Source organism: Streptomyces sp. NPDC059524, assembly GCF_042749255.1.
Classification (GTDB): Bacteria; Actinomycetota; Actinomycetes; order Streptomycetales; family Streptomycetaceae; genus Streptomyces; species Streptomyces xanthii.
In genome coordinates this window covers 4,769-61,463 of record NZ_JBHYTK010000028.1, presented here as the reverse complement: position 1 = coordinate 61,463, position 56,695 = coordinate 4,769, and the positions used below count along the sequence as shown (strand labels likewise).

General features: G+C 72.7%; 49 protein-coding genes and 1 pseudogene (1 of these 50 only partly in view). 27 read left to right on the top strand and 23 right to left on the bottom strand.

Annotated elements, in window-relative coordinates; genetic code table 11:
* Positions 1-33 carry the beginning of a nuclease-related domain-containing protein gene (locus tag ACFW9D_RS11285; RefSeq protein WP_384620386.1) on the bottom strand. Its footprint begins 777 nt before the window's first position, so 33 of the gene's 810 nt are visible here — the first part of the coding sequence; it begins with the start codon at positions 31-33; its stop codon lies beyond the left edge, outside the window.
* Between the two features lie 202 nt (positions 34-235).
* Here ACFW9D_RS11285 and ACFW9D_RS11280 point away from each other — a divergent pair, with 202 nt between their 5' ends.
* From ACFW9D_RS11280 to ACFW9D_RS11255, 6 genes are all read left to right on the top strand, one after another.
* Complete coding sequence (locus tag ACFW9D_RS11280) at positions 236-496, top strand: hypothetical protein (protein ID WP_384620383.1); 261 nt, start codon at positions 236-238, stop codon at positions 494-496.
* 120 nt (positions 497-616) lie between these two features.
* Positions 617-1,366, top strand: coding sequence for a hypothetical protein (locus ACFW9D_RS11275; protein WP_188336876.1), 750 nt, complete (start codon positions 617-619; stop codon positions 1,364-1,366).
* On the top strand, positions 1,363-2,634 hold the full coding sequence (locus tag ACFW9D_RS11270) for an ATP-binding protein (protein ID WP_384620380.1): 1,272 nt from the start codon (positions 1,363-1,365) through the stop codon (positions 2,632-2,634). The genes ACFW9D_RS11275 and ACFW9D_RS11270 overlap by 4 nt, the downstream gene beginning before the upstream one ends.
* A 136-nt stretch (positions 2,635-2,770) precedes the next feature.
* Positions 2,771-3,154, top strand: coding sequence for an SH3 domain-containing protein (locus ACFW9D_RS11265; protein WP_188341309.1), 384 nt, complete (start codon positions 2,771-2,773; stop codon positions 3,152-3,154).
* Between the two features lie 40 nt (positions 3,155-3,194).
* A complete protein-coding gene (locus tag ACFW9D_RS11260) occupies positions 3,195-4,577 on the top strand; it encodes an FtsW/RodA/SpoVE family cell cycle protein (RefSeq protein ID WP_384620377.1) in 1,383 nt (460 codons plus the stop codon).
* Positions 4,574-6,046, top strand: a complete 1,473-nt coding sequence (locus tag ACFW9D_RS11255; protein WP_188336879.1) for a penicillin-binding transpeptidase domain-containing protein — start codon at positions 4,574-4,576, stop codon at positions 6,044-6,046. The genes ACFW9D_RS11260 and ACFW9D_RS11255 overlap by 4 nt, the downstream gene beginning before the upstream one ends.
* A 24-nt stretch (positions 6,047-6,070) precedes the next feature.
* Here ACFW9D_RS11255 and ACFW9D_RS11250 read toward each other — a convergent pair whose 3' ends face one another.
* Positions 6,071-6,892: a hypothetical protein gene (locus ACFW9D_RS11250; protein ID WP_384620374.1), complete on the bottom strand. Its 822-nt coding sequence runs from the start codon at positions 6,890-6,892 to the stop codon at positions 6,071-6,073.
* A 62-nt stretch (positions 6,893-6,954) separates the two neighbouring features.
* Positions 6,955-8,058 (bottom strand): ferritin-like domain-containing protein, encoded by a 1,104-nt coding sequence (locus tag ACFW9D_RS11245; protein WP_188336881.1) that lies wholly within the window; start codon positions 8,056-8,058, stop codon positions 6,955-6,957.
* Between the two features lie 119 nt (positions 8,059-8,177).
* Between ACFW9D_RS11245 and ACFW9D_RS11240 the strand changes: the two genes are divergently transcribed.
* The 9 genes from ACFW9D_RS11240 to ACFW9D_RS11200 all read left to right on the top strand — a co-directional run bounded on the left by ACFW9D_RS11240 (position 8,178) and on the right by ACFW9D_RS11200 (position 14,007).
* On the top strand, positions 8,178-9,122 hold the full coding sequence (locus ACFW9D_RS11240; protein ID WP_188336882.1) for a diiron oxygenase: 945 nt from the start codon (positions 8,178-8,180) through the stop codon (positions 9,120-9,122).
* A gap of 35 nt (positions 9,123-9,157) precedes the next feature.
* Positions 9,158-9,883: a TetR/AcrR family transcriptional regulator gene (locus tag ACFW9D_RS11235; protein WP_188336883.1), complete on the top strand. Its 726-nt coding sequence runs from the start codon at positions 9,158-9,160 to the stop codon at positions 9,881-9,883.
* A 676-nt stretch (positions 9,884-10,559) separates the two neighbouring features.
* Positions 10,560-10,997, top strand: coding sequence for an SMI1/KNR4 family protein (locus ACFW9D_RS11230; RefSeq protein WP_384620369.1), 438 nt, complete (start codon positions 10,560-10,562; stop codon positions 10,995-10,997).
* Entirely contained in the window at positions 10,994-11,317 is a 324-nt protein-coding gene (locus ACFW9D_RS11225) for a barstar family protein (protein ID WP_384620367.1), read from the top strand. The genes ACFW9D_RS11230 and ACFW9D_RS11225 overlap by 4 nt, the downstream gene beginning before the upstream one ends.
* The gene (locus tag ACFW9D_RS11220) at positions 11,314-11,589 is read left to right on the top strand and encodes a hypothetical protein (protein ID WP_384620364.1); all 276 of its coding nucleotides are present in this window, start codon (positions 11,314-11,316) and stop codon (positions 11,587-11,589) included. The genes ACFW9D_RS11225 and ACFW9D_RS11220 overlap by 4 nt, the downstream gene beginning before the upstream one ends.
* Entirely contained in the window at positions 11,586-12,101 is a 516-nt protein-coding gene (locus ACFW9D_RS11215; protein WP_384620361.1) for an Imm50 family immunity protein, read from the top strand. The genes ACFW9D_RS11220 and ACFW9D_RS11215 overlap by 4 nt, the downstream gene beginning before the upstream one ends.
* Positions 12,088-12,444 carry a hypothetical protein gene (locus ACFW9D_RS11210; protein WP_384620358.1) on the top strand — a complete coding sequence of 119 codons (357 nt, stop codon included), beginning with the start codon at positions 12,088-12,090 and terminating at the stop codon, positions 12,442-12,444. Before ACFW9D_RS11215 ends, ACFW9D_RS11210 begins: the two co-directional genes overlap by 14 nt.
* Positions 12,441-12,719 (top strand): hypothetical protein, encoded by a 279-nt coding sequence (locus ACFW9D_RS11205; RefSeq protein ID WP_384620355.1) that lies wholly within the window; start codon positions 12,441-12,443, stop codon positions 12,717-12,719. Before ACFW9D_RS11210 ends, ACFW9D_RS11205 begins: the two co-directional genes overlap by 4 nt.
* Before the next feature lie 136 nt (positions 12,720-12,855).
* A complete protein-coding gene (locus ACFW9D_RS11200; protein ID WP_384620352.1) occupies positions 12,856-14,007 on the top strand; it encodes an NlpC/P60 family protein in 1,152 nt (383 codons plus the stop codon).
* Positions 14,008-14,014: 7 nt separating this feature from the next.
* Here the strand turns inward: ACFW9D_RS11200 and ACFW9D_RS11195 are convergent, their stop codons facing one another.
* The 5 genes from ACFW9D_RS11195 to ACFW9D_RS11175 form a co-directional block, all read right to left on the bottom strand.
* The gene (locus ACFW9D_RS11195; RefSeq protein ID WP_384620349.1) at positions 14,015-15,268 is read right to left on the bottom strand and encodes a styrene monooxygenase/indole monooxygenase family protein; all 1,254 of its coding nucleotides are present in this window, start codon (positions 15,266-15,268) and stop codon (positions 14,015-14,017) included.
* 67 nt (positions 15,269-15,335) lie between these two features.
* Positions 15,336-15,962 (bottom strand): ATP/GTP-binding protein, encoded by a 627-nt coding sequence (locus ACFW9D_RS11190; RefSeq protein WP_188336890.1) that lies wholly within the window; start codon positions 15,960-15,962, stop codon positions 15,336-15,338.
* On the bottom strand, positions 15,943-16,353 hold the full coding sequence (locus ACFW9D_RS11185; protein ID WP_188336891.1) for a DUF742 domain-containing protein: 411 nt from the start codon (positions 16,351-16,353) through the stop codon (positions 15,943-15,945). The genes ACFW9D_RS11190 and ACFW9D_RS11185 overlap by 20 nt, the downstream gene beginning before the upstream one ends.
* On the bottom strand, positions 16,350-16,835 hold the full coding sequence (locus ACFW9D_RS11180; protein WP_384620346.1) for a roadblock/LC7 domain-containing protein: 486 nt from the start codon (positions 16,833-16,835) through the stop codon (positions 16,350-16,352). Before ACFW9D_RS11180 ends, ACFW9D_RS11185 begins: the two co-directional genes overlap by 4 nt.
* Positions 16,832-19,753 (bottom strand): nitrate- and nitrite sensing domain-containing protein, encoded by a 2,922-nt coding sequence (locus ACFW9D_RS11175; protein WP_384620343.1) that lies wholly within the window; start codon positions 19,751-19,753, stop codon positions 16,832-16,834. The genes ACFW9D_RS11180 and ACFW9D_RS11175 overlap by 4 nt, the downstream gene beginning before the upstream one ends.
* Positions 19,754-20,170: 417 nt before the next feature.
* Between ACFW9D_RS11175 and ACFW9D_RS11170 the strand changes: the two genes are divergently transcribed.
* Positions 20,171-20,959 (top strand): protein phosphatase 2C domain-containing protein, encoded by a 789-nt coding sequence (locus tag ACFW9D_RS11170; protein ID WP_188336893.1) that lies wholly within the window; start codon positions 20,171-20,173, stop codon positions 20,957-20,959.
* Between the two features lie 16 nt (positions 20,960-20,975).
* Here the strand turns inward: ACFW9D_RS11170 and ACFW9D_RS11165 are convergent, their stop codons facing one another.
* Positions 20,976-21,476, bottom strand: a complete 501-nt coding sequence (locus tag ACFW9D_RS11165) for a MarR family winged helix-turn-helix transcriptional regulator (protein ID WP_384620390.1) — start codon at positions 21,474-21,476, stop codon at positions 20,976-20,978.
* Between the two features lie 319 nt (positions 21,477-21,795).
* Between ACFW9D_RS11165 and ACFW9D_RS11160 the strand changes: the two genes are divergently transcribed.
* Positions 21,796-22,623, top strand: coding sequence for a lysozyme (locus ACFW9D_RS11160; RefSeq protein WP_188336895.1), 828 nt, complete (start codon positions 21,796-21,798; stop codon positions 22,621-22,623).
* Positions 22,624-22,715: 92 nt separating this feature from the next.
* Here the strand turns inward: ACFW9D_RS11160 and ACFW9D_RS11155 are convergent, their stop codons facing one another.
* Positions 22,716-25,568 carry a M4 family metallopeptidase gene (locus ACFW9D_RS11155; protein WP_384620339.1) on the bottom strand — a complete coding sequence of 951 codons (2,853 nt, stop codon included), beginning with the start codon at positions 25,566-25,568 and terminating at the stop codon, positions 22,716-22,718.
* A gap of 150 nt (positions 25,569-25,718) precedes the next feature.
* On the opposite strand from ACFW9D_RS11155, the gene ACFW9D_RS11150 reads away from it, so the two are divergent.
* A complete protein-coding gene (locus ACFW9D_RS11150; protein WP_384620336.1) occupies positions 25,719-26,729 on the top strand; it encodes a LuxR C-terminal-related transcriptional regulator in 1,011 nt (336 codons plus the stop codon).
* A gap of 68 nt (positions 26,730-26,797) precedes the next feature.
* On the opposite strand, the gene lon is transcribed toward ACFW9D_RS11150, so the two are convergent.
* Positions 26,798-29,209, bottom strand: a complete 2,412-nt coding sequence (gene lon / locus ACFW9D_RS11145; protein ID WP_384620333.1) for an endopeptidase La — start codon at positions 29,207-29,209, stop codon at positions 26,798-26,800.
* 152 nt (positions 29,210-29,361) lie between these two features.
* On the opposite strand from lon, the gene ACFW9D_RS11140 reads away from it, so the two are divergent.
* On the top strand, positions 29,362-30,048 hold the full coding sequence (locus tag ACFW9D_RS11140; protein ID WP_384620331.1) for a GNAT family N-acetyltransferase: 687 nt from the start codon (positions 29,362-29,364) through the stop codon (positions 30,046-30,048).
* Positions 30,049-30,100: 52 nt separating this feature from the next.
* Complete coding sequence (locus tag ACFW9D_RS11135; protein WP_188336898.1) at positions 30,101-31,195, top strand: DUF3626 domain-containing protein; 1,095 nt, start codon at positions 30,101-30,103, stop codon at positions 31,193-31,195.
* Here the strand turns inward: ACFW9D_RS11135 and ACFW9D_RS11130 are convergent.
* Complete coding sequence (locus tag ACFW9D_RS11130; RefSeq protein WP_384620327.1) at positions 31,122-31,880, bottom strand: rhomboid-like protein; 759 nt, start codon at positions 31,878-31,880, stop codon at positions 31,122-31,124. The genes ACFW9D_RS11135 and ACFW9D_RS11130 overlap by 74 nt on opposite strands.
* Before the next feature lie 352 nt (positions 31,881-32,232).
* On the opposite strand from ACFW9D_RS11130, the gene ACFW9D_RS11125 reads away from it, so the two are divergent.
* The 4 genes from ACFW9D_RS11125 to ACFW9D_RS11110 all read left to right on the top strand — a co-directional run bounded on the left by ACFW9D_RS11125 (position 32,233) and on the right by ACFW9D_RS11110 (position 38,940).
* Positions 32,233-32,937 (top strand): spermidine synthase, encoded by a 705-nt coding sequence (locus ACFW9D_RS11125; protein WP_384620325.1) that lies wholly within the window; start codon positions 32,233-32,235, stop codon positions 32,935-32,937.
* A gap of 94 nt (positions 32,938-33,031) precedes the next feature.
* Positions 33,032-33,769 carry a response regulator transcription factor gene (locus tag ACFW9D_RS11120; RefSeq protein ID WP_188336900.1) on the top strand — a complete coding sequence of 246 codons (738 nt, stop codon included), beginning with the start codon at positions 33,032-33,034 and terminating at the stop codon, positions 33,767-33,769.
* Positions 33,766-34,899 (top strand): cell wall metabolism sensor histidine kinase WalK, encoded by a 1,134-nt coding sequence (locus tag ACFW9D_RS11115; protein WP_223205946.1) that lies wholly within the window; start codon positions 33,766-33,768, stop codon positions 34,897-34,899. The genes ACFW9D_RS11120 and ACFW9D_RS11115 overlap by 4 nt, the downstream gene beginning before the upstream one ends.
* Positions 34,900-35,139: 240 nt before the next feature.
* Positions 35,140-38,940 carry a multifunctional oxoglutarate decarboxylase/oxoglutarate dehydrogenase thiamine pyrophosphate-binding subunit/dihydrolipoyllysine-residue succinyltransferase subunit gene (locus ACFW9D_RS11110; RefSeq protein WP_188336901.1) on the top strand — a complete coding sequence of 1,267 codons (3,801 nt, stop codon included), beginning with the start codon at positions 35,140-35,142 and terminating at the stop codon, positions 38,938-38,940.
* Between the two features lie 83 nt (positions 38,941-39,023).
* Here the strand turns inward: ACFW9D_RS11110 and fxsT are convergent, their stop codons facing one another.
* The 7 genes from fxsT to ACFW9D_RS11075 all read right to left on the bottom strand — a co-directional run bounded on the left by fxsT (position 39,024) and on the right by ACFW9D_RS11075 (position 50,747).
* Entirely contained in the window at positions 39,024-41,984 is a 2,961-nt protein-coding gene (fxsT, locus tag ACFW9D_RS11105; protein ID WP_384620320.1) for an FxSxx-COOH system tetratricopeptide repeat protein, read from the bottom strand.
* Positions 41,985-42,121: 137 nt separating this feature from the next.
* A complete protein-coding gene (locus tag ACFW9D_RS11100; RefSeq protein ID WP_384620317.1) occupies positions 42,122-43,375 on the bottom strand; it encodes an FxsB family cyclophane-forming radical SAM/SPASM peptide maturase in 1,254 nt (417 codons plus the stop codon).
* Complete coding sequence (locus tag ACFW9D_RS11095; RefSeq protein WP_384620315.1) at positions 43,372-43,734, bottom strand: YxD-tail cyclophane-containing RiPP peptide; 363 nt, start codon at positions 43,732-43,734, stop codon at positions 43,372-43,374. The genes ACFW9D_RS11100 and ACFW9D_RS11095 overlap by 4 nt, the downstream gene beginning before the upstream one ends.
* Positions 43,735-43,801: 67 nt before the next feature.
* Positions 43,802-47,029, bottom strand: coding sequence for an SAV_2336 N-terminal domain-related protein (locus ACFW9D_RS11090; RefSeq protein WP_384620312.1), 3,228 nt, complete (start codon positions 47,027-47,029; stop codon positions 43,802-43,804).
* 46 nt (positions 47,030-47,075) lie between these two features.
* Positions 47,076-48,092, bottom strand: coding sequence for a MoxR family ATPase (locus tag ACFW9D_RS11085; RefSeq protein WP_188336905.1), 1,017 nt, complete (start codon positions 48,090-48,092; stop codon positions 47,076-47,078).
* Positions 48,093-48,177: 85 nt separating this feature from the next.
* Positions 48,178-50,298 carry a trypsin-like peptidase domain-containing protein gene (locus ACFW9D_RS11080; RefSeq protein ID WP_384620309.1) on the bottom strand — a complete coding sequence of 707 codons (2,121 nt, stop codon included), beginning with the start codon at positions 50,296-50,298 and terminating at the stop codon, positions 48,178-48,180.
* Positions 50,298-50,747: a CU044_2847 family protein gene (locus tag ACFW9D_RS11075; RefSeq protein ID WP_384620306.1), complete on the bottom strand. Its 450-nt coding sequence runs from the start codon at positions 50,745-50,747 to the stop codon at positions 50,298-50,300. Before ACFW9D_RS11075 ends, ACFW9D_RS11080 begins: the two co-directional genes overlap by 1 nt.
* Positions 50,748-50,944: 197 nt before the next feature.
* On the opposite strand from ACFW9D_RS11075, the gene ACFW9D_RS11070 reads away from it, so the two are divergent.
* Positions 50,945-51,127, top strand: a complete 183-nt coding sequence (locus ACFW9D_RS11070) for a DUF6104 family protein (RefSeq protein WP_018571400.1) — start codon at positions 50,945-50,947, stop codon at positions 51,125-51,127.
* Between the two features lie 123 nt (positions 51,128-51,250).
* Here the strand turns inward: ACFW9D_RS11070 and ACFW9D_RS11065 are convergent, their stop codons facing one another.
* Positions 51,251-52,105 (bottom strand): hypothetical protein, encoded by an 855-nt coding sequence (locus ACFW9D_RS11065; protein WP_384620304.1) that lies wholly within the window; start codon positions 52,103-52,105, stop codon positions 51,251-51,253.
* 191 nt (positions 52,106-52,296) lie between these two features.
* Here ACFW9D_RS11065 and ACFW9D_RS11060 point away from each other — a divergent pair, with 191 nt between their 5' ends.
* Both ACFW9D_RS11060 and ACFW9D_RS11055 read left to right on the top strand, forming a co-directional pair.
* A complete protein-coding gene (locus ACFW9D_RS11060; protein ID WP_384620302.1) occupies positions 52,297-53,181 on the top strand; it encodes a DUF4097 domain-containing protein in 885 nt (294 codons plus the stop codon).
* Between the two features lies 1 nt (position 53,182).
* On the top strand, positions 53,183-54,409 hold the full coding sequence (locus ACFW9D_RS11055) for a helix-turn-helix transcriptional regulator (protein ID WP_384620299.1): 1,227 nt from the start codon (positions 53,183-53,185) through the stop codon (positions 54,407-54,409).
* A 135-nt stretch (positions 54,410-54,544) separates the two neighbouring features.
* Here the strand turns inward: ACFW9D_RS11055 and ACFW9D_RS11050 are convergent.
* The 3 genes and pseudogenes from ACFW9D_RS11050 to ACFW9D_RS11040 all read right to left on the bottom strand — a co-directional run.
* Positions 54,545-55,096, bottom strand: a pseudogene (locus ACFW9D_RS11050) (Clp protease N-terminal domain-containing protein); the annotation flags it as partial.
* Positions 55,096-55,305 carry a helix-turn-helix domain-containing protein gene (locus ACFW9D_RS11045; protein WP_384620296.1) on the bottom strand — a complete coding sequence of 70 codons (210 nt, stop codon included), beginning with the start codon at positions 55,303-55,305 and terminating at the stop codon, positions 55,096-55,098. The pseudogene ACFW9D_RS11050 and the gene ACFW9D_RS11045, both read right to left, overlap by 1 nt.
* A gap of 108 nt (positions 55,306-55,413) precedes the next feature.
* Positions 55,414-56,376, bottom strand: a complete 963-nt coding sequence (locus ACFW9D_RS11040; protein WP_384620293.1) for a zinc-binding dehydrogenase — start codon at positions 56,374-56,376, stop codon at positions 55,414-55,416.
* Positions 56,377-56,695 lie beyond the last annotated feature (319 nt).

Here is a 56,695-nt window from a genome sequence, read left to right as displayed (position 1 = left end):
CCGCCAGGTCGGTACGACGCGCATTCCGCTCATACCCATACCCATCACCCCCTGACCATGGGAGCAGCAAGCCCCGCGCACTGCAAGAAGGCGACGGGCCGCCTTCATCGCATCGGGCGGAGAGCGTGGGCCCGCTGTTACACAGCCGCCGAGCCGTCGTGACGGTCTGGTTCTACGGTTTGGGCGTTCGCTCAATTTGCGAGGAAATGACCCGCCGGACTTACGGAGTTCCCTGATGCGTCCCGCCCTGTTGCGCCGTGCCGCCCTCACCGTGGTCACCGGTGGTCTGCTGCTCGCGCCCGCGGGCGTGGCCGTCGCGCAGAAGACGCCGGCGACAGCGACGGCGACAGCGACGGCGCACGAGGAGCGGGCCGCCGCCGACCAGCCCGCCGAGGGGCCCAACCGGTACTTCCTGCTCGCGGGCGGTGCCATGACGGCGGCCGGGGCCGGCGGGCTCGTGTACGCCTCGGTGCGGCGCGGGCGCAGTGACCAGTGACCGGGCCCGCCCCGAGGTGCGCAGCCTCCTTCGGGTGAATAGAAAGGACTTCCGCCCCCTTAGGATCCGAAGCGGCCCGAAGGAGGGGCCGGCCATCGAGAGGACACAGGCAGGAGTGCAGTGACGTCCAGGCGCCCCGGCAGCGCTGCCCGCACCGTGCCCGCGGCCGTGCTGCTCCTGATCGGCGCGGCCGCCCTGACCGGCTGCGGGGACGCGGGCGGTCTGGAGAGCGCGGGGGCGACCCCGACGGCGGTGGGCCCGCGGACCCTGTGGCCGAAGCTGCCGCCCGCCACCCGCCCCGCCGACGACTACGGCGCGGGCGAGACGGCGGTGGTCAAGGGGGTCGACGTGCCCGGCGGCGACCTGCGCAAGGTCGACCCGCTGGCCGTCGTGCGCGCCCGCATGCACGCGGACCGCAAGGACTACGACGACGTCGTGGACCGGCTCGACGCGTGCGGGCCGGTCGGGCCCGGCGGATCCGGCGCGTCCGGCTGCCCGGTCCTCAGGGCGTACTACCCGGACCTGACGGGTGACGGGAAGCCGGATCTGCTGGTCGCGGTGCGGGCCCCGAAGCGCCAGCTCTACACGCAGGTCTACGTGTACCGCGGGGGCCGGCTGACGCAGATCATGGACGACAAGGACGCGGTCATCAACGTGCAGCTGGCCGGGCGCATCCTCGTCGTCCGGGCCGCCGCCGACCTGCCGGGGTACGAGTACCGCACCTCCTGGTCGTACGACAGCCATCAGGAGGCGATGCTGCCGACCCGGGACGAGATCATCCGCACGGGTCCGCCCGGGACGCCGACGGCCTCGCCCTCCGGTACGTCCTCGGCCGTACCGTCCCCGTCTCCGTACCCGAGCCGCTCATGACGCGCCGCCGGCTGCGGCCGCCCGCCTGGACCGCCTCGCTGACCTGGAAGGCGGCGGCGTTCATCACCGTGATGTGCTGCGCGCTGGCCGCGCTGCTCGGCGTCCTCGTGCACGTCTCCGTGACGGACCAGACGGTGGGCCAGGCCCGCGACCGCGCCCTGTCGCTCCTGGACGACGCGGCGCGGCGCTACGAGTCGGGCAGCCGGCTGCCGCCCGGCGCGGGCGTGGACCCGCCGCAGCTGCCCACAGCGCTGCACGAGCTGGCCGCGCGGGGTGAGCGCGGCACGATGATCGGCGACCACGACGCGTCCCCGACGATGTGGGCGGCGGGACCGGCCTCCGGCGGGCGGGCCCTCGCGGTGCGGATCGACTACGCGCAGGGCGCCCGCACCATCGACGGCCTCGACAACGCGATCCTGGGCTCGTCGGTGCTGGCGATCGGTGCGACGCTGCTGGTCGGCGCGTTCGCGGTGACCCGGGTGACGAGGCGGCTGCACACGACGGCCCGGGTGGCCCGCAAGATCAGCGCCGGGGACCTGGACGCACGGGTCGGCGACCCGCGCACGAAGGACCCGGCACGGCATCAGGACGAGGTCGCCGCCGTCGCGGCCGCGCTCGACAGCATGGCCGCCTCGCTCCAGGGCCGGATCCTCACCGAGCAGCGGTTCACGGCGGACGTGGCGCACGAGCTGCGGACGCCGCTGACCGGGCTGCACGCGGCGGCGGAGCTGCTGCCGCCCGGCCGGCCGACCGAGCTGGTGCGCGACCGGGTGGCGGCGCTGCGCACGCTCACCGAGGACCTGCTGGAGATCTCCCGGCTGGACGCGCGCAGCGAGCGTGTGGACCTGGACGAGACCTGGCTGGAGCCGGTGGTCGAGCGGGTGGTGCGGTTCGCGGGCGCGGAGACGGCGGTGACCGTCGTCTCCGACGTGTGCGTGGTGACGGACCGGCGCCGCCTGGAGCGGGTGCTCGGCAACCTGGTGGCGAACGCGCACCGGCACGGCGGCCCGCCGGTGGAGCTCGCGGTGGACGGGCCGGTGATCACGGTCCGGGACCACGGCGCGGGTTATCCGGACTATCTGGTGGAGCACGGCCCGCAGCGGTTCCGCACCGAGGGCGGGGCGCGCGGCCATGGTCTGGGTCTGACGATCGCCCTCGGGCAGGCCGAAGTCCTGGGCGCCCGCCTGCGGTTCACGAACGCGCGGGACGGCGGGGCGGTGGCCACGCTGACCCTGCCGTACGAGGAGCCGGCGGTGTGGCCCGGCTAGGAAATCGGCCGTCCGGGTGGTCACCCCGAAGGCGGCGGCCACCGTGCGCCCGGGAGGCGGTGCGGCTTGGGTGGGCGGTGGGGAGCTGTTCCGGCTCCGCTTCACGCCCGTCCCAGGAGGAGACCTCATGGCTCGCATGTCCGTACGGACCGTCAGCACCCGCATCGGCATAGCCGTCGCAGCCGCCGCGACGCTCGCCGCGACCGCGTCGCCCGCCATGGCGGACGGCGACTGGGGCGGTGGCGGTGGCGGCGACTGGGGTGGTGGCGGTGGCCACCACGCACCGGTCTACAAGGGCCGGGTCACGGCCAAGTCCGGGCTCCTGCTGCGCGACGCCCCCACCCGGGGCAGCCGCGTGGTCCGCGTGGAGCCGTACAACGCGATCGTCCCCATCTTCTGCAAGACGAGCGGTCAGAACGTCGAGGGCAACCACCTCTGGTACCTGCTGACCGACGGCACGTGGGCATGGGGCTCGGCGAAGTACATCGACAACATCGGGCGGGCGCCCCGCTGGTGCTGACATAACCGGATATCCGGCACTTGCTTGCTACGTTCCCGGTATGACCGCACCCACGGGTACACCGGGCTCACCGGGAACGAAGGCTCCCCCCTCGGTGCCCGCCGTGCGCGTCCCCGGACGCCGGGGCACCGAACTCGCCCTGCTGGTCCTGGCGGTGCTGCTCAGCGTCTACGGCTACTGCGCCGTGGGCCTCGCCAGGAGCGACGCGGTCCCGCCCGGCGCCGCCGGTTACGGCGCCGGGCTCGGCGTGCTCGCGCTCCTCGCGCACGTCGCGGTCCGGCTGCGCGCCCCGTACGCCGATCCGCTGCTGCTGCCGATCGGGGTGCTCCTCAACGGGCTGGGCCTCGTGCTGATCTACCGCCTCGACCTGGAGACCCCGCACGACGAGGCCGCCCCCACCCAGCTGGTGTGGTCGACGATCGGCGTGGCCCTCTTCATCGTCTTCGTGATGCTGCTGCGCGACCACCGGGTGCTCCAGCGGTACGCGTACCTGTCGGTGGCGGCGGCGCTCGCCCTGATGATCCTGCCGGGCTTCTTCCCCGCGGTGAACGGCGCCCGCATCTGGATCCGGATCGGCGAATTCTCCATCCAGCCCGGCGAGTTCGCGAAGGTGCTCCTCGCGATCTTCTTCGCCAGCTATCTCGCGGCGAACGGCCACGCGCTCACGTACACGGGCCGCCGGATCTGGGGGCTCCAGCTGCCCACGATGCGGGTGTTCGCGCCGATCCTCGCGATCTGGCTGCTCAGCGTCGGCGTCCTGATCCTGGAGACGGACCTCGGTACGTCGCTGCTCTTCTTCGGCCTGTTCGTCGTGATGCTCTACGTGGCGACCGGCCGGGCCAGCTGGATCGCGATCGGGCTGCTGCTCGCCGCGGCGGGCGCGTTCGTCGTCGCCTCCTTCGAGCCGCACGTGCACGGCCGCGTCGAGATCTGGCTGCATCCGTTCGCCTCGATCGCCGCGGGTGACGGGCCGGGTCAGCTCGCGCAGTCGCTGTTCGCGTTCGCGGCGGGCGGCATGCTCGGGACCGGGCTCGGGATGGGGCACTCGATCCTGATCGGCTTCGCCGCGAAGTCCGACTTCATCCTGGCGACGGCCGGCGAGGAGCTGGGCCTGGTCGGGCTGACGGCGATCTATCTGCTGTACGCGCTGCTGGTGGAGCGGGGCCTGCGGGCCGGGCTGGAACTGCGCGAGCCGTTCGGCCGGCTGCTCGCGACGGGGCTCGCCTCGATCGTCGCGCTGCAGGTCTTCGTGATCGCGGGCGGCGTGACGGGCCTGATCCCGCTGACGGGCATGGCGATGCCGTTCCTCGCGCAGGGCGGTTCGTCCGTCGTCACGAACTGGGTCATCGTCGCGATCCTGGTCCGGATCAGTGATTCGGCCCGCAGAGCGCTGCCCGCCGCCGGGCCGGGGGCGGGGCGATGACCCGGTACATCCGCCGCGCCGCGGTCTTCTGCCTGATCCTGCTGGTCGCGCTGCTGGTCAACTCCACCCGCGTCCAGGTCTTCCAGTCCGGCTCCCTGGACGCGAACCCGGCCAACCGGCGCGGCAGCATCGCGCAGTACGGGCAGCCGCGCGGCGACATCCTCGTGCAGGGCGGGCCGGTCACCGGCGCCAGGGACAGCGGTCAGGCGCTGCGGTACGAGCGCACGTACAAGAACGGGCCGCTGTACTCCCCCGTCACCGGGTACGCCTCGCAGACGTACGGCTCCTCGTTCGTGGAGGGCGCGGAGGACGGCATCCTGTCGGGGACGAGCCCGCTGCTCGCCCCGTTCCCGTTCTGGCCCGAGCTGTCCCGGTCCCGGGAGCCGGGCGGTGACGTGGCGACGACGCTGAACGCGGGGGCGCAGGAGGCGGCGTACGCGGGGCTCGGCGGGAAGAAGGGGGCGGTCGCGGCGATCGAACCGGCGACGGGGCGGATCCTCGCACTGGTCACGGCGCCCTCGTACGATCCCGGGGACTTCGCGGGGACGGGGGCGGCGGCGGAGCGGGCATGGCGGCGGCTGAACGCGGATCCGGAGCGGCCGATGCTCAACCGGGCGATCCGGGAGACGTATCCGCCGGGTTCGACGTTCAAGGTCGTCACGGCGGCGGCGGCGCTGGAGCACGAGGTGGTGGACGGGATCGGTACGCCGACCCGGACGCCGGTGCCGTACACGCTGCCCGGGACCACGACCCGGCTCGGCAACGAGTCGGCGTCCGCCGCGTGCGAGGACGCGACGCTCGAGGACGCGCTGCGCATCTCCTGCAACACGGTGTTCGCGAAGCTCGGGGTCGCCGTGGGCCTGGACGACATGGTGGAGACGGCCCGCGCCTTCGGCTTCAACGATCCCGGTGTGCACGTCCCGATGATCGTGTCCCGGTCCAACTTCGACACCGACATGAACCAGTCGCAGCTGGCGCTGTCCTCGATCGGGCAGTTCAACACGCGGGCGACGCCGTTGCAGATGGCGATGGTGGCGGCGGCGGTCGCCAACGGGGGGACGGTGATGGCGCCGCACCTCGTGGACCGTACGACGACGAGCGGGGGCACGGCGATCTCCACGACGGGCAGCCGTACGTACCGGCAGGCCATGTCCCCCTACACCGCGTCCCAGCTCCAGAAGATGATGGTCGACGTCGTCGAGGACGGCACCGGTACGAACGCCCGCATCCCCGGGGCGACGGTGGGCGGCAAGACGGGCACGGCCCAGAACGGCGTCAACAACGAGGGCACGCCGTACGCGTGGTTCATCTCCTACGCCCAGTCCGCGCAGTCCGCCCAGCCGGAGGTGGCGGTCGCGGTGGTCGTCGAGGACGCGGCGGCGAACCGGGCGGACGTGAGCGGCGGCGGCAGCGCGGCGCCCATCGCCCGCGCGGTCATGGAGGCGGTTCTGCGCACGGCGAAGGGCTGACGGTCCCGGTGCCGTTCCCCCAGGTCAGAGCGGCTGACGGAGCTCGGCCCGGACCTTCGCCGCGGTCTCGGCGACAGCGGCCAGGTCCACGTCCTCGGGATCCTTCGACATCGACTCCGTGTCGACCTCGCCGATGGACGCGCCGGTGTTGCCGTCCACCCACCCGCACATCGGCATCGTCAGCCGCCCGGCCCCGCCGGACTGGGTCAGCACCTCGCAGGTGATGGTGACGTCGCTGCCGGCGGGGTGGAAGTCCCGGGGGGCGACGGCGACCTCGGCGTTCTCCGCCTCGCCGCCGCCCTTCATCATGTTGTCCCGCGCCTCGTCGGTGTTCTTGAACCGCCCGTACATGCCGGACACGACGAGCACGCCCTTGGACGCGTCGCCGCCGAGCGTGTACTGGCCGACCACGGCCTTGGTGTCGCGGGCGTCCCAGGAGTCGTCGGCCTCCTGCTCCAGCGCCTGGCCCTTCTCCTCGGACATGTCCTGCGCGAGTTCGTACTTCCCGCCGAGGACGGTCTTCGGGAGCGTCAGCTTGTACTCGGCCTCGGGGAAGTCGCCCGCGACCCGGGATCCGATGTACGCGAGCGTGCCCACGCCGATGACGCCGAGGGCCACGACGCCGGCGACGATGCCGATGATCAGGCCCGTCCGCTTCTTCGGGGGCGGCGGGGCGCCGAAGGGGGCGGGGTAGGGGGTTCCCGGCTGCTGCGGGAACCCCGGGTACGCCGGCGGCTGCCCGTACGGCTGCTGACCGTAAGGCTGTTGCTGCCCGTACGGCTGCGGCTGCTGCGGCGGGCCGTACGGGTTCGGCTGCTGGGGCTGGGGCGGAGGTGGCGTGGACACGATCGAGACGCTACTGCATCCCGCCGACACCCCGTGCCGCCCGACCGGCCCCGCCCCGGGCCTCAGCCCTCTCCGGCCCGGATCGCCGCCTCGACCTCCTCCACCCGTCCCCGTTCCTCCTCCGCGAACCGCTCCGCGTCCAGCTTCTCCGCGACCTCCTCGTCCTGGGCCATGAGCTGGTCCAGGTTCGAGTCGCCGAGTTCGAAGACGCCGAGGTCCACGTAGGCCTCCTGGAGCCGTTTGCCCCACAGGCCGATGTCCTTGACGCAGGGCACGATCCGGGAGAAGAGCAGCTGCCGGAACAGGGCCAGGAACTCGGACTGCTCGGTGTACTCCTCGGCCTGCGCCCGGGGGATGCCGAAGTCCTCCAGGACCTCGACGCCGCGCAGCCGGTCCCGCATGAGGTAGCAGCCCTCGATGACGAAGTCCTCGCGTTCGCGCAGTTCGGCGTCGGTCAGCTGCTTGTAGTAGTCCCGCAGCGCCATCCGCCCGAACGCGACATGGCGGGCCTCGTCCTGCATCACGTAGGCGAGGATCTGCTTCGGGAGCGGCTTGTCCGTGGTGTCGCGGATCATGCCGAACGCGGCGAGGGCGAGGCCCTCGATGAGCACCTGCATGCCGAGGTAGGGCATGTCCCAGCGGGAGTCGCGGAGCGTGTCACCGAGCAGGGACTGCAGGTTGTCGTCGATCGGGTAGAGCATCCCGATCTTCTCGTGGAGGAAGCGTCCGTAGATCTCCGCGTGCCGCGCCTCGTCCATGGTCTGGGTCGCGGAGTAGAACTTGGCGTCGAGGTCGGGCACGGACTCGACGATGCGCGCCGCGCACACCATCGCGCCCTGCTCGCCGTGCAGGAACTGGCTGAACTGCCAGGACGCGTAGTGCTTGCGCAGCTCCCCCCGGTCCCGCTCGGTCATCTTCGCCCAGTGGGGCGTGCCGTACAGGGACATCGCCTCGTCCGGGGTGCCGAGGGGGTCGCAGGGGTCGACCTCCAGGTCCCAGTCGATGCGTTTGGCGCCGTCCCACTGCTTGTCCTTGCCCTTCTGGTACAGGGCGAGCAGTCGGTCGCGTCCGTCGTCGTATTCCCAGCTGAAGCGGGCCGAACTGGCCGACGGTACTTGCCAGTTGAGGTCGCTCGGGGCCCTGGTGTAGAGCTCGTGCGTCGACATACCGGCAGGTTCACACGCTGTTGGACGCGGGGTCAACAAGTCGTGCGCAAACCATTGACGGCCTTGCTGACAAGGCATCTCATAAGAGTGAACTCGCCCACAGGGATGCGGAGTCAGCGATGACGACCACGACACCGGCCGACGACGCGGCGCTTGAAGGACTGCGGGACGCGCTCGGCCTGCTCAAAGGCCGCGAGCAGGTGGCCGAGCGACTGCTCGACTCCTCCGCGAAGCACTCGTTCGACCCCGACAAGGAGCTGGACTGGGACGCGCCCTTCGAGGAGGGCAAGTGGTTCTGGCCGCCCGAGCTCGTGTCGCTGTACGGCACCCCGCTGTGGAAGCGGATGAGCGAGGAGCAGCGGATCGCGCTGTCCCGGCACGAGGCCGCGGCGCTCGCCTCGCTCGGCATCTGGTTCGAGCTGATCCTGATGCAGCTGCTGGTCCGGCACGTCTACGACAAGGCGGCGACGAGCGCGCACGTGCGGTACGCGCTGACCGAGATCGAGGACGAGTGCCGGCACTCGAAGATGTTCGCCCGGCTCATCACGCGCGGCGGCACCCCGCACTACCCGGTGGCGCGCGTCCACCACCACCTGGGCCGGCTGTTCAAGACGGTGTCGACCACGCCCGGCTCCTTCACGGCGACGCTGCTCGGCGAGGAGATCCTCGACTGGATGCAGCGGCTGACCTTCCCCGACGACCGGGTGCAGACCCTGATCCGGGGCGTCACGCGCATCCACGTCGTCGAGGAGGCCCGGCACGTCCGGTACGCGCGTGAGGAGCTGCGGCGCCAGATGGTGACGGCGCCGCGCTGGTCGCAGGAGTTCACGCGGCTCACCTCGGGCGAGTTCGCCCGGGTCTTCTCCGTCGCCTTCATCAACCCCGAGGTCTACACGAACGTGGGCCTGGACCGGCGGCGGGCCATGGCCGAGGTCAAGGCCAGCGGGCACCGCCGCGAGGTCATGCAGACGGGCGCGAAGCGGCTCACGGACTTCCTCGACGACATCGGCGTGCTGCGCGGCGCCGGGCGTCAACTGTGGCGGTCCTCGGGGCTGCTGGCCTGAGGACGGACCGGGACATGCCGGTTACTCTTCGCACCATGACCTCGGCAACCGGCACGCCCGCCTACAGACGGCTCAGCGTCGAGGAGCGGCGCGCGCAGCTGCTGGAGGCGGCGCTGTCCCTGTTCGCGCACCGGGCCCCCGAGGAGGTCTCCCTCGACGACGTCGCGGAGGCCGCCGGGGTCTCCCGGCCGCTCGTCTACCGCTACTTCCCGGGCGGCAAGCAGCAGTTGTACGAGGCCGCCCTGCGCACGGCGGCGGACGCGCTCGAGCAGTGCTTCGCCGAACCGCCCGAGGGCCCGCTCACCACACGCCTGGCCCGCGCCCTCGACCGCTATCTGGCCTTCGTCGACGAGCACGACATGGGCTTCGCCGCGCTGCTCCAGGGCGGCAGTGTCGTCGAGACGTCCCGGACGACCGCGATCGTGGACGGGGTGCGCCGCGCGGCCGCCGCCCACATCCTGGCCCACCTGTCCGTCGCCGAACCGGGCCCGCGACTGCGCATGACGGTCCGCATGTGGATCACCTCCGTCGAGGCCGCCTCGCTGATCTGGCTGGACGAGGACAAACAGCCGCCCCTCGACGACCTCCGCGACGCCCTCGTCGACCAGTTCCTGGCCATCCTGACCGCGACGGCGACCCGCGACCCCGAGACCGCCGAGGCCGTACGCCGGGCCCTGGCCCTGGAGCCCCCGGACGGCCCGGTCGACGCGCTGGTGCGGCGGGTGCTGGGTCTGGCGGGCGGCGCAGCACATTTGCAGTGACGGCGGCGGACGGCGCGGGACGCCCGGGAGAGCCGGTCCTGGCACGGGTTCCGTGACAGGAGTGTGACGTAGGCACGTTGCGGTTCGCGAAGCGGCGTGCCCATCATGGCTGGCATGTCTGAGCACGGGGGTGCGGCGGACCAGCCGCAGAAGACACCGAGGTCGCGCCTCGCCGACTACGCCGAGATGAGCGGTCCGGCCACGCCTGCCGACGCGGCGCGGGAGCCCGCGGAACCGCCGCCGCCCGCGCGTGAGGAGTCCACGCCGGAGCCTCCCGGCGCTCAGGCCGCCGATCCCGGCCCCTCGCTCGACGACCCGGAAGTGGTGGCCCGGAAGCGGGAGTTCGCACGGCATCCGTTTCATCCTGGCCTTCTCCTACGAACATACTCTGGCCCGAATGGCCGGACGGGCCGCAAGGACTTCCGATCGTCAAATGACCCGCAGGCCGACGGGCTCCCGCGGAGGAACAGAGAACAGGCACATGCGCGAAGTACAGCCACTGGGCATCCTGAGTCTGCTCGCGAGCCGGCACGGCACAAGGACGAAATGGCCGGGCGGACGGGAGCGCTGCGCGAGGAGGACCGTGCGGGTGTCGCCTCGTATCTGCGTAAGGGCCATGTCGTGCTGGCGATCGTCGAGACAAAGCGGGAGCCGGCGGAACACGGGGGCAGGACGCATGTGGCGTGAACTCGCAGAGGAGTTCCCGGGAACCGAGCTGGAGGGTCCCGCGGTCCCCGGGGCACTGGACCGTATCGAGGAGCGCCTCGGACAGCGCGTGCCGTCGGCCTTGCGGGAGTTGCTGCTGGAGACCGACGGTATCGAGGACGTTCACGGCGCCGAGTCCGTGTGGAGCACGGAGCGGATCCTCGAAGTGAACGCATCCTTCCGGTCGCAGGCGGACTTCCGCGATCTGTACATGCCGTTCGACGCCCTGATGTTCTTCGGCGACAACGGCGGCGGCGATCAGTTCGCCTTCGTCCGCACCCCCGAGCGGGACGATGTCTTCGTCTGGGACCACGAGACCGACAGCCGTACGTGGGTCGCGCCCTCTCTGGCCCGCTATCTCCGCAGCGCGCTGGAGAGCGACGGCGAGGACTGGTACCGGAGCGCATGACCGACGGAGTCTTCGCTCAGTTCTACGAGGCGCTGCGACTTCCGGACCATTTCGGCTGGAACTGGCCCGCTCTCCAGGACTGCCTGTTCGACCTGCACTGGATCAGCGCCGAACGCATTCTCCTCACCATCGACGACGTCCATGCCGTCCTCTCCGAGGAACCGCAGGAACGCGAAGTTCCCTTCCGTATGCTGAAGGACGCGGCAAAGCACTGGGCGGGAAAGCCCGATCTTCCCGGGCAGAAGAAGGTCTCCTTCGAGGCAGTGCTGTTGTGCCCGTCCGACCAGGAAGAACAGCTGCTCCGTGAGATCGGCGCATGAACCGCCGCCGTGCCCCGATCGAGGGAGCCGTCCGAGGGGGGATCGGCGCACCGGACTTCGCCGCCGCCTGGTGGGAGGCCCACAGGGCTGTGCAGGCGGCCGGTGAGCGCCCGGTCGGTGCCCTCGCGGCCCTGCTCGACCAGGTCTTCCTGGTTCTGGAGGACTACTCCCCCGATTCCGCCCTGCGGGAGCCCGGCGACCTGACCGGCGCCGGGCTGCGGCAGGCTGTGCGGGAACTGACCAGCACGCAGGAAGGGGGCCCGCGCTCGTGACCGGCCATCACCTCTCCGTACGAAACAGCGAGGTCCTCGCCCCGCTCTACGGCCCATCTCCCCTGCCTCTGACCGCCGTACGGCTCCGCTCCGTGCATCTCGACTGGCGCGGGCCCACCTTGACGCTACGGCTCGATCTGCCCGCCCCTCCCCTGCCGTTGCCGGAGGAGTGGGTGGCCGCCGGGGTCGACAGCGTGCAGGGGCAGGTGCAGTTCCTCGCGGTGGCCGACCTGGAGCTGGATGAGTGGGAGCCGCCGGTGGTCGTGTCGTTCGCGCTGACGGAGGTCGTCGGCGGCGAGCACCGGATGCGGGTCGAGGTCTCGGCCGGTGAGGGCGGCTCGTTCCTGCGGTTCACCAGTCACACCGACGTGCTCGCCGGGCACCTCAGCGGATTCCGGGCCGGTCCCGGCGGGGACGACGGGGGCCCGCATCTCTTCCGCAGCCGCCTCGACGCGAGGCTCCACCCGGCACTCCCCGAACCGAGCGAGAAAACCTTCTATGGACGGCTCTGAGGACGTGTCCCCCGCACTCGCCGCGCTCTGCACTCCGGAGGTGATGAGCGACAGCGACCTCTTCTTCGTCCATCTCGACGAGCGGGAGCGCTCCGTCACCCTCGGCTTCGCCCGCCAGAACGGGGGCGAGGGGTTCGAGTTCTTTCTGCGGTTCCCGCAGGCGCGGGAGGTGCGGGTCAGAGGATGGGCCCACCCGGGAAGGAAAGACGTCCGGGTCGCCGACGACGGGGACGGTGTCGAGGTGGTCGTGTCGGCGCCGGGCTCGTCCCTGAGCTTTCGTGCGGCGGGCGTCGCGCTCGCTCGGACGCGCTCCTTCCCCGTCTGGGAGAGACTGGGCCCGTGAAGAGTGAAGAGATCCCCTTTGTCGGGGGGCCGCTCGACGGGCGGACGCTGGACGTGATGGTGACCGCCACCGGGAATCCGCCCAAGGTGTACAAGGTGCCGGTCCCGGGTGAGGAGGGCGGGGAGACCGTGTTCGTGTATGTGCGGGAGCCCGTGCCGAGCGGGAAGGCCGTGCAGCTCGTGACGCGGTGGCGGTACGTGTTCGCGCCCGACGGGAAGACCGGGCGGGAGATCCGGTGGCCGTGGTCCAAGGACAAGGACAAGGGCGCCGAGTAAAGGCGGCTCGCCGGGTGGGACCTGGACGGGTGGCGGGGTTGGGCCGGGTCGCGCAGCTCCGCGCGCCGGTCGTACGACGGTCTGCTGGTGTTCACGGTGCGGGGCACAGGGGCTGGCCCGCATCGGAGGTGATGAGGTGTCAGGCAGGCTGGTGCGGTGGGTGTGCACGGCGGCCGTCGCGGCGGCGGTGCTCCAGCCGGTTCCCGCGGGCGCGGCGCCCGGACCGGACGACACCGGGCAGGAGCGGCCGGTGGCCGAACTGCTGACGGATCTTCAGCGGCTGTACCGGGAGGCCGAGGAGGCCACCGAGGCGTACAACGCCACCGAGGAGAAGCTGAAGGAGCGGAAGAAGGCCGCGGAGGATCTCAGCGAGAAGCTGGCCCGGGCCCGGGGGGAGCTGAGCCGCAGCCGGGTCGCCGCCGGGCGGATGGCGCGGGACCAGTACCAGGGCAGCAGCGACATCTCCCCGTACGTACGGCTGCTGCTGGCCCGTGATCCGCAGCAGGCCCTCGATCAGGGGCACGTGCTGCGGCGCGCGGCGAGGGAGCAGCAGGCGGCGATCGCCCGGCTGGTCGGGCGGGAGAAGAAGACCGACGGGCTCGCCACGACCGCCCGGGCCGCCCTCGACCGCCAGATGCAGCTCACGGAGAAGAAGCGGAAAGAGCGGGACGCCGTGCAGGGGCGGCTCAAGGAGGTCGAGGAGCTGCTCGCCTCCCTCAGCGCCGATCAGCTCACGGAGCTGGCGCGGCTGGAGAAGAAGGGCACGGCGGACGCGCAGCGGGAGTTCGTGGCGTCCGGGGCGCTGAGCTCCACCCCGCGCTCCCCGTCGAAGGCCGGTGACGCGGCGCTCTCGTACGCCGTCGAGCAGATCGGGAAGCCGTACGTGTGGGGCGCGGAGGGGCCGGACTCGTTCGACTGCTCGGGGCTCACCTCGCAGGCCTGGGCGCACGCGGGCCGGACGATCCCGCGGACCTCGCAGGAGCAGTGGGCGCAGCTGCGCCGGGTGCCGATCGGCGAGCTGCGGCCCGGGGACCTCGTCGTGTACTTCCCGGAGGCGACGCACGTGGCGATGTACCTCGGCGACGGGATGGTGGTGCAGGCGCCGCGCCCCGGGGCGAAGGTCAAGGTGTCGCCGATCGCGGCGAACCCGGTGCTCGGGGCGGTCCGGCCGGACCCCGGCGCGGACCCGATGTCCGGCTACAAGGCCCCCGCCCTGCCGGAGGGGGCGACGGACGGCGACGACACCGGGTACTCCGACCCGGGTGCGCCGCCGTCCCTCACCGAGTGACGACGGGCTACTGCGTCAGCGACGCGAGGTACGCCTCGGTCTTGGCCGGCTCGTAGAAGAAGTTCTCGAAGTCGGCCGGGTCGTTGAACCCGTTGGCGAAGCGGTCGGCGGCCGGCTGGAGCTGGCCGGCGGCGCCGAGCAGGTTGAGGACGTGCTCCGGCGGGGCCTGGAGCATCGTGTTCGTCCACTTGGTGACGTGCTGCGCGGTGTCCCAGTAGCGGTCGAACGTGGACTGCATCCACTCCTCGTCGAACGGCTTGTCACCGTGCTCGACGATGGAGGAGAGGTACGCGGCCGCGCACTTGGAGGCCGAGTTGGAGCCCTGGCCGGTGATCGGGTCGTTGGCGACGACCACGTCGGCGACGCCGAGGACCGCGCCGCCCGAGGGCAGCCGGCCGATCGGGTTGCGGACGGTCGGCGCGTAGCGGCCGGCGAGCGTGCCGTTGGCGTCGGTCAGCTCGACCTTCGTGGCGCGGGCGTACTCCCACGGCAGGAACTTCTCCATCAGCTCCAGCGTGAGCGCGAGGTGCTCGGAGGGGTCCTTGACGCCCTTGAACGCGTCCACGGGGCCGCCGGGTACGCCCTCCCAGAACAGGATGTCGGCGCGGCCCGAGGTGGTGAGGGTCGGCATGACGAAGAGCTCGCCGACGCCCGGCACGATGTTGCAGCGGACCGCTTCGAAGTCGGGGTGCTCGGGGCGCGGGCCGAGACCGTGCACGTAGGCGACGGCGAGGGCGCGCTGCGGCTCCGTGTACGGGGAGCGGGAGGCGTCGCGGCCGAACATGGAGACGAGCTCGCCCTTGCCGGCCGAGACCAACACGAGGTCGTAGGTGCGGGCGAAGTAGTCGAGGTCGGAGACGGCGGCGCCGTGGATGACGAGCTGGCCGCCGCGCTGGGCGAAGGTCTCCATCCAGCCGGCCATCTTCACGCGCTGGTCGACGGACTGCGCGATGCCGTCGAGCTTGCCGACCCAGTCGATGGCCCGCTGGGTGGGGCCCGGGTCGTGCGAGCCGGGGGCGGCGACGGAGACGCCGAGGCCCTCGATCTTCGGGGCCTGGGACTCCCAGAAGTTGAGCTGCAGGTCGCGCTCGTGCTGGAGCGAGGTGTGGAACATGCACTGCGTCGACATGACCCGGCCGGAGCGGATCTCGTCGGCGGTGCGGTTGGACATCAGAGTGACCTCGTACCCGTGGGACTGCAGGCCCAGGGCGAGCTGGAGACCGGACTGGCCGGCTCCGACGACGAGTATCTTCCGCGACATATCGACTGCCTCTAACTTGCTTACGAAATAAGGGATGTGACCCGGCGGGGTCTACGGAGTTTCCGGCCTAGGCGGGGGTGGCGTCGAGCGCGTGGCCGACCAGCGAGAGCAGCGTCTCGATCACGGATATGCGGCGGCGCGCGTCCATGACCAGGACGGGGACGTGCGGCGGCACGGTGAGCGCCTCGCGCACGTCGTCCGGCTCGAACTCCTCGGAGCCGTCGAAGTGGTTGACGGCGACGACGTAGGGCAGCCCGCAGCTCTCGAAGTAGTCGAGAGCCGGGAAGCAGTCGGACAGCCGGCGGGTGTCGGCCAGGACGACGGCGCCGATCGCGCCGCGCACCAGGTCGTCCCACATGAACCAGAACCGCTGCTGGCCCGGCGTGCCGAACAGGTACAGGACCAGGTCGTCGTCGAGCGTGATGCGGCCGAAGTCCATGGCGACGGTCGTGGTGGCCTTGTCGGGGGTCGCGGACAGATCGTCCGTGTCCTCGCTGGCCCGGGTCATCAGCGCCTCCGTCTGGAGGGGCTGGATCTCCGAGACGGCGGTCACCAGGGTGGTCTTGCCGACGCCGAACCCGCCCGCCACGACGATCTTCGTGGCGATCGGGGCCCGGGTCCTGTCGGTCTGCCAGGCCTGCAACTGCTCCTCTTCTTCGAGGAGTTCGGTGACGTCAGAGACGACGGAGTCCACTCAGCACCCTTTCGAGCAGCGCGCGGTCCGGCTGTCCCGGGCCGTGACCGGTTCCGTACACACGGATCTTTCCCTGGTCGGCGAGGTCGCTCAGGAGGACGCGGACCACACCGAGGGGCATCTTGAGGAGCGCCGCGATCTCGGCGACCGTGCGCATGCGGCGGCACAGCTCCACGATGGCCCGCATCTCCGGCATGACGCCCGCGAGCGTGCCCTTCCCTATTTCGAGGTGCTGTTCGGGCGCTTCGAGGGCGGCGACGAACGTCTCGACGAGCAGCACGTGCCCGAAGCGGGTGCGGCCGCCGGTCAGGGAGTAGGGGCGGACGCGGGCGGCCTTGCGGTCGGATCCGCGTACGGGGAGTTTGCCGGTGCTCGTACTGCCGGGTGTCATCGGGTGCTCTCCATCGACTGGCGCAGTTCGCTGCGGAGTTCGGGGGTGAGGACATGCCCGGCACGGCCGACGAAGAGCGCCATGTGGTACGCGACGACGCTCATGTCGCAGTCCGGGGTGGCGTGCACGCCGAGCAGAGAACCGTCGCTGATGGACATGACGAAGAGGGAGCCCTCCTCCATGGCCACCATGGTCTGCTTGACGCCCCCGCCGTCCATCAGCTTGGCGGCGCCGATGGTGAGGCTGCCGACGCCGGACACGATCGTGGCCAGGTCGGCGCTGGAACCCTTGGGGCCGCCGCTGTGGTCAGCGGTCCTCTCGGCGTTGTGCCCCGGGTCGGAGGAGAGCAGGAGCAGCCCGTCGGACGAGACGACCGCGACGGAGAGCAGCCCTGGCACCTCCTCGACCAGATTGGTCAGCAGCCAGTGCAGATTGCGCGCTGCGCTGCTGAGTGCGCTGGATACAGGGGTGGGCGCAGTCAACTGCTTGCCTCCTCGGCGGTGTCCCCCTTGGCTTCTCCGATACGTTCTTCGATCTCGGCCGCGACGTCCTTGCGGCCTTCCTGCGCCCCCCGGTGGAATCCGCCGAGCCGGCGGCGCAGCGCGTCCGCGTCCACGGAGCCGGTGCGCGGCTTCGCGGCGGGAGCCTGGGCTGCGGCCTTCGGGGTGCGCTTGGGCAGGCCCTTGTCCGTGAGGCGCTGGGGCGCCGGCTCGGACACGGGGGTGCGCTGCGCGGGCACCTCGGCGGTGGCCGGCTCGGGAGCGTGGTCGGGCTCCGGCCGGTCATGGGTCTCGTTCGCGGCCTGGGGCGCGGGAGCCGGCGCGGCTTCGGGCTCGGGCGCGGGCACGGGCGCGGCTTCGGGCTCGGGGTCGGCTTCGGGCTCGGCGAGCGCCGGGGTCGCGGTCAGGACCCCGGTGGTGGTCGCGGTCTCGTCCGGGGTGCGCTCGTGCGCGTCGGACTCGCCGGTGGCCACGGGCGCGGGGGCCGGTACCGGAGCCATGAGCTCCATCGTGGTCTCGGCCGGACGCTCCACGGGCTCGGACTGCTCCGTGGGCTCGGCGGGCTCGGGGGGCTCATCGGCCTCGGTGGTCTCCGCCTTGAGCACGGCCTGTTCGGCCGCCGCGATGAGCGGATCCGCACCCTCGGAGCCGTCGGCGCTGCGCCCGTCCAGGACGTTGGAGTTGGCCTCGGCCTCGGAGCCGGGCAGGTGCACGGCCGGGGCGCCGCCCGGCACCGGCACGGCCGGCGGCGCCGACACGACGGGCGCGGCGGCGAGCAGCGCGGTGGGCAGCACGGCGACGGCGGCGACACCGCCCTGCTTCTGCTCGCGCAGCCGGACCCGGATGCCGTGCCGTGCGGCGAGCCGCGCGACGACGTAGAGGCCGAGCCCGAGGCCGTCGGCGTCCGCCGGGTCGTGGGCCTGCTCCGCGGTGAAGGCGGACAGCCGCGCGTTGAGCTCCCGCATCCGGTCCTCGGCCATGCCGATGCCCTCGTCCTGGACGGAGAGCATGACCTCGCCGTTCTCCAGGAGCCAGCCGGAGACCTCGACGGTGGCGTCCGGCGGCGAGAACGAGGTCGCGTTCTCCAGGAGTTCGGCGACGAGGTGGCTGAGGTCGTCGGCGGCGAACCCGGCGACGTGCGCGTGCGGCGGCAGCGCGGCGATCCGGACCCGCTCGTACCGCTCGATCTCGGAGACGGCGGCACGGACGACGTCGACCAGCGGGACGGAGCCCGCGTGCTGCTGGCCGTGCTCGGCACCGGCGAGGACCAGGAGGTTCTCGCTGTGCCGGCGCATGACGGTGGCGAAGTGGTCGAGCTTGAACAGGGTGCCGAGGCGCTCGGGGTCCTGCTCGCGCTCCTCCAGGCCCTCGATGACGCCGAGCTGGCGCTCGACGAGGCCGAGGGTGCGCAGGGCGAGGTTGACGAAGGTGCCGTGGATGGAGTGGCGGGCCTTGTCCAGGCGCTCGGCGGCCTCGGCGAGCTCGGTGCGCAGGGCCTCGCGGTCGGCGCGCAGCGCGTCGCGGTCGTCGGCCATCCGCTGCCGCTCGCCGATGAGGTGCTTGCGGTCGGACTCGAGGCTGCCGAGCCGCTCGTGGAGGGCGAGGGCGTGCGCGTGCAGGGCGTTGACGGAGCGGACGACCTGGGCGAACTCGTCGTTGCGCCCGGTGAACTTCATCGGCTCCTCGGTGCCCGGCTCGGCGGCCAGGCGGGCGGAGCCGATCCGCAGCACGGCCAGCGGCCGGGTCAGCGAGCGGGCGGTGCCCATCGCGAAGCCGACGGCGGCGAGCAGGCAGAAGCCCGCCAGGGCGAAGCGGATCTCGAGCGCGGTGACGTCGTCGTCGCGCAGCTGCTCCAGGGCCTTGATCCGCTGGTCGCCGAGGGCGGCCTCGGCGCCCCGCATCTGGTCGACCCGGGCGGTGAGCGCGTCGTCGACCTTCTTGCTGCTGTACTCCAGTTCGGCGGCGGACAGCGTGGGGGCGTCGGTGAGCGCGGCGAGGTACTTGTCGGCCCGCTCGACCTCGGGCCCGGTGACCGTCGAGTCGTACGAGGTGACGGCGGCGGCCGGGGCGGACTCGCGGAAGTCGTCGAGCGCGGCCTGCGAGCGGACCTGGGCGAGCTGGGCGGCGGCGGTGAGTCCGTCCCGCTCCTCGGCGCCGCCGCCCGCCGCGTCCGAGACGACGGTCTTGGGCAGCCCGGTGACGGGGTCGAGGACCGTCGTGGTCGAGGTGGGCCGGGGCACCGCGTACGCGGCGAGCAGGAGGCCGCGGGCGGCGGAGGCCTGCTCGACGGCGCGGTCCAGGTCGGCGAAGGCGCGGACGCCCGCGCCGGCCCGGGCGGGCGTGCTGTCGGCGAGGTCCTCGGCGAGCCGGGGCAGGCCGGCGATGGCGGCGGAGTACGCGGCGTTCGCCTTGAGGGCGGTGTCCTTGCCGGTGAGGGCGGCGCGGCGGACGGCGGCGATCTCGTCGAGGGTGCGGCGCAGCGAGCCCTCGGCGTCGGCGCGCAGCTCCTCGACCTGGCGGTCGACCCGGCCGCTGCGCTCCTCGCTGAGGCCCTTGCCCTCGGGGCGTCCGGCGGCGATGAAGGCGGTGACCTCGTCGCGCTCGTCGGCCAGGGAGCGGGACAGGGCGAGGGCGCTCTGCGTGCGCTGCGCGTCGTCGACGAGGCCCTGGGACTCGCCCACCTGGGCGGACGCGGTGAGGAGCGCGGGGGCGGCGGCGCCGGCGATCGCGGCGGCGACCACGGCGACGGCGACGATCAGCCGGTTGCGCACCCGGGCCTTGCGGCCCTTGCCGACCGGCGGGGCCGGGGGCGTCGGGGCGGGCGTCAGGGCCGGGGAGGGCACGGTGCCACCGGGCGCGGAGGACGTGCCGTGCTCCGTGACGGAGCCCGTCGCACCCACCCCGCCCACGCCAAGGGACCCGTTACCGCCGGAGGTCTTCCGCAACGTCTGGTGCTCGCATTCCTGACTCGTCCTACCCCTGGGCACGGGTGACGCTCCGTCAACACGCGCGCCCGTCTGGTATGGCTCCAGACCATTCCAGTGCCGGTGAGCAGGAGGCGTACATCACCTGGCCCGCCACCCGAAGGAGTGAACATCGTGCGGGAGTTGGCGAGCAAGTTCCCCGGGCCCGGCGGCGGGGCGTCCGCCGCGCGCCGGTTGGACGTCTTCGGAAGGCTTTGGCAAGATGCCCCGCCACGCCTCGCCGGAGCTGATCATTCCGCCCCAATTCCGGCGCCGCACACGCCAGACCACCTGCTCGTACCGACATCCGCCACACCTGTGAAGGCTCCGTGCAGACTCATGCAGACTGGCTGGATGCGCATCGAACTGACGACGGAACCCGGCGACCCCGAGCGCCCGAACGAGGACTACGCATCGGTAGCGCTCCCGGCATCCGGGCAGGGTGGGTCGCTCGTGGTCCTCGACGGGGTCACACCACCCTCCGGCGACGCCGGCTGTCTGCATTCCGTCCCCTGGTTCACGGCCCGCCTCGGCGGCGCCCTCGCGGAACTGTCCGCTTCGCGCCGGGATATGACGTTGTTTGACATCCTGGCCGCGGCGATCGAGCGGACCGCGGACGCCCACCGCGGCACGTGTGACCTTTCTCACCCCCGTACGCCACAGGCGACCGTCGTGCTCGCGCGCTGGGACGCGGAGCGTCTGGAGCATCTCGTGCTGTCCGACTCGGCGTTGCTCGTCGAGGCGCCGGACGGCACGGTCACCGCGCTGCTCGACGACCGGCTCGACCGGGTGCCGCGCGCCTCCCTGGTCTCCGACGCGGTGGCCGACGCGACGGTGCGCAACAAGGAGGGCGGCTTCTTCACCGCCGCCGCCGACCCGGACGTCGCCCGCCGCGCGGTGACGGGCACGCTCCCCCGCGCCGAGGTGCGGGCGCTGGCCGCGCTGACCGACGGAGTGACCCGCTGGGTGGAGAAGTTCCACGAGGGCGACTGGACGGACCTGTTCACCCTGATCCGCAAGGAGGGCGCCGAGGCGGTGGTGGCCCGGGTCCGCGCCCTGGAGGACGCGGACGCGCAGGCCCGTACGTATCTGCGGCGCAGCAAGACGCACGACGACGCCTCGCTGGTGTACGCGGAGCTGTGAGCGTGCGCGGCGGCGCCTACTCGGCGCCCGCGTTCAGCTGGTGCAGCAGCCGGGCCAGCTCCGCGACCTCACGGCGGTCCCAGCCGGCCAGCTGGCGCACATAGCGCGCGCGGCGGGCGTCGCGGACGCGGCGGAAGTCCTCGCGGCCGCGCTCGGTGAGCGAGACGAGCCAGGCGCGGCCGTCGGCCGGATCGGGCTCGCGGCCGACGAAGCCGAGCTCCTCCAGGGCGCGCAGCTGCCGGCTCATCGTCGCCTTGCCGACGCCGATGTAGCCGGCGAGCTCGGTGGCCCGCTGGGCGCCGCACTCCTCGAGCCGGGCGAGCAGTCCGTACGCGGAGGGTTCGAGATCGGGGTGCACCTCCCGGGCCATCTCGCCGGAGTTGGCCCGGGCGCGGCGCAGGAAGTAGGTCAACTCCCGCTCCAGGGCGAGGAACTCGTGGTCCACACCCTGCGGCGCGGATGCGGCGGACGCGTCCCGTTCCGCGTCCCGTCGCCCGCCGTTCCCGTCTTCGTGCACGTCAGCAGCCATGGACTGAGGTTCCCCGAGTTTCCCTGTCTGAAAGTTCTCGCCGCCGCGCGTCATCGCCGCAGCTCCGTCAGTATTTCGCAGGAGTAGACCAACGGCACCCTCCAGGCCCTCTTCCCTCGCTCGGGTCTACGTGCGTAGCGTGATGCATGGCATGTCCACACCATCGTCATGGAACGGACACACCGCCAGGCCGGCAGGCGAACCCCCACCCGCGGCACCCGACGGCACAGCGCGACCGCACGGAACGGCACAGGTCCCTGATCAGCTCACCCACCTGATCCCCCACGAGGCCTACGGAGGCACCCACATGCCCGTGCACAGACCCGGAACGACGCTCCGCCGGACCCGCCTCGGCGTGGTCGGCGCCCTTCTCGCAGCCCTCTCCCTCCTCGTCGCCCTGCCGGGCGCGGCGCAGGCGGGCGACGTCCCCCAGCGCGGTGAGGCCTACATGGGCATGGGCGTCGCCGCCCACGACGGCGACACCGGCGAACCGCCCATGACCCGCGCCACCCAGACCGAGGGCGTCGACGTCAGCGGCCACCAGGGCAACGTGGCCTGGTCGACGCTCTGGAACAGCGGCGTGCGCTGGGCCTACGTCAAGGGCACCGAGGGCACGTACTACACGAACCCGTACTTCGCGCAGCAGTACAACGGCTCGTACAACGTCGGAATGATCCGCGGCTCGTACCACTTCGCGACGCCGGACACGACGAGCGGTGCCACCCAGGCCAACTACTTCGTGGACCACGGCGGCGGCTGGTCCCGCGACGGCAAGACGCTGCCGGGCGCGCTCGACATCGAGTGGAACCCCTACGGCGCCGCCTGCTACGGCAAGACGCAGAGCGGGATGGTCACCTGGATCCGTGACTTCCTGAACCAGTACAAGGCCCGCACGGGCCGTGACGCCGTCATCTACACGGCGACCAGCTGGTGGACCCAGTGCACCGGCAACTACGGCGGCTTCGCGGCCTACAACCCGCTGTGGATCGCCCGCTACTCCTCCACCGTGGGCACGCTCCCGGCGGGCTGGGGCTACTACACGATGTGGCAGTACACGTCGTCCGGCCCGACGGTCGGCGACCACGACAAGTTCAACGGCGCGCTGGACCGCGTGGTCGCCCTCGCGAACGGCTGACCCGCGCGCAGGGAAGATCGAGGGCCCGGACGCGCGGTACGCGCCCGGGCCCTCTCGCTGTCCGGCTCAACGGCCCCGCTCAGTGGCCTGGCTCAGCACTTGCCGACCGGCTTGTCCCGCCTCACGAGATCGGTGGAACCGGTGGTGCCGTCGAGCCACAGGACCCGCCGGCCGGTGTCGGCGGCCGCGTAGGCCTGGTCGCCGCGGTTGCAGGACACGCGCTTCGGGCCGCCCTCGCCGTCGGGAGCGACCTGGTACAGCTTCGGCAGCGTCTCATTGGCCCAGCTCGTGGCCGGGGGCAACTGGGTCACGGTGACCGCGTCGTCCGAGGCGGTGAGCGTGTAGGCGTACAGCGAGCCGCTGCCGGACTCGGGAACGACGGTGACGGGGTTCGTGCCGTCGAGGCCGGCGCGGCGCACCATCGCCTTGCCGCCGTCGGTCAGGTCCGTGTCCTCGATCCAGAAGACGCCGTCGTCGGTGATGGCCGTCTGGCCGACGCTCTGCACGCTGTCGCTGACGGGCATCGCCGTGGTGGTGCCGGTCGCCGCGTCGAAAACGTTGATTCCGAGCACGGCGTCGCCGTTCGTGTCGGGCGTCACCGCCGCGAAGGCGATCTTGCCGTCCTTGACGGAGGGCAGGCCCGAGACGTGGTAGGGACGGCCGCCGTCGACCAGACCGACCTCGCCGGTCTTCATGTTGACGTACCGGACGTTCGTCACGCCGAACTGCGGATTGGTCGCGGTGTACACGACGTAGTCGCCGTCCACGACGAGCCCGGAGACATCGCTTCCGATGCCGTCGACCTGCTTGGCGAGGCCTCCGTCGACCGGGCGAGCCATGATCTTGACGCCGTTGCTGCTGTAATCGGCCCACACCACGGTCTTGCCATCGGTGTTCGCGTAGACGTTGTAGTCACCGTTGTTGGGGCTCACCAGTTGGGGCGCGCCCTTGCCGGAGGTGTCGCCCAGCCACACCGAGTACGGCTCGCTGCCGTCCTCGTTGCTGCGCGAGACGGCGTACTTGCCGCCGCCCGCGCCGACGTCGGTAGCGTAGGTGTTGACGCCGGTCAGCAGTGTGTCCGTGTCGGTGCCGAGCTTGGTCTCCCAGCCGGGCACGATGCCGTGCCGGGCGAAGGCGTTCTCGATGGTCTTCACCTGGGCCTGGGTGGCGCCGAGTTCCTGCGCGGCGGCGATGACCGAGGCACGCCCCGCGGTGAAGTCGTCCAGCGGCGTCATGTAGGAGGTCAGCGCGCGGTAGACGATCTGGTCGGAGAGGTCGCCGCCGACGGCCTTGCGGATGTCCCACAACGCGCCCGAGAAGATCGGGGAGTTCAGGTGCACGCCACCGCTGTCACCGCGGGCGGTGACACCGATGAAGTCCTTCTGCGTGGTCATGTCGTTGTTCAGGTCACGCAGGGCGCACTCGCGCGGGCCGAGCGTGGTGCACAGGTCCTCGCCGAGCAGACCCGAGTCCGGGTCGTCCATCGACTGGCCGTTCGCCTCCAGGTCGATGGCGTTGCCGAAGTAGTCCGAGATCGCCTCGTTGATCGCGCCGGACTGGCCCACGTAGACCAGGTTCGCGGTGTACTGGGTGACGCCGTGCGTCATCTCGTGGCCGACGACGTCGGTGTCCGCCGAGAAGGTGCGGTAGTCGCCGCCGCCCTGGCCGTACACCATCTTGGTGCCGTCCCAGAAGGCGTTGTTGTACGGGCCGCCGTTGGCGGTGACGCCGACGAGCGAGTTGATGTACTCGTCCTTGTCGTCGAGCCCCTTACGGCCGAAGTGATCCTTGTAGTACGCGTACACCTTGTTGGCGGCCCAATGGGCGTCCACCGCACCGGCGTCGGTGGCGTCCGCTCCGAACTCGGGGGTGGCCGAGGAGAAGACCTTGACGCCGCTGGGCCAGACGCCGGACGCGTACGCGGCGTCGACGCCGCGGGCGTCGTAGGTCTTCAGCATGGGGCCGTTGAACGGGTCCTCCGCGGTCCGCAAGCCGTAGTCGATCATCTGATAGGTGCCGTCGGAACCCTTGTACAGGTTGAGCTCGGCCTTCTGGCCGTTGTAGCGGGTGCCGGAGCCTTCGACGACGAACGACGGAACGGACTCGGTGGAGGCCTCGTCCGTGGTCGCCGCCGGCGCCGCGTCGTCCGTGTCACCGGCGGCCGTGTGCGTGGTGCCGAAGGTCTGGATGCCGCTGTACTGGAGCAGCGGGAAGCCGGAGTGCGCGTCGATGTACACCTCCTGCCGCACCGGCGAACCGTCGGCGGCGGTGCCCGTGACGGTGATGTGCCGGGCGAGCACGCCGTCGCCCTGCGGGAGGACGACGACGCCGTTCGCCTTGCCGCTGAGCGGGTTCTCGCCGGGCTTCTTGCCCTTGGCCGGGGCGTGCAGCGGGGCATCGCCGAGCCGGGTGCTGGCGGCGGCGACCGCGCGCTGCACCGCGACCTTCTCGGACACCTTCGGCGTGACCGAGGGGAGCTTCAGCCGGGTGAAGTAGCTGCCGGAGGTGCCCGTGACGGTCCGCCTGCCGTCCTTCTTAGTCATCCGGACCACGTACTGGCCGCCGAGCACGTCGACGCCCCGGTACTTCTGCTGGAAGCGGACCGTCTGCCGGCCGCCGCGGTCGGTCGTGGTGCCGAGCGAGGCGAGGTCCTGCGACGAAGTGTCCTCGATGCGGTACCGGGACTTCTTGGCCTTGAGGTGGCCGCGCGCCGCGTCCGCCGCGGTGCCGGTCGCCGGGACCTCCTCGTGCAGGCCGGTCACCAGTGCCGGGGTGTCGGTCCCGGGCTTCGCGGTGGCGGCAGCGGCAGGTGCCGCGGTGTCCGCATGGGCGGCCGCCATGCCGGTCGTCAGGAGACCGGCGGTGGCGAGCAGCGTCGCCACCGCCTGGCCGACGGCTATGCCGCCCGGCCGGTCCCCTCTGCTTCTGCGCACTGAAGTCCGCACGTCTGATCCCTTCGCTGCCCTTGGCGGTTGAACGGAAACCGAACGCGGACATGCAAAGGCCGGGACACGGCTGTCGACAATGAGTCGTCGCTGGTCACTAGTGTGCGTACACACTTGTGTGGCCTACACGGACCGGATGAGAATCGGGCCGTGAGACAGACCGAGCTGGACGCGCAGTGGGAGGCTCTCGGGCTCGACGCCGACGGACTCCAGGTCTACGAAGCCCTGCTCAACCGGCCGGAGCAGCTGTCCCGTGCCGCGTTCGCCCAGTCCCTCGGTCTGCCGGTCCGTCGGGTCACGGCGGCCCTGGAGCAGCTGGCCGCACACGACTTCACCCGGCCCACGGCAGGATCGGCGCTGCCCGAGCCGGTCGCCCCGGCGACGGCCCTGCGCGCTCTGCTCCACCGGCACCAGGCGCGACTGCTGCGCCGCTCGGCCGAGTTGGAGGAGCTGACGGGGGCCGTCGACCGGATCTCGGCGCAGCTCATGAGCACGGCGCAGGATCCGCGGGAGATCGGCATCGAGACGGTGCGGGGCGGTCCCGCGATCGCCGAGCGGGTGGCCGCGCTGCTGCTGTCGGCGCGCGAGGAGGTGGCGCTGATCGACCGGCCGCCGTACGCCTCCAGCCAGCCGGACGGCATGCCGACGCCGCTGGACATGGGGGCGCCGGTGCGGCGCGGGGCACGGGTGCGGGCCATCGTCGACCGGGAGGGGCTGAGCTTCCACGGCCGGGCCCGTGGTCTGAACGAGCTGGCGGAGCAGGGGGTGCAGATCCGGCTGGGCGCGGACCTGCCCACCAAGATGTTCACCGTCGACCGGCGGATCACGCTGCTGCCGCCGACCGACGCGGCGGACCCGACGGCCTCGGCGCTGGTGGTGAGCGACGCTCTGCTGGGCAACGCACTGGTGCCGCTGTTCGACGCGCTGTGGGAGCGGGCGGTGCCGATCGGGGCCGCCGGGCCGGAGCGGATCTCGGACGTGGACCGGGAGTTGCTGACGATGCTGTCCTCGGGCCTGAAGGACGAGGCGATCGCGCGCCGCCTGGACATCCATGTGCACACGGTGCGCCGCCGGATCACCCGTCTGATGCGGGAGCTGAACGCGCAGACCCGCTTCCAGGCGGGCGTGCAGGCGGCGATACGGGGCTGGCTCCTGCCCTGAGCGCGGTCCGGGCCGGACGTGCCGCAGGCCCGGCCCCACGAGGGGGCCGGGCCTGCGGTGTGCGGGTGTCACGCCGCGACGGGGATCTCCAGGTCCGCCGAGGCGGGGGCGAGGGCCAGTTCCAGGACCTGGCGGACGTCCGTCACGGGGTGGACGTCCAGCTTCTCCAGGACCTCGGCCGGGACGTCGTCCAGGTCCGGCTCGTTGCGCTTCGGGATGATCACCGTCGTGATCCCCGCCCGGTGCGCGGCGAGCAGCTTCTGCTTCACGCCGCCGATGGGCAGCACGCGCCCGGTCAGCGACACCTCACCGGTCATCGCCACGTCCGTACGGACCTGCCGGCCGCTCAGGAGCGAGGCGAGGGCCGTCGTCATGGTGACGCCGGCGCTCGGGCCGTCCTTGGGGACCGCGCCCGCCGGGAAGTGGATGTGCACGCCGCGCTCCTTCAGGTCGGCGACGGGCAGCTCCAGTTCGGCGCCGTGCGAGCGCAGGAAGGAGAGCGCGATCTGCGCGGACTCCTTCATGACGTCGCCCAGCTGACCGGTCAGGGTCAGTCCGGCCGCGCCCGTCTCCGGGTCGGCCAGGGACGCCTCCACGAAGAGGACGTCGCCGCCCGCTCCGGTCACCGCGAGACCGGTCGCGACACCGGGCACCGCCGTGCGCCGCTCGGCCGGGTCCTGCGCGGACTCGGGCACGTGGTGCGGCCGCCCGACCAGCTCGCGCAGATCGCCCTCACCGACGGTGAACGGCAGCTCGCGCTCGCCGAGTTCGTGCTGGGCCGCGACCTTGCGGAGCACGCGCGTGACGGCCCGCTCCAGGTTGCGCACGCCGGCCTCGCGCGTGTACTCGCCGGCCAGCTTGCGCAGCGCGTCCTCGCCGATGACGACCTCGTCCTCGGCGAGACCCGCGCGGTCCAGCTGGCGGGGCACCAGGTGGTCGCGGGCGATGACGACCTTCTCGTCCTCGGTGTAGCCGTCGAGGCGGACCAGCTCCATGCGGTCGAGCAGGGCCTCGGGGATGGCTTCGAGCACGTTCGCCGTCGCCAGGAAGACGACGTCGCTCAGGTCGAGTTCGACCTCCAGGTAGTGGTCGCGGAAGGTGTGGTTCTGCGCCGGGTCGAGGACCTCCAGGAGGGCGGCCGCCGGGTCGCCCCGGAAGTCCGAGCCGACCTTGTCGATCTCGTCGAGGAGCACCACCGGGTTCATCGAGCCGGCTTCCTTGATCGCCCGCACGATGCGGCCGGGCAGGGCGCCGACGTACGTACGGCGGTGGCCGCGGATCTCGGCCTCGTCGCGGACGCCACCGAGGGCGACGCGGACGAACTTGCGGCCCATGGCGTGCGCCACGGACTCGCCGAGGCTGGTCTTGCCGACGCCGGGCGGGCCGACGAGGGCGAGCACCGCGCCGCCGCGTCGTCCGCCGACGACTCCGAGGCCGCGGTCCGCACGGCGCTTGCGCACGGCCAGGTACTCGGTGATGCGCTCCTTCACGTCGTCGAGCCCGAAGTGCTCGGCGTCCAGGACGGAGCGGGCGCCCTGGATGTCGTAGGCGTCCTCGGTGCGGTCGTTCCACGGCAGTTCGAGGACGGTGTCGAGCCAGGTGCGGATCCAGGAGCCCTCGGGCGACTGGTCGCTCGCCCGCTCCAGCTTGTCGACCTCCTTGAGGGCGGCCTCCCGCACGCTCGAAGGCAGGTCGGCGGCCTCGACGCGGGCGCGGTAGTCGTCGGACTCCTCGCCCTCCTGCTCGCCGTTCAGCTCGCGCAGTTCCTTGCGGACGGCGTCGAGCTGGCGGCGCAGCAGGAACTCGCGCTGCTGCTTGTCGACGCCCTCCTGGACGTCCTTGGCGATGGTCTCGGCGACGTCCTGCTCGGCGAGGTGCTCGCGGAGCTGGGCGGTGGCGAGCTTGAGGCGGGCGACCGGGTCGGCGGTCTCCAGGAGCTCGACCTTCTGGCCGGTGCTCAGGAACGGCGAGTAGCCGGAGTTGTCGGCGAGGGCGGACACGTCGTCGATCTGCTGGACGCGGTCCACGACCTGCCAGGCGCCGCGCTTCTTCAGCCAGTTCGTGGCGAGCGCCTTGTACTCGGTGACCAGCTCGGTCACGGATCCGGGCAGCGGGTCGGGCAGCGTCTCCTCGACGGTCAGGCCCTCGACCCAGAGCGCGGCGCCGGGGCCGGTCGTGCCCGCGCCGATGCGCACGCGGCCGCGGCCGCGGATGAGCGCGCCGGGGTCGCCGTCGGCCAGGCGTCCCACCTGCTCGACGGTGCCGAGCACGCCGGTGTTCGCGTACGTGCCGTCGATCCGCGGAACAAGCAGCACCTTCGCCTTGCTGTCCCCACTGGACCGCGCGGCGGCCTGTGCGGCCTCCACCGCGGCGCGTACGTCGGTGTCGTTCAGGTCCAGCGGCACCACCATGCCGGGAAGTACCACCTCGTCGTCGAGCGGCAGCACGGGCAGGGTGAGCGGTGTGGACGTCGAAGCCATGATCTCCCCTTCGGCAGTCAAGTTGAGCTATGTCGACTCAATGCGTGGGGGCCGCCGAATGTTCCCCGGACCCCGTTCGCTGTGAGCGATCACATCTGGCCCGGCTCGACGAGGGCTCCGTAGGCTGCTCCGCGTAAGGCATGCACCAGGGCATGGCCTATTACATCGGGGGTGGCGGCATGACGGCCGACGCGCGGGTACGGGACTGGGTCGACGGCTGGGTGCTCTCGCGCGGGGCCGCTCCCCCGTCCGCCGAGCCCTGGGGGTTCACGGTCCACGTCGGCCTGGAGTCGCACGTGAGCCGGCACGTCCTGGGGGCCGTGAACGACGGCGTGCGCGAGGGCGACGTGCGCGAGGCCGCCCGGTCCGTGCGCGGGACGGGCGCCCAGCTCAAGGTCTTCGCCGACCCGGAGCGCGTGCTGCCGTGGCTCGGCCCCGAGTGGGAGCCCTACGACCTCGGCGACGTCCTGATGACGGCCGAGCTGACCGGCGCCGAGCCGCCCGCGCCCCCGGCCGGGTACCGGGTGCGCACCTGGACCCGTGACGGCGTGACCCGCGTCCTGGTCACCGACGCCGAGGGCACGTTCGCCGCCCGGGGCCAGACCGCCACGACCGGGGCGAGCACGGTGGTGGACATGATCGAGACCTCCGAGGACCACCGGCGCCGGGGCCTGGGCAGGGTCGTCATGGGCACCCTCCAGGCGGCGGCCCGCGCCGGGGGCGCCCGGCGCGGCGTCCTCGCGGGGACCCCCGCGGGCCAGTTCCTCTACCGCTCCCTGGGCTGGCGCACCGTGGCCCCGCTGACCAACGCCCGGCGCCGGCCCGCGACGGCGGCCTGACCCGGCACAAACTCGCTTGCCCGGACGGCACCGCGGCCCGAAGAATCCGGGCATGAGCGCACCCGTGACCCCGCTGACCCGTGCCCAGGACGCCGCCCTGCGAGCCCTGCGAGCGACCGCCCTGGCCGGCCGCGAGGACGCGCTCGCACGGCTGGCCCGGTGCGGGGTGGACGAGGACGCGGCCGAGGGGCTGATCGCCCTGGTGCGCCGGCACGCGCGCGTGACGCTGAACTTCCACCCGGACCGGCTGCTCGCCGACGGACGGACCACGGTCGCGGCCGGGCTCGCCGCGGACGGACGCTACCGGGGCCAGTACGAGACGGGGCTCTCGAACGGGAGCCGGACCGCGCACCCGGGCGGACTGCGCGACGACTGGGAGCACGCCCTGTTCGGCGGGGCGTACGCGGGCGCGACGGCCGCGGAGCGGCCCAAGTACGGGGCACTGAACGTGATGCGGCACCCGGACGGTGCCGCGCCCCGCTTCGGTTCCTGCCATGTGCGGCTGCGCCCGGAGGCGACCGAGCGGGCCACCTTCTGCTTCGGCGACAGCCACGTCGGCCCCGCGGACATGGGCACGGCCGACGCCCTGCACTCCGTGCTCGCCGCGCTGCTCACCGACGCCGTGGAGAGCGGGCAGTCGCTCGGGCTCGCCGGGGCGGACCCCGCGGCGGAGATCCGCGCCCTGGGCACCCCGGCCGCACCGCGCGGCCCCGGCCGTTCGCTCGACTTCTACGTGGAGGCGCAGGTGCACGGAGACGTGGACCTGCGCACGGACGCGGAGGCGCTGGTGCTCGACCCGTCGTTCCGGGGCACCGAGACCGGCGAGCTGCTGGCGGGTCTCGGGCTGCCCGTCGAGTGGCACGGCGGGTTCGTGCTCGGCCCGGAGGTGCCGGACGAGGAGATCGCCGCGTTCCGGGGGCCGGGGGTGGTGCCGGTCGTGGGGCGGGTGCGGGCGGAGTTCTCGGACGGCGGGCGGATCGACGCGGCCTGTGTCGGGCGCGCGGCGGCCTCGGCGGCCCGGGAGCCCGAGGGCTGGTCGGCGTACGGGGCGCCGGACGAGGTGCTGCAGTACGTCAAGCAGCTGTGGCACTGCCTGGTGCGGTTCGGGAGGAGCGGTACCGGCGGCGTACCAGCGGCCAGATCGTGACGCCGATCGCGAGGGCCAGGAGGTGCCCCCAGCCGGTCATCGGGTCCTCGAAGGTGAGCAGGTCCTGCACCAGCGTCGCCGCGAAGGCGGCGAGCACCAGCCGGCGGGGCCACCGCGGGAGCAGACCGGCGAGGGCGCCGATGCTGGCGGCGACGCCGAAGCTGATGCCGTAGTCGAGCCGGTGCAGGGAGCTGTGCGGCAGGTGTCCCGCCATGACGGACAGGCCCACCGGGATCTCCGTGGCCAGCGTCGCGAGGACGTGGCCGAGCAGGAAGACACCGGCCGCGCGCAGCCCGCCGATGCGGCGCTCCAGCGCGGTCAGCACGACGACGAAGGCGATCACGAAGGGTGACGTGAGGCCGCCGGCGATCCACAGGGCGCTGGCGAGCAGGACGCGTACGGGATGTTCGGCCAGATGGGCGACGTCGGTGCTCGATCCGCGCAGCGCGGCGGCGACCGTGTCCGGGTCGCCGAACTCCATGAACAGCGACGTGCCGAGCAGCAGGCAGGCGTAGCCGAAGGTGAAGGGGGTCCCGGTGGGCGTGGGCAGCAGCCGCCAGGGCCGCAGCCGCCGCCGGGCGGCCGGCCTCCGCTCCCGGTCGGGGGCGCCGGGCTGGGCGGGGATGCCGTCGAGCGGGGCGCGGGCGGGGGCCCGGCGGGTCTCGGTGTGCACGTGTGCCTTCACGTGGGACACCCCTTTCCTGCCGATCAACCCCCCACACTCACCCCGTGGGGCGCCCCCTGCCGGTGGCGGGGGCGACGCGGGCACGGGGCCCGGGCGCACCGACACCCTAGGCCCTGTCCGCGAGGTCCCGCCCGCCGGGAAGACGCGCGGCGGGCCCCTCCGCCCGGCGCGAAGGGCGCGGCGGCGCCCCGGCGTGCGTGCCGGGCGTGCGGCCCCGCGCGTCCGGTACGAGGGATCGCGCCCGCCGGGCGAACGGCGGGACTGACCGGTCACGGCCCGGGTGCTCCCTGCCCCTGCTGGCGACCGGCGAGGTCCGCCGATCGCCCCCGGCGGAGCGGGGTGATCCGGAAGAATGGGCCGCATGACGACCACGACGAGCCCGTTCCCGTCCGATCCACCCGTCGTCCTGGACCGCCGCGAAGGCCCTTTCGGCGAGGTCGTGCTGCGCCGCCACGGCGACCTGCTCCAGATCATCGCGAACGGCACCTTCCTCATGGACACCTCCGACGGCCGCTCGGAGCGGCTGCTGGTCGACGCGGCGCGGGACGCGCTCGGCGCGGAATGTGAGGGTCCCCACGTCCTGATCGGCGGTCTCGGCGTCGGCTTCTCCCTGGCGCACGCCGCGGCCGACCCGTTCTGGGGCCGGATCACCGTCGTCGAGCGCGAGCCGGCGATCATCCGCTGGCACCGCGAGGGACCGCTGCGCGAGCTGTCCGCGCGGGCTCTGGCCGACCCCCGTACGGAGATCGTCGAGGCCGACCTCGTGCGGCATGTACACGCCGCCGCAGAGCGCTACGACGCCCTCTGCCTGGACATCGACAACGGCCCGGACTGGACCGTCACCGAGGACAACGGGAGCCTCTACTCACCGGCCGGTCTGTCCGCCTGCAAATCCCTGCTGAACCCCGGCGGGGTGCTCGCGGTGTGGTCCGCGCAGCCCTCCGGGGATTTCGAAGAAACCTTGTGGAATGCCGGATTCCGGGGGGTCCGCACCGAAGAGATCCCCGTTGTCCGAGGCGTACCCGACGTGGTGCACCTCGCAGTACGGGCCGCGTAGCCGACCGGCGGTAACTCCCCGTAGGCTGGCGCCCGAAACCCAGATCATTCAAGCGTCAAGCGCGTCACGACGGCGTGCATTCAGGGGCGGGGCGATGGAGCAGACACACACCTCCCACAACGGCAGCACGGCGACCCCGGGTGCCCAGCGACGGGTCCTCGTGGTGGAGGACGATCCCACGATCGTGGACGCCATCGCCGCCCGGCTGCGGGCCGAGGGATTCCTCGTGCAAACCGCACAGGACGGTCCGGCGGCGGTCGACACGGCGGAGGCCTGGCAGCCCGACCTGCTGATCCTCGACATCATGCTGCCCGGCTTCGACGGGCTCGAGGTCTGCCGCCGCGTGCAGGCACAGCGACCGGTACCGGTCCTGATGCTGACCGCGCGCGACGACGAGACGGACATGCTCGTCGGGCTCGGCGTGGGCGCCGACGACTACATGACCAAGCCGTTCTCCATGCGGGAGCTCGCGGCCCGCGTGCACGTGCTGCTGCGCCGGATGGAGCGGGCCGCGCTCGCCGCGGCCACCCCGCGCAGCGGCATCCTCCGGCTCGGCGAGCTGGAGATCGACCACGCGCAGCGCCGCGTGCGCGTGCGCAGCGAGGACGTGCACCTCACGCCCACCGAGTTCGACCTGCTGGTCTGCCTGGCGAACACGCCGCGCGCGGTCCTCTCCCGCGAGCAGCTGCTCGCCGAGGTGTGGGACTGGGCGGACGCCTCGGGCACCCGCACCGTCGACAGCCACATCAAGGCGCTGCGCCGGAAGATCGGCGCGGAGCGCATCCGCACCGTGCACGGTGTCGGGTACGCCCTGGAGACGCCGACGCCATGAGCTCAGGCGACCGGCCGCCGCACACGCGGGGCCACCGGCCGCCGCTCAATCCGGGCTGGGCGTCCGGCGGCCTGCGGCCGTTCTCGATCAAGGCGAAGCTCGGCACCCTGGTCGTCGTCTCCGTCTTCATCACCACGGGCCTGCTCATGGTGGCGATGTACACGGCGACGGAGCTGCGCTTCATCACCGTGTTCTCGATCATCGCGACGCTGCTGATCACGCAGTTCGTGGCGCACTCGCTGACCGCGCCGCTCGACGAGATGAACACGGTCGCCCGGTCGATCTCCAACGGCGACTACACCCGCCGGGTGCGGGGCGCCGACCGCCGTGACGAGCTGGGCGACCTCGCGGTGACGATCAACCGCATGGCCGACGAGCTGGCCGCGCAGGACCAGCACCGCAAGGAACTCGTGGCGAACGTCTCGCACGAGCTGCGCACCCCCATCGCGGGCCTGCGCGCGGTCCTGGAGAACGTGGTGGACGGCGTCATGGCCGCCGACCCCGAGACGATGCGCACGGCGCTCAAACAGACGGAGCGGCTCGGCCGGCTCGTCGAGACGCTGCTCGACCTGTCCCGGCTCGACAACGGTGTGGTCCCGCTGAAGGCCCGCCGCTTCGAGGTCTGGCCGTATCTGTCCGGTGTGCTCAAGGAAGCGAACATGGCCGTGTCGCAGCGCGCGGGCATCGCCTCCGGCTCCGGCACCCACACCCGTACGGACGTCCATCTGCACCTGGACGTGACGCCGCCGGAGCTGACCGCGTACGCGGACCCGGAGCGCATCCACCAGGTCGTGGCGAACCTCATCGACAACGCGGTGAAGCACTCCCCGCCGCACGGCCGCGTCACCGTACGGGCCCGGCGCGGGCCCTATCCGCAGTCCCTGGACCTGGAGGTCCTCGACGAGGGACCCGGCATCCCGGAGTCCGAGTGGCACCGGGTCTTCGAGCGCTTCAACCGGGGCGACGCGAGCGACAACACCAAGGGCAAGGGGGACGGCGGCACCGGTCTCGGCCTCGCCATCGCCCGCTGGGCCGTGGAGCTGCACGGCGGCCGGATCGGCGTGGCCGAATCGACGCGCGGCTGCCGCATCAAGGTCACTCTTCCGGGAGAGCCCCGCCCGCAAAGTTGACGTAGGGTTTCGGTCAGGCGGAGGTCAAGCCGCGCCGAGGCGTACCCGAACGCGCCGGGCGCGGGTCCGAGCGTACGCAAACCCCGGTTGTTTCCCGCCATTTCCCAGCCCGAAACACAAGTTCCGGTGTGACTTACGCGACGGATGCCCTGCCCGGTCTGCACTCTCCCGGGTTGGAGGCGTAGCCTTTATTCCCGCTGTCCATCACCTTGTGAGAAGCGGAAGAGGGCGGTTCACGCCGTGTCGCCACAGTCCCCCAGTAACTCGAGCATCTCCACCGAGACCGACCAAGGCGGGCAGGGCAAGGACCCTGCCTCGGCCTTCGGCCCCAACGAGTGGCTCGTCGACGAGATCTATCAGCAGTACCTCCAGGACCCGAATTCGGTTGACCGAGCCTGGTGGGACTTCTTCGCCGACTACAAGCCCGGTGCCGCAGCCGCGGGGGCTGCGCCGACCGAGCCGGCCGCGAAGCCCGCCCCGGCCGCCCCCGTGCCTGCCCCGCAGGCGGCCGCCACTCCGGCCCCGGCTCCCGCGCAGTCCGCCGCCGCAGCTCCCGCACAGGCTGCCGCCGCGCCCGCCGCGAAGCCCGCGCCCGCCGCCGCGAAGCCGGCCGCCGCCGCACCTGCCACTCCTGCACCGAAGAAGGCTGAACCCGTGACGACCGAGGCCCCCGCCGGCCCCGAGTTCGTGACGCTGCGCGGTCCCGCCGCCGCCGTCGCGAAGAACATGAACGCGTCCATCGAGGTCCCCACGGCCACGTCCGTGCGTGCCGTCCCGGTGAAGCTGCTGTTCGACAACCGCATCGTCATCAACAACCACCTCAAGCGCGCCCGCGGCGGGAAGATCTCCTTCACGCACCTCATCGGGTACGCGATGGTGCAGGCCATCAAGGCCATGCCGTCGATGAACTACTCCTTCCAGGAGAAGGACGGCAAGCCGACGCTGGTCAAGCCGGACCACGTGAACTTCGGTCTGGCCATCGACCTGGTGAAGCCGAACGGCGACCGCCAGCTCGTCGTCGCCGGCATCAAGAAGGCCGAGACGCTGAACTTCTTCGAGTTCTGGCAGGCCTACGAGGACATCGTCCGCCGCGCCCGCGACGGCAAGCTGACGATGGACGACTTCTCCGGTGTCACGGTCTCCCTGACCAACCCGGGCGGCCTCGGCACCGTCCACTCCGTGCCGCGCCTGATGCCCGGACAGTCGGTCATCATGGGCGTCGGCTCGATGGACTACCCGGCCGAGTTCCAGGGCACCTCCCAGGACACGCTGAACAAGCTCGGCATCTCGAAGGTCATGACGCTCACGTCGACCTACGACCACCGGGTCATCCAGGGCGCCGCCTCCGGCGAGTTCCTGCGCATCGTCGCCAACCTCCTCCTCGGGGAGAGCGGCTTCTACGACGAGATCTTCAAGGCCCTGCGCATCCCCTACGAGCCGGTCCGCTGGCTCAAGGACATCGACGCCTCGCACGACGACGACGTCACCAAGGCGGCGCGCGTCTTCGAGCTGATCCACTCCTACCGGGTCCGCGGCCACGTCATGGCCGACACCGACCCGCTGGAGTACCGCCAGCGCAAGCACCCCGACCTGGACATCAACGAGCACGGGCTCACCCTGTGGGACCTGGAGCGCGAGTTCGCCGTCGGCGGCTTCGCCGGCAAGTCGATGATGAAGCTGCGCGACATCCTCGGTGTGCTGCGCGACTCGTACGTCCGCACCGTCGGCATCGAGTTCATGCACATCCAGGACCCGAAGCAGCGCAAGTGGATCCAGGACCGTGTCGAGCGCCCGCACGCCAAGCCGGAGCGCGAGGAGCAGCTGCGCATCCTGCGCCGGCTGAACTCGGCGGAGGCCTTCGAGACCTTCCTGCAGACGAAGTACGTCGGCCAGAAGCGCTTCTCGCTGGAGGGCGGCGAGTCCGTCATCCCGCTGCTCGACGCCGTACTGGACTCGGCCGCCGAGGCCCGCCTCGACGAGGTCGTCATCGGCATGGCCCACCGCGGCCGGCTGAACGTCCTCGCCAACATCGTGGGCAAGTCGTACGCGCAGATCTTCCGCGAGTTCGAGGGCAACCTCGACCCGAAGTCGATGCACGGCTCCGGCGACGTGAAGTACCACCTGGGCGCCCAGGGCACCTTCACCGGCCTGGACGGCGAGCAGATCAAGGTCTCGCTGGCCGCGAACCCGTCCCACCTGGAGACGGTCGACCCGGTCATCGAGGGCATCGTCCGCGCCAAGCAGGACATCATCAACAAGGGCGGCACGGACTTCACGGTCCTGCCGGTCGCCCTGCACGGCGACGCGGCCTTCGCGGGCCAGGGCGTCGTGGCCGAGACGCTGAACATGTCGCAGCTGCGCGGCTACCGCACGGGCGGCACGGTCCACATCGTCATCAACAACCAGGTCGGCTTCACCGCCGCCCCGGAGTCCTCGCGCTCCTCCATGTACGCCACCGACGTGGCCCGCATGATCGAGGCGCCGATCTTCCACGTGAACGGCGACGACCCCGAGGCCGTCGTCCGCGTTGCCCGTCTGGCCTTCGAGTTCCGCCAGGCGTTCAACAAGGACGTCGTCATCGACCTCATCTGCTACCGCCGCCGCGGTCACAACGAGTCGGACAATCCGGCGTTCACGCAGCCGCTGATGTACGACCTGATCGACAAGAAGCGCTCGGTGCGCAAGCTCTACACCGAGTCCCTCATCGGTCGCGGCGACATCACGCTGGAAGAGGCCGAGCAGGCGCTGCAGGACTTCCAGGGCCAGCTGGAGAAGGTCTTCACCGAGGTCCGCGAGGCCGTGTCGGCTCCGGTCGAGGCGCACGTCCCGGACGCGCAGGCCGAGTTCCCGGTGGCCGTGACGACCGCGATCTCCCAGGAGGTCGTCAAGCGCATCGCCGAGTCCCAGGTCAACATCCCCGACAACGTCACGGTGCACCCGCGTCTGCTGCCGCAGCTGCAGCGCCGTGCCTCGATGATCGAGGACGGGACGATCGACTGGGGCATGGGCGAGACCCTCGCCATCGGCTCCCTCCTCCTGGAGGGCACCCCGGTCCGCCTGTCCGGCCAGGACTCGCGCCGCGGCACCTTCGGCCAGCGCCACGCGGTGCTGATCGACCGTGAGACGGGCGAGGACTACACCCCGCTGCTGTACCTCTCCCCCGACCAGGCCCGCTACAACGTCTACGACTCGCTGCTCTCCGAGTACGCGGTCATGGGCTTCGAGTACGGCTACTCGCTGGCGCGTCCCGAGTCCCTCGTGATGTGGGAAGCCCAGTTCGGTGACTTCGTCAACGGCGCGCAGTCGGTCGTCGACGAGTACATCTCGGCCGCCGAGCAGAAGTGGGGCCAGACGTCCGGCGTCACCCTGCTCCTCCCGCACGGCTACGAGGGCCAGGGCCCGGACCACTCCTCGGCCCGCGTCGAGCGCTTCCTGCAGCTCTGCGCGCAGAACAACATGACGGTCGCGATGCCGACCCTCCCGTCGAACTACTTCCACCTCCTGCGGTGGCAGGTGCACAACCCGCACCACAAGCCGCTGGTCGTCTTCACCCCGAAGTCGATGCTGCGCCTCAAGGCCGCCGCGTCGAAGGTGGAGGAGTTCACCTCGGGCGGCTTCCGTCCGGTCATCGGCGACGAGTCCGTCGACCCGAACGCGGTGCGCAAGGTCGTCTTCGTGGCGGGCAAGCTGTACTACGACCTGGAGGCCTCGCGGGTCAAGAACGGTGTCACCGACACCGCGATCATCCGCGTCGAGCGTCTCTACCCGCTGCCGGGTGCCGAACTCCAGGCGGAGATCGCCAAGTTCCCGAACGCGGAGAAGTACATCTGGGCCCAGGAGGAGCCGGCGAACCAGGGTGCCTGGCCGTTCATCGCGCTCAACCTGATCGACCACCTGGACCTGGCGGTCGGCGCCGACGTCCCGCACGGTGAGCGCCTGCGCCGCATCTCGCGGCCGCACAGCTCGTCCCCCGCGGTCGGCTCGGCCAAGCGCCACCAGGCGGAGCAGGAGCAGCTGGTCCGCGAGGTCTTCGAGGCGTAACCCTCCCCCTCTCGGCAACCAGTCGGGCCCGGCACCCTCAGGGGTGCCGGGCCCTTCCGCGTTCCCGCTCCGCGCCGCAGCCGCTAGACCGGCTGGGGTTCGAAGTCCCAGTACGGGCGCTGGCGGCGGCGGACGCTGACGGTGTGGGGGTGCTGGTCGCCCAGTGTCTCGGCGAGCACCCGGATCACTTCCTGCTCCTTCTCCCCCGCTTCCTTTCCGCGCCGCAGCAGGCGCAGGTCGGTGGCGTGGGCCGCCCAGGCTGAGAGGGTCAGGGGGTGCCGGGACCCCAGCACCGCCTCGGCACCGGTGGCGGCCTCCAGACTCAGCTCGGCGGCACCGTCGACGTCGCCGGCCAGGGCGCGGGCGCCGGAGGTGTTGACGCAGCAGCCGATCGTCCACGGATGCCGCTCGCCCACGGCCACGCGCATCCTCGACAGCGCCCTCTCGGACAGGTGCAGCGACTCGTCCCGTTCACCGAACTCGGCCATCACCAGGGCCAGGTTGCCGAGGACTCCCGCCGAGAACGGGTGTCCGTCGCCGAGCAGCGTGGTGTGTCCGGTCGCGGCGCGCTCGGCGAGTTCCCTGGCCCGGCTGGGGTCGCCGTGGGAACGCTGCAGGCTCGCGTAGTCGGCGAGCACGGACAGTGTGTCGGGGTGTTCGGGACCGTGGACCTGCTCGGAGCGCAGCAGCACGGTCTGCAGGAGCGTCTCGGCCTTCTGGTACTCGCCGGAGCGGCGCAGACAGAGCGCGAGGCTGTGCTCGGCGCGCAGGGTCTGGGGGTGGTGCAGGTCCATGATCTGGTGGTGGACCAGGACCGTCTGTTCCTGGGTGGAGAGCGCGTCGTCGTACTTGCCGAGCCAGCGCAGGAGGCTGGCGCAGACGGTACCGCTCTCCAGGGTGGAGGGGTGGCGGGCTCCCAGGACCTGCTCACGGATCTTCAGCTCGGCCCGCTCGATGGCGAGCGACTCCTCGTAGTTGCCCAACTGTCCGAGGACCGCGGCGTAGTTGAGCTGCTGGTCGAGCGTGCGGGGGTGCCGCTCCCCCAGGAGGACCCGGTAGGCGTCCCACACCTCCTTGAAGAGGTCGCGCGCTTCTTCGTAGGAGGCCAGTGCCCACAGGGAGCCGCCGAGCCCCTGCTTGGCGAGCAGGAGGTCGTTGCTGTCGGGAGCGTGCTCCTGGAGCAGTGCCACCGAGTTGCGTCCCGCCGCCTCCGCCTCGCGGTAGCGGCCGACCCTGCGCAGCATGATCGCGTGGTAGTAGTCGAGCCGCAGCAGGTTGCGGTCGGTCGGGCGGAAGCGCTGCTGCCAGCGGGGCAGCGCTTTGCGGATCAGTTCGAGCCCGGCCGAGTACTCCCCGCGTACGCGGAGGTAGTTGATGCAGTCGAGAATCAGCGACTGCACGTCGCTGTCGCCGCTGTCGAAGGCCCCCGCGTGATCCAGGTGGGGGATGATCTGCGCGTAACGCTCCCACAGGCGCGTGTCGTTGGGGTTGCGCGGCGATGCGCTGACCAGGACTCGGCAGGCGGCCGCGGCGGCCTGTTCGCGCTCGGACTCGGGCATGCCGGTGCGCAGGTAGCTGTGGTACAGGTGGTGCATCTGGACGCTCTCGACGCCCTGGTCGACGCGGGTGTCGGCGGCCGGGTAGTCCATGCGCATGACCGCGGTGGCCTCGTTGAGCCGGCGCAGGTTGGTGTGCCAGCCGATGGGGTCGGCGGTGAGGGCTTCGAGGTGGGCGGGCAGGTCGCCGGGGCGGGCGGACTGGATGAGGCCGACCGGGATGGCGTCCGGGGAGAAGAAGCCGAAGATCTTGAGGAGTTCGGCCGCGTCGGGGTGCTTCTCACGCAGCATGTTCTGGGTGAGGGACCAGCTGGTCCAGACGCTCTTCTGGTAGTCGTCGTCGACGAAGCTGAGACCGAACTCGTTGGGGCGGCCGCTGAGGATGCTGTCGATGTACGGCTCGACGGGCATCGTCTCGTTGATGGCGAGCCAGGACGCGGTCTGGTTGACGAGAAGCGGGAGGTCCTGGACGGCCGCCGCGAGGGCGTCGGCCTGTTCCATGGTCAGGCGTGGCGCGCGGCGGCAGGCGAACGCGACGCTCTCGCGCCGGGTGAAGGGGTGGACCTCGATCTCCTGGGTGCGGCTGAAGGCCGACCAGTCCCGGGTGAGCGTGGTGATGAGGACGTGTCCCGGTCCGTCGGGGAGCAGGTTCTCGATGCCGTCGACGTTGTCGGCGCCGTCGAAGATGAGCAGCCAGTTCCGGTACGGGGTGCCGCTGCGCAGGGCGCTCTGGACGGCGCGGATCCGGTCACCGGTCTCGCGTCCCGCGGGCAGGTTCAGCCGGGTGGCGAGTTCGGCCAGCTGTTCGCGCGCGGTGCCGGGATAACCGGAGTTGACCTGCCAGACGATGTCGTACTCGTTGCGGAAGCGGTACGCGTACTCGCGGCCGATCTGGGTCTTGCCGACGCCGGAGATGCCGCGCAGGACGCAGCGTTCGCCCTCACTGTCCAGGAAGACCGAGTGGATGCGTTCGAGGATCTCGTCGCGGCCGGTGAAGCGCTCGTTGCGGGGCGGGACGTTCCACTGGGCCTGGTCGTCGTTGGGGAAGCGGGGGCCGCCGCTGTCTCCGTCCTCGGCGGGGCGCGGCCGCTCGATGCCGACGCGGCGCATCAGCCGGCGCCCGGCCTCGCGGGCACTGAGACCGAGCAGGCTGACCGGGGCCAGGGCGGCCGTCGCGGCGGGCAGGGCGCCGGTCGAGACGTTGACGGCGACGAAGCGGTCGGCGTGTGCGGCGACGACCTCGCGAAGGGCTTCGGTCCACTCCTCCGCAGGGCGCGGGCCGAGCCCGAAGTACCAGTCGTCCAGCACGAGCAGAACCCGCCCGGGTGCCTCGAGCAGTCCGGTGAGCGCATCGACCAGCGATGTCTCCAGCTCGGGGTCCCAGCGCAGCATCGCGGTGCCGATGCCCTGCCGTTCGAGCTGGTGCGCGATCCAGGCTGCCCAGGGACGGCTGGATCCGGCGTGACTGATGGTGATGAACTCGGCCATGCGACCGTCTCCCTGTCCTGCGCTGTGCTGCGAACGAATGGGCGTGCGAGGTGGATCGGGGGCTGCTGGCACCGTAATTCATGGGTGGCCGGCAGATCTGACGAAGCGTCGGCCGTGTCGGGATTCGGCCGGAAAGGCTAGGGCGAGGTACCGATCTCGGCCTGGACCCTGGCGGAGATGTGGCGTATGAGCCGGGCCATGTCGGCGCAGTAGACCGTGGGGTGACGGAAGCCGCTGCGGGTCAGGAAGCGGTGGGCGTAGTTGCCGCCGCCGCAGACGTCGACGAGCGGGCAGGCCCGGCACTCCCGGCCGAGGGCGTCCCGGCCCAGGTGCCGGGCGGCGATGCCCGGGTGGTCGAGCGCCTCGTCGAAGCTGTGGCGGTGCACGTCCAGGCCCGTGACGGGGGCGCCCTCGTACGTCGTCTTGAGCGAGTCGACCTGCTCGATGGCGCCGTCGGTGTCGACGACGACGGCGGCGACCGGCGAGAGGCCGACCACCTCCGTGGCGCTGGGCTGGCCGAGGAGCAGGGCGATGATCTCGGCGAACAGCCGGATGCGGACGGCGGGGCCGGGGTTCGCCCACCACAGGTCGAAGGCATCGGCGAGCCAGTCCCCGTACGGGGCCGGCCGTCGGTGCGGGAAGCCGAGGGCACCGGGGTCCGCCGGGGCGACGCCCGCCGGGGGGATGCTCCAGTTGTTGTGCGGGAGCAGCAGGTCGAGGCCGGGTGGGCGCAGTTCGAGGAGCGAGCGCAGCACGTCCGCGGGGTCGTTGGCGAGGTCGATGGTGCACAGGACGCCGGCGAAGGTCTCGGGCCTGCGCGCGAGGAGCCGTGCGGCGCGCGAGGCGGCGGGCCAGGAGGAACGGCCGCCGCGGAACGTCCGCAGCCGGTTGTGTGCCGCGGTCCCGCCGTCGAGGCTGAGGCCGACCCGGATGCCGGCCGCGGCGAGGGCGTCGAGGGCGCTCTCGGTGAGCAGCGTCCCGTTGGTCTGGACGCCCACGTCGACCTGGCAGTCCGCGGGCACCGCCCGGCGCACGGCGGCGGCGTAGCGCACGAGCGGCGCCGGGCCGCCGAGCAGGGGCTCACCGCCGTGCAGGTCGATCCGCACGTACGGCAGCCGGTGGGTGCGGGCGTGCTCGGCGATCCGTTCGGCGGTGCGCCGCACGGTCTCGTCGGCGACCTGGGCCGGACGGTCCTGCCAACTGGTGTCGGCCCCCTCGTAGATGTAGCAGTACGAGCAGGCGAGATTGCAGCGGCTGTGCACCTTCAGGACGAACTGGCGGAACGGCACCGGCCGGACCCCGGAGCGCCGCAGGGCGGGAACGTCGAGGTCCTGGAGGGGCCAGGGGGCGAGCAGGTCCGTCGGTGCCGCCGACGGTTCCCCGGTACTCACCGTGAGACCTGGGTGTCACCGTCGGCTCCGTCCCCGTACACCGCCACCGTCCGCTCGGCGGTCCTCGGCCGCGCGATCAGCCCGTCGAGGACGGACGCGAGGACCGGATGGTCGCTGCGTCCCCGCAGCTCCGTCAGATCCAGCCCGGCGTAGTCCGGCAGAGGTGCGGCAAGGCCGTTGCCGTCCGGGCAGTCGTCGTACATCGCCACGGTCCGCCCCGCCGTCCGGGGCCGCGCGATCAGCCCCTCGATCACCGCCCCCAGCACCGGATGATCGCTCCGCCCCCGCAGCTCCGCCAGGTCCAGCCCCGCGTAATCCGGCAGGGACCCACTGGGCTCGCTCGCGGCCGGGCTCAGCACATCGCCTCCTCGTGACAATCGGCTAAGCGGGCATGCCCCGGGGCCCGGTGAGGAAAACACCGGGGGGTCACTGCGTGCCGTCCAGCCGCCGGATCCGGTCATCCGTGCGACGCACCTCGGTCGGGTCGGCCCCCGGGGTGCGGGCCCAGCGTTCGCGGGCCGCGCGGTAGAGGGCCAGGGCGCGGGTGGGGCCGGCGAGGAACTCCAGGACCTCGGCGCGGCCGTGGAGGGCCCGCGCCGCGGTGCGGGGATCGCGGGCTGCCTCGGCCTCCTGGGCGGCGCGCGCGTACGCCTCGTCGGCCCGGACCCACTCCTCGCGCTCCCGGGTGTGCCGGGCCAGGAGCCCGTGCAGGCCTCCGAGTTCGAGCCAGGCGGCGGCGCGCAGGGCCGGCACCTCGGTGTCCCTCAGTGCCTGGTCGAGGGTCCAGCACGCCTCGTACAGGTCGGCGATCATGGATTCCGCGCCGTAGCGCCGGCGCAGGGCGGCCGCCAGCAGGAGGCGGCGTTCCACGGCCGAGGGATGACTCGGCGCGGTGTCGGCCACGGCCTCGCGCAGGCTGTTGACCGCTTCGGAAACCCGGTTGGGGTCCTCGGACTCGTCGTGGGCGCGCTGGGACTCCAGCAGCATCTGCCCGTACGAGACGAGCAGCTCGGCTCGCTGGGGGTCGCCCGGTCGTAACAGACTCAGTGCCCGCTTCATCTCCGCCTCGGCCGCGTCGGTGTCCGCCTGGTCGCTGTCACTGTCTCTGTCGCTGTTCCACATCAGCAGTGCGAGTCGTCCGCGCGCCGCGGCCTCGAGCGGGGTGTCGCTCTCGGTCCGTGCCGCGTCGGCGGCTCGCTTCAAGACTGCCCTCTCTGACTCCGATGCGAACGGAGCATCGCTCAGCGCATGTGAGGTCGCCAGGTCGAGGAGGACCCGGGCGAGGGGATTTGCCGCGCCGTCCGCGCCCCCGACGCGCTCCACTCCCGCGGTGAGCGCCGCCGCCGCCCGCATCGCGAGACGGCGCCGTTCCGCGGAGTCGGGGAGGGCGTGCAGGGCGCATCGGAGCAGGGCGCGGCCGAGGGCGAACCAGAGTTCGGCGGGTGGGCTGCCGTCCGGCCAGCGCTCGGTGAGGCGGCTCAGGACGCGGACGGAGCGGTCGAGGTGGGTGAGGTCGTCGTCGGGCGAGCGGTCGAGGCGGCTGTCGACGACGGCGGTGTGGAGCACGGCGCAGGACAGGCGGGTGGCGGCGGTCAGGCCCGGGAGGTAGAGGGCGAGTTCGAGCTGGGCCAGGGCCTCGTCGACGAGGTGCTCCCCGTGCTCCCGCAGCTCGGTGGACTCGGGCGGGCGGCGGCGTGCGGCCTCCGCGATCCGTTCCTCGCCCCGGGTCCGCAGCACGCGGGCGAGCGCGATGCGGGCCGCGCCGAGGGCCTCGGGGTCGGGTTCGGTCCGGGCGGCGAGGGTGTCGACCTCGCGGCGGGCGACGTCCTCGGCCTCGGCGAGGCGGCGCGGGTCGCGCCATTGCTGCCAGGCGTGCAGCAGGGCGCGGGCGTAGAGGCGGCCGCCGTCGGGGTGGCCGGTGGCGCGGGGGGTGCGCAGCAGGCGCAGGGCTTCGAGGAGGTCGTCGGCGCCGCCGTCGCTCTCGTAGCGGCGCAGGCGCTGTTCGGCGGCGCGCAGCGGGTGGCCGGGCAGTTCGAGGGCGCCGGGGAGTTCGGCGAGGCCGCGTTCGAAGTGGCGCAGGACGAGGTCGGAGACGGTGGCGAAGGGTTCGGGGACGCTGCCGGTGCCGCCGGTGGGGCGGCGTCCGGTGCCTTCGAGGTAGGCGACGACGGCGGCCGGGTAGTTGCGGGCGGCGCGGCCGAAGGTGCGTTCGATGTAGAGGGCGCAGTGTTTGAGGACGAGGGCGGCCTCGCCGGCGCTGAGCCGCTTCAGGAGCAGGGTGCGGACGCGGGGCTTGAAGTCGAACCAGGGGCCGGTGCGGGCCTCCTGCTCGCGGCCGGGCCCGTCGCCGGGCGGGCGCTGGGTGACGAGGCCGCCGAGGAGCACCTCGGCGAGTTCGGCGGGGCCGGTGCCGGGCTGCATGGTGCGCTGGACCAGCCGCATGACGGGCAGGGCGAGGGGGGCGGCGGCGAGGTGGACGGCGAGGTCGCGGGCGGTGGGCGAGGCGGTCTCGTCGAACTCCACGAGCAGCCGCTCGGCCTCGTCCTCCTCGTGACCGTCGGCGTCCGTGTCCGGTACGGGGATCCGGGCGGCGCCGTCGAGCGGTGCGGCGGCGCCGCGCAGTCGCAGTCCGCTCTCGGCCGCGACGAGCCGCGACCAGGTGCCGAGTGCGGCGGGCGTGGGCGTCAGGACGGGGACGTAGGGTCCGGCCACCGTCCTCGCGCCCCGCCTCAGCTCCCTGAACTCCAGCTGGCTGTACGGGCCTTGGCGGCGGGTGAGGGTTCCGGTGCGGGCGGGCAGGGCGGTGCGCTGCCAGAAGCGCTGCGGCAGGGGCTGGAGCACGGCGAGCGGAGCGCCGGTGACCCAGCCGCGCAGCAGCCGCTGGAAGGTGCCGTCGCGCCACAACGGCCCGGTGCAGTCGCTGAGCAGCAGGTGGACGCGCTGCCCCGAGGGGTCGGTGACCTCCTGTGCGGGGCGCAGGACGTGGCCGAGTCCCGGGCGGGCGGTGACGCCGAGGCCGGCGCCGAGCGGGTGCAGGTACTGCACGACGACGTCGCGGAAGGCGCCGACCTGGACGCAGGCGCGGCGCAGGTCGGCGAGGAGTCCGTCCCAGACGGCCATGGCGGGGGCGCCGTCCATGAGCAGGACGAGGTCGGCGGTGCGGCGCCGTACGGGCCTGCGGACGGGGCTCAACAGGCCGACAGTGGCGGTGAGTTCGGCGGTGGCGGTCTCGTCGAGCTCGCTGGGCGCGAAGAGGCCGGGCGGCCGGTAGGCGCGCAGGGGGCGCAGGGCGCGGCGCAGCGCGGGCAGGGCGGGGAGCCCGGACACGGCGGCGGCGCGGGGTGCGGCGCCGGCGGGGGCCGGGTCGGGTGCGGCCGGGCGCAGTTCGGCGAGGGTGACGGGGGCGGGGCGCGGGGCGGTCGCGGGCGGGTCCGCGGATTTGGCCGGATCCGACCGGTGCGGAGGGGGTGCCTCCGGCCGGGCGGGGGGTTCGGCGTCCGGTTCGGGGCCGCTCGGGGCGGGGGCGGAGGGCCGGGGTCCGCTGCGGGACCGGGCCGTGCCGGCGGTCCACCGGGCGAGCCAGAGGGCGTCGGCGAGCTCCCGGGTGTCGAGCGGGGTGCCTGCCTCGGCGAGGGCGCGGACGAGGCGGGTCACGGGGTCAGGAACGTGCGGGTCGGGAAGCTCGGGAGCGGGCACCCGGTCACCGCGTCCGGTCGAGGGGCCGCATCAGTTCGCCCGACAGGCGGGCGCGCGCGGCGCTGTCCGTGTCCCAGCCCGTCTGGCGCACCAGGTGGATGGCGTTGAGCAGCTGGTCGACGGCGAGCACGTCGCCGGGGTCGCGGTCGAGGAACTGGTCGATGAGCGCGGCGTGTTCGTCGTCGGCGCCCTCTCCGAAGTGGGCGCGGACCATCCCCGCGAGCCGTTCGGCGTCGGGCGGGGTCATCTCCAGCTGGATGCAGCGGCGGCGCAGCGGGGCGGGGAAGTCGCGTTCCCCGTTGCTCGTCAGGACGATGAACGGGAAGGCGCGGCAGCGCACCCGGCCGTGATGGACCGTCACCTTGGCGCCGTCGTGGGTGAGGACCTCGACGTCCGGGGCGACGTCCGCGATCCGCTCCAGCTCGGGGATGGTGAACTCGCCCTCCTCCAGCACGTTGAGCAGGTCGTTCGGCAGGTCGATGTCGCTCTTGTCGAGCTCGTCGACGAGCAGGACGCGCGGGCGGTCGTAGGCGAGCAGCGCGGTGCCGAGCGGGCCGAGCCGGATGTAGCGTCCGACGTCCGCGATGCCGGCGGCGCTGTCCTCGCCGAGCGCGGTGCGGATCTGCAGGTCCTGGAGGCGGCCGATGGCGTCGTACTGGTAGAGCCCCTCGCGCAGGATGCTGCGGCTGACGACCGGCCAGGTGAGGACCCGGCCGAGCTTCAGCTCGTACGCGACGGAGTGCGCGATGGTCGATTTGCCGCTGCCGGGCTGCCCGGTGACGAGGAGCGGTCTGCGCAGGTAGAGCGCGGCGTTGACCAGTTCGCGCTCCTCCGCGCCCGGCCGGTGCATCTGCGCCTGGCGGCTGCGCACCCCGAGCCGGCGGACCGAGGCGCTGTCCAGCTCGCCGGGCGAGGCGAGCGCGGGGGCGCCGTCGAAATCGCGCCAGGGCGGCGGTGGGGGCAGCCGCTCGATGTCGTCGTGCGGGGCTCCGGCGCCCCGGTAGATCAGCCACTCGCTCATGAAGGCCCCCTCCGCGACAGGCTGCCACGAAAATACCGGGCCCGCCGGGCCCTCCCATCGGATTCAAGTCGGCGTGAAGGCATCGCTACGGAGGCGGTTCGAAGGGCCGGGCCGAGGCGGTGGGCAGGGGGTGGTCCGGGCTGTCGTAGAAGAGGATCAGGCCGCGCAGCCAGTCCGTGCCGGACGCGCCGCTGCGGAGTTTCCACAGGCGGCCGGGCAGGGTGCGGACGGATTCGCCGGGGCGGTCGAGGAGGGTGGTGACGCCCTCGTGGAAGCCGTCGCAGGCGTCGCCGCAGCCGTCCTCGTCCCCGTGTCCGTCGGCCCGCCACAGGGCGACCGGGTAGCCCAGGCCGACCGCGCGCTGGACCGCGACGTGGCCGGAGCCCGCCGTCACGCGCTGGCACAGGACCGGGACCGAGTCGTGCGGGGCGCTCTTCAGCTGGGCGCGCCGCAGCGGGGCCGGCGGGCCCGCGGGGCGCAGCAGCCGCAGCCGCTCGGCCCGGTGCAGTCCGCGCCAGCGGGCGCGCCACTGTTCGGCGACGTCGGCGGCGTCGACCAGCTGGGCGCGGCGCTCGATGTCGCGCAGCATCACGGGCCGGTCGATGCCCATGGGGCTGTGCGGCGCGCTGGGCCGGGCGTCCTCCCGTATCTCCCACTCGGCGACGGCGGCGGCGAACTCGGTGCCGGGCAGGGCCACTTCGAGAGGTACGGGATCGTCGTCGGCCCGGGTCGCGTCGGCGGCCTCCAGGACGCCGACGAGTGCGTCGAGCGCGCTCTCGCGGGCCTGCGCGAAGGGCTGTCCGTCGGTGGGCGGCGTCCGGGCGAGCTCCCAGCGGCCGTCCTCGTAGCCCTTGTAGAGGGACCAGACGTACTGCTGCACCTCCTCCTCGCCCTCGTCGAAGTACGGGGTGGAGGGGGCGTGGTCGAACTCCAGGAGGACGGCGCGCGGGCGCGGGCGCAGGGTGCCGAGCTGTCCGCGCTGCTTGGCGTCCAGGGCGTGGCCGCGCTTCATGACGGACTCGTAGAGCTCACGCGCGCGTGCCGCCGCCTCCGGTTCGGCGGAGTGCTTGGAGATCCACTTCGCCACGAGGACGAGGTAGCTGAGGTGGACGGCGAGGTCGCCCTCGCCGCCGAAGCCGTGCAGCATGCCGAGTCCGTCGCGCCAGCCGACGGGGGCGACGGAGTGGGCCACGGTCCGGTCCAGGGCCTCGGCCGCGAGTTCGCGCACGGTCGCGGAGGTGCTGGGCGGGGGCATCGCGCCGAGCTGGTGCAGGGCCTCCAGGCGGTCGAGCACACCCCAGGAGCCGCGCCGCCTGGGCAGGGCGCGCTGGGCGTCGACCCAGGTGGGTTCGCCGTTGCCGTGCTCGGGGTGCTGGCGGTGCCAGTGCCAGTCGTCGTGGCGCCGCATCAGCTCCTCGTACGGGTCGGGGCCGAGGTCGGGGGCGCCGTCGAGGTGCGCGGCGGCGGTCAGCGCGCGCAGGCCGCTCACGGCGACGGCGATCCCGGAGCCGCCCTCCCGAAAGCGCGCCTTGACGACACCGACGATCTCGCCGCGCTCCAGGTCGACGAGCGGCCCGCCGGAGGTGCCGGGGCGCATGTCGGCCCGCAGCTCGAACTTGATCCGGGTGCCGGTCGTGCCGCCGTAGCCGCACGAGAGGCTCTCGGGTTCGCTGTGGCCGGGCACGCCGGAGGGGTGTGCGAAGCGGCCGACGATGCCGCCGCTGCCGAACTCGCCCGGCGGCCGGTCGGTGAGCCAGGCGCAGCGCTCCCGGTCCATCGGGTCGAGCAGGGCGACCAGCGCCAGGTCCGGGCCGCTCCTGTCGGTGTCCGGGGCCGCCCTGTCGGCCTCGGACACGAGGAGGTCGGTGGCGCTGTCGGGGCCGTGCGGGCCGGACCGGGCGGCCCGGGGCAGCGGCATGGAGTACGCGACCCGGCCGCGCAGCACCCGTCCGTCCACGTGGACGCCGACGTCGGTGCCGTCGGGGCGCACGGCGCGGCGGGCACGCCGCCCCGGCCCGTCGACCAGCACGTGCGCGCAGGTCAGCACCCAGCCGGGGGCCACGAGGAAGCCGCTGCCCCACAGGGCGCGCGAGCCGCGCTGGGCGACGATCGGCAGCCCGTCGTCGGAGGGCGGCGGCGCCCCGAGCCCTACGGTCGCCTCCTCGGTCAGCTGCCACAGCTCGCCGCGGTCCGGAGCGGTCGCCATCAGGCCCTGGCCCGGCTGTCGCCCTCCTCGGCACCGTCGCCCGGGGCGGGGCCCGGCACGGGTGCCGGGCCCGCGTCGGTGTCGGCGGCGGCGCGGCGGGAGGCCCGGCGGTCGGCGTGGTGCCAGGTCAGGGTGATCGACAGATTGGCCTTAGCCTCGCCGTCGGCGAGCACCGCGACGGCCTTGCCCGGCTTGGCGCTGACCTCGATGCCGAACGTCACCGCGGTCTCGTCCGGCGCGACCGCGGCCGTGGCCGTACGGACCGAGCGGGCGACGCCCTCGACGGTCTCCTTGAGACCCTCGACGCGGGTGACCACGTTCTCCCACAGGCCGACGTCCTCGTAGAGGTCGTCGTAGTCGTCCTGCCCGCCGAGGCGCGGCAGGTTCGAGGCCCGGACCCAGACCTCCGTGCCGTCCGGCAGCCGCACCGGCCGTATCGCGTCCCCCATGGCGCACTCCCCCGTCGCCGCGGCGCACCATGTCCCGTACGCCCCACCGGTATTGATGAGCCATCAGGCTAGCTCGCGGGGACGGCCGGGGCGAGAGCGCACGGTCGTCGCCCGGTGCCCGTCCGTGACCCGCCGGGCCGCGCCTATCCTGGCAGGGACAACGCACCACGAGCAGGACGAGCAGCACGGAGCACCCCTTGTACTTCACCGACCGTGGCATCGAAGAGCTGGAGAAGCGGCGCGGCGAGGAGGAGGTCACCTTCGAGTGGCTGGCCGAGCAGCTGCGGACGTTCGTCGATCTGAACCCGGACTTCGAGGTGCCGGTGGAGCGCCTGGCCACGTGGCTGGCGCGGCTGGACGACGACGAGGACGAGGAGTAGACGAGGAGTAGGGGCGAGGCAGGGCGCGGAGCGGGACGGCGGGCAGGGCCCGTCGGCGGCGGATACAGGGCCGACAGCGGCGGGTACGGGGCCGACAGCGGCGGGTACGGGGCCGGGCGGGCGTCAGTCGCGGGCCGAGCGCATCCGGTCGTACGCGAGACCGAGCGCGCCGTGCGCGAGCAGCACCGCGCCTGCCGTGAGCCAGCCCCCGCTGCGCCGGCGCAGGCCGTGCAGGGCGAGCGGGAGACCGGCGGCGAGCTGTGCGGCGGCGAGGCAGCGGGCCTTGGGGCCGCGCAGCCAGGGGCCGATGCCGGTGCCCTCGACGACGTCGAGTTCGGCGTGCATGGCGTCGCGCCAGCCGGACCAGGAGACGGGTTCGGCGTCCGGCCGGCTCCGCGCGGCCTCGCGGAGCCGGTCGGCGGGTTCGCCGGGGGTCAGGCCCGCGGGGAGGGCGAGGCCGGTGCGGCTGAGCACCGCGAGCAGGCCGAGCATCCGGGCGCGGGCGTCGGAGGCGCTGTCGGGTTCGGTGAGCGCGTCGAGCGACTGCATGTCGAGCACCGGGTCGAGGCCGAGGCGGGCGGCGAAGGTCCGCATGGCCTCGTCCTCGCCGGCCGGGGTGCCGTTCGCGAGCCACACGTAGCCGACGGGGCGGCGGAATCCGGACGCGAGCGTGAAGCCGCTGCGGTCCGCGTCCCACCACAGCGCGAGGGCCGACCAGGGTGCGCCGACGGCGAGGGCGCCGGCCCAGCCGCCGAGGATCCGCTCGATCGGTTCACCGGTGCCGTCGGTGGCGCCCGCGGCGTCTACGGTGTCCGCGCCGTCCAGCCAGGGCTTGGTCTCCGGCACGAGGACGCTCCAGCCGCGGCCGGCCTGCGCGAGGAGCATGCGTCGGCGCAGCAGATGGGCGGCGGGGCCGACCACGGCGGGTTCGGCGCGGCACAGCAGCAGGGCTCCGGCGGGTTCCGGGGACGACGACATGGGCTCACGCTAGGTCAATTTGTCAGGGTTCGGCCAGAAATGGCGGCCGGGCGGGTGGGGCGGGGAGGTGTCGCTCGTGCGGGTGAGCCCGGCGGAGCGCTGCCGCGACAGTCTTGACTTCCCGTATCCGCGATATATCGTGTTTGACAGAGGACGCGATATGGCGCGTTCACGGTGGAGGAGGTCGCACCATGCCCGAGTGGTCCGTCGCGGAGCCGCAGAAGCTCGTCTTCGACGAGCCGGTGAGGGCGCTGCATGTGCGCGTGGTGAACGGGACGGTGAACGTGGTGGGCACCGACGACCCCACCGCCCGCCTGGAGGTCTCGGAGATCGAGGGACCGCCGCTGATGGTGACCCAGCGGGACGGGGTCCTGTCGGTCGCTTACGACGACCTGCCCTGGAAGGGCTTCCTGAAATGGCTCGACCGCAGAGGCTGGCACCGCAGCGCGGTCGTCACCCTCACCGTGCCCACGGGGTCCCGGGTCGAGGTGGGCGTGGTCGGGGCCGGCGCGGTGGTCTCCGGCATCGAGGGGCACACGGAGATCAAGGGCGTCTCCGGCGACACGACGCTGGTGGGCGTCACGGGCCCGGTGCGCACGAGCACGGTCTCCGGCAGCGTGGAGGCCCAGGCGGTGACGGGCGACCTGCGGTTCAACTCGGTCTCGGGCGATCTGACGGTCGTCGAGGGCTCCGGTTCCTTCGTGAAGGCGGACACCGTCAGCGGCGCGATGATCGTGGACCTGGACCCGGCGGGCCCGACCGACGTCAGCCTGACCAGCGTGTCCGGCGAAATCGCCATCCGCATCCCGCACCCGGCGGACACGCAGGTGGAGGCGAACACGACGAGCGGCGCGGTGTCCAACGCGTTCGACGGCCTGCGCGTCTCCGGCCAGTGGGGCGCCCATAAGATCACCGGGAGGCTCGGTGCGGGCACCGGCAGCCTCAAGGCGACCACGGTCTCCGGCTCCATCGCGCTGCTGCGCCGGCCTCCGGGCGAGGACGACCCGTTCGACGGAGGGACCGGGCCGCACACCCCCGCCGACGACACCGGCGACGCTGACAAGAAGGTGCTCTGACATGCCCCCCGTCTTCGCCCACGGCCGCCTGCGCCTGTACCTCCTGAAGCTGCTCGACGAGGCGCCGCGCCACGGCTACGAGGTGATCCGGCTCCTCGAAGAGCGTTTCCAGGGGCTGTACGCGCCGTCGGCGGGCACCGTCTACCCCCGGCTGGCCAAGCTGGAGTCCGAGGGGCTCGTCACCCACACCACCGAGGGCGGCCGGAAGGTCTACGCGATCACGGACGCGGGCCGGGCCGAGCTGGCCGACCGCAGCGGGGAGCTGGCCGACCTGGAGCTGGAGATCCGCGAGTCCGTGGCCGAGCTGGCCGCCGAGATCCGCGACGACGTACGGGGCGCGGCGGGCGATCTGCGCCGCGAGGTGCGGGCCGCGACATCGAAGGCCGGCGGCACCCCGGGCACCGGGGCCGGACCGGGGCTCGGCCTCGGCGGACTGGGGGACGTGACGGACCACGAGTCCTGGCGCGCCGCCAAGGAGGAGCTGCGCCGGGCCAAGCAGGAGTGGAAGGAGCAGGCGCGGCGCGCGAAGGACGAGAGCCGCCGGGCCCGCGAGGAGGCCCAGCGGGCGCGCCGCCAGGCCAAGGAGACGCAGGACAAGGTGCGGGCGCAGGCGCAGGAGGAGTTCCAGCGCATGGCCAAGCGGGTGCAGGACCAGGTGCAGGACCACTTCGCGCGGGGCGACTGGCCGACGGGGGTCCGCGAGGGGCTGTCCGAGCTGGCCCGGGAGTTCGGCGAGTTCGGCAAGACCTTCGGTAAGGAATCGGGCCGTCCACGGCCTCAGGGGGAGGCACCGGACGGCAAGGAGAGTGCGGGCTCGGGCTCGGCCGGGGGTGCCGGCGGGGCTGCCGGTGCGGGCTCGGGCTCGGCCGGGGGCGGGGGCGGGGCCGCGGGCTCGGCTTCAGGCTCTGACGCCGGGACCGGCAGTGGGGCGGGGTCCGACGCCGAGGCCGGATCCGACAGCTCCGCGCGCTCCGGCGGCGCCGGTCCGACGTACCGTCCGGCCTCGGAGGAGATCCCGGTCGAGTACATCCCGTCCTGGGCCACGGCCGAGGACAGCACCGGCGATCCGGCCCGCGACCTGGACCGCCTCCTGGACCGGTTCCGCGACGACATCCGCGACGCGGCCCGCGACCACGGCGTCTCCCCCACTCAGCTCCAGGAGGCCCGCCGCAGACTCTCAGAGGCGGCGGCCCACATCGGGGCGGCGCTCAGGGCTCCGCGAGGGTAGGAGAGGAAGGGTGAGGCGGCCTCAGCTCGCCGCCTCCCCGCGCCCGTCCCCGCCCCCGTCCGAGTCCGGGTCTGCGTCCGGGTCTGCGTCCGGGTCTGCGTCCGGGTCTGCGTCCGGGTCCGAGGCCGCGTCCGAGGCCGCGTCCGAGTCGGAGCCGTAGAGGACCCGTTCCACCCCGGACACGGTCACGCCGTGCGCGGCCAGGACCTCCATGGGCGTGCCGGGGCGGGTCGCGAGGGCGAGGAGGAGGTGCTGGTCGCCGATGGAGCGGTCACGGTGGGCCAGGGCGATCCGCAGGGAGGACTCCAGGACGCCCTTGGCCTCCTTGGTGAACGGGCGGCGCCCGCCGAGCCGCCGCCCACCGGTCAGGGCGCCGACGCCATGGGTCTCCTCGACTCGGGAGACGATCTCGTCGAGGTCGATGCCGAGCCCGGCGAGGGCCTCGGCGTCCGCCTGTGAGAGTCCGGCCCGGCGCCGCGCCGAGGTCAGGTCCTGCCCGATCGCCGCGCGCCGCGCGTCCGTGGCGGCGCCGAGCGCGCCCAGGGCGAAGGCCGCCCGGGTGCCGCGGGCCTCCAGGAGGGCGAGCAGCAGATGCCCCTCGTCGACCTGCGGGGCGCGTTCCTGCTCGGCCTTGTCGACGGCGCCGCGCACGACATCGCGGGCGCCCTTGGTGAACCGTTCGAACATCATCGCCTCCCGTGCTTCTTGTGCACGGCCTGCCGGCTGACGCCCAGCTCGGCCGCGATCTCCTGCCACGACCAGCCCTGATGGCGCGCGCTGCGCACCTGTACCGCTTCCAGCTGTTCCAGCAGCCGCCGCAGCGCGGCGACCGCCCGCAATCCGACCCGCGGGTCGCGGGCGCCCGCCTGCTCGGCGAGATCCGTTGCCTCGGTCATGGTGTCAATGTAAGTTGACACCACCTGGCCGTCAACCCTAGTTGACACGACGGGCGCGAAGAAGGGGCGCCCACCGGGCGCCCCGTCCCCTCCCTGGACCCGATCGGGTCAGACGGTCAGGACGACCTTGCCGAAGAGGTCGCCGCCCGCCATCTTCTCGAAGCCCTCGCGGGCCCGGTCGAGCGGCAGGACCTCGTCGATCACAGGACGGAGGCCGGTCGCGGCGCAGAAGGACAGCAGGTCCTCCAGCTCGTCCTTGGAGCCCATCGTCGAGCCGACGACCTTGAGCTCCAGGAAGAAGATGCGGTTGAGCTCGGCGGCCGGCGGGTTGGGTCCGCTGGTCGCGCCGGAGATCACCAGCGTGCCGCCGGGACGGAGCGACTTCACGGAGTGGGACCAGGTCGCGGCGCCCACGGTCTCGATGACGGCGTCGACCCGCTGCGGCAGCCGCGCCCCGGACTCCAGCGCCTCGACGGCCCCGAGCTCCAGGGCCCGCTTGCGCTTGGCCTCGTCGCGGCTCGTCGCGAAGACCCGCAGCCCGGCCGCCTTGCCGAGCGCGATCGCGGCCGTGGCGACACCGCCGCCCGCGCCCTGCACGAGGACCGAGTCACCGGGGCGCACCCCGGCGTTGGTGAAGAGCATCCGGTACGCGGTCAGCCAGGCGGTGGGCAGGCAGGCGGCCTCCTCGAAGGAGAGCTCCTTCGGCTTGGGCAGCACGTTCCACTCGGGCACGGTGACCTGCTCGGCGAAGGTGCCCTGGTACTTCTCGGTGAGGATGGACCGGCGCTCGCGCGGTCCGACCCCGTGACCGGTCTCGCCGATCACCGAATGGAGCACGACCTCGTTGCCGTTCTGGTCGATCCCGGCGGCGTCGCAGCCCAGGATCATGGGCAGCACCTCCTCGCCGAGTCCGACCCCGCGCAGGGACCACAGGTCGTGATGGTTGAGAGAGGCGGCCTTGACGTTCACGGTGGTCCAGCCCGGCCGGTCGGCGGGGGCGGGCCGCTCCCCCAGCTCCAGTCCGTTCAGCGGCTGATCACGGTCGATACGGGCAGCGTAGGCGGCGAACATGGCCCCGACGATAGGCCCAGCGCCCCGGCCGGGGAACCGTCCCGCCCTGTGACACACGTCCTCTGGCGCAACGCCCCGAAGGGATCAAGCACACGGTTCCGGGAACGGAAACCGGAACGGGAACGGGAAGCGGGAGCGGTCGCAGACGCAGACGCAGACACCGGCAAGGAGACGGCCGCAGACACGGAAGAGGGGGCGCCCCGCCGGGCCGCGGCGCCCCGCCCACCAAAAATAACGGCCCGCGCGCCGCCCCCCCGGCGGGGGCCCCGGCGGCCCCGCCCCCGCCCCGGCCCCGCGCGCCGCCCCGGCCGCCCCCCCC

Bases quoted from the DNA above. Each gene is read 5' to 3' on its own strand.
- ACFW9D_RS11125 (WP_384620325.1), top strand. From the start codon at position 32,233: ATGGGCCGCATGACGACCACGACGAGCCCGTTCCCGTCCGATCCACCC.
- lon (WP_384620333.1), bottom strand. From the start codon at position 29,209: ATGGCTTCGACGTCCACACCGCTCACCCTGCCCGTGCTGCCGCTCGAC.
- ACFW9D_RS11235 (WP_188336883.1), top strand. From the start codon at position 9,158: ATGACCTCGGCAACCGGCACGCCCGCCTACAGACGGCTCAGCGTCGAG.
- ACFW9D_RS11080 (WP_384620309.1), bottom strand. From the start codon at position 50,298: ATGGCGACCGCTCCGGACCGCGGCGAGCTGTGGCAGCTGACCGAGGAG.
- ACFW9D_RS11040 (WP_384620293.1), bottom strand. From the start codon at position 56,376: ATGTTCGCCGCCTACGCTGCCCGTATCGACCGTGATCAGCCGCTGAAC.
- ACFW9D_RS11170 (WP_188336893.1), top strand. From the start codon at position 20,171: ATGCGCATCGAACTGACGACGGAACCCGGCGACCCCGAGCGCCCGAAC.
- ACFW9D_RS11195 (WP_384620349.1), bottom strand. From the start codon at position 15,268: ATGTCGCGGAAGATACTCGTCGTCGGAGCCGGCCAGTCCGGTCTCCAG.
- ACFW9D_RS11045 (WP_384620296.1), bottom strand. From the start codon at position 55,305: ATGACCGAGGCAACGGATCTCGCCGAGCAGGCGGGCGCCCGCGACCCG.
- ACFW9D_RS11240 (WP_188336882.1), top strand. From the start codon at position 8,178: ATGACGACCACGACACCGGCCGACGACGCGGCGCTTGAAGGACTGCGG.
- ACFW9D_RS11055 (WP_384620299.1), top strand. From the start codon at position 53,183: ATGCCCCCCGTCTTCGCCCACGGCCGCCTGCGCCTGTACCTCCTGAAG.
- ACFW9D_RS11140 (WP_384620331.1), top strand. From the start codon at position 29,362: ATGGCCTATTACATCGGGGGTGGCGGCATGACGGCCGACGCGCGGGTA.
- ACFW9D_RS11260 (WP_384620377.1), top strand. From the start codon at position 3,195: ATGACCGCACCCACGGGTACACCGGGCTCACCGGGAACGAAGGCTCCC.
- ACFW9D_RS11185 (WP_188336891.1), bottom strand. From the start codon at position 16,353: ATGACACCCGGCAGTACGAGCACCGGCAAACTCCCCGTACGCGGATCC.
- ACFW9D_RS11085 (WP_188336905.1), bottom strand. From the start codon at position 48,092: ATGAGCGAGTGGCTGATCTACCGGGGCGCCGGAGCCCCGCACGACGAC.
- ACFW9D_RS11210 (WP_384620358.1), top strand. From the start codon at position 12,088: ATGGACGGCTCTGAGGACGTGTCCCCCGCACTCGCCGCGCTCTGCACT.
- ACFW9D_RS11270 (WP_384620380.1), top strand. From the start codon at position 1,363: ATGACGCGCCGCCGGCTGCGGCCGCCCGCCTGGACCGCCTCGCTGACC.
- ACFW9D_RS11075 (WP_384620306.1), bottom strand. From the start codon at position 50,747: ATGGGGGACGCGATACGGCCGGTGCGGCTGCCGGACGGCACGGAGGTC.
- ACFW9D_RS11225 (WP_384620367.1), top strand. From the start codon at position 10,994: ATGACCGACGGAGTCTTCGCTCAGTTCTACGAGGCGCTGCGACTTCCG.
- ACFW9D_RS11160 (WP_188336895.1), top strand. From the start codon at position 21,796: ATGCCCGTGCACAGACCCGGAACGACGCTCCGCCGGACCCGCCTCGGC.
- ACFW9D_RS11265 (WP_188341309.1), top strand. From the start codon at position 2,771: ATGTCCGTACGGACCGTCAGCACCCGCATCGGCATAGCCGTCGCAGCC.
- ACFW9D_RS11220 (WP_384620364.1), top strand. From the start codon at position 11,314: ATGAACCGCCGCCGTGCCCCGATCGAGGGAGCCGTCCGAGGGGGGATC.
- ACFW9D_RS11115 (WP_223205946.1), top strand. From the start codon at position 33,766: ATGAGCTCAGGCGACCGGCCGCCGCACACGCGGGGCCACCGGCCGCCG.
- ACFW9D_RS11120 (WP_188336900.1), top strand. From the start codon at position 33,032: ATGGAGCAGACACACACCTCCCACAACGGCAGCACGGCGACCCCGGGT.
- ACFW9D_RS11245 (WP_188336881.1), bottom strand. From the start codon at position 8,058: ATGTCGACGCACGAGCTCTACACCAGGGCCCCGAGCGACCTCAACTGG.
- fxsT (WP_384620320.1), bottom strand. From the start codon at position 41,984: ATGGCCGAGTTCATCACCATCAGTCACGCCGGATCCAGCCGTCCCTGG.
- ACFW9D_RS11060 (WP_384620302.1), top strand. From the start codon at position 52,297: ATGCCCGAGTGGTCCGTCGCGGAGCCGCAGAAGCTCGTCTTCGACGAG.
- ACFW9D_RS11230 (WP_384620369.1), top strand. From the start codon at position 10,560: ATGTGGCGTGAACTCGCAGAGGAGTTCCCGGGAACCGAGCTGGAGGGT.
- ACFW9D_RS11280 (WP_384620383.1), top strand. From the start codon at position 236: ATGCGTCCCGCCCTGTTGCGCCGTGCCGCCCTCACCGTGGTCACCGGT.
- ACFW9D_RS11255 (WP_188336879.1), top strand. From the start codon at position 4,574: ATGACCCGGTACATCCGCCGCGCCGCGGTCTTCTGCCTGATCCTGCTG.
- ACFW9D_RS11065 (WP_384620304.1), bottom strand. From the start codon at position 52,105: ATGTCGTCGTCCCCGGAACCCGCCGGAGCCCTGCTGCTGTGCCGCGCC.
- ACFW9D_RS11135 (WP_188336898.1), top strand. From the start codon at position 30,101: ATGAGCGCACCCGTGACCCCGCTGACCCGTGCCCAGGACGCCGCCCTG.